The organism is Mesorhizobium sp. M1295 (assembly GCF_040318135.1).
Taxonomy (GTDB): Bacteria; Pseudomonadota; Alphaproteobacteria; order Rhizobiales; family Rhizobiaceae; genus Mesorhizobium.
The window spans coordinates 25,001-80,909 of sequence record NZ_JAMYLU010000015.1 but is presented as its reverse complement, the minus strand read 5'-3'; the positions used below and the strand labels follow the sequence as shown (position 1 = coordinate 80,909).

The 55,909-nt window shown below is 63.1% G+C and carries 53 protein-coding genes, 1 tRNA gene and 2 rRNA genes (2 of these 56 cut by a window edge); 32 read left to right on the top strand and 24 right to left on the bottom strand.

The features are described 5' to 3' along the window. The 6 genes from gnd to NKH29_RS20650 form a co-directional block, all read right to left on the bottom strand. On the bottom strand, positions 1-1,410 hold the 5' portion of the coding sequence (gene gnd / locus NKH29_RS20675) for an NADP-dependent phosphogluconate dehydrogenase (protein ID WP_352789304.1). 15 nt of this gene lie to the left of the window's left edge; the window shows 1,410 of its 1,425 coding nt (coding positions 1-1,410); the start codon lies at positions 1,408-1,410; its stop codon lies beyond the left edge, outside the window. A 139-nt stretch (positions 1,411-1,549) separates the two neighbouring features. Then, the gene (locus NKH29_RS20670) at positions 1,550-3,187 is read right to left on the bottom strand and encodes a copper resistance CopC/CopD family protein (protein ID WP_502900413.1); all 1,638 of its coding nucleotides are present in this window, start codon (positions 3,185-3,187) and stop codon (positions 1,550-1,552) included. A gap of 52 nt (positions 3,188-3,239) precedes the next feature. Next, positions 3,240-3,758, bottom strand: coding sequence for a YcnI family copper-binding membrane protein (locus NKH29_RS20665; protein ID WP_352483616.1), 519 nt, complete (start codon positions 3,756-3,758; stop codon positions 3,240-3,242). 25 nt (positions 3,759-3,783) lie between these two features. Continuing rightward, positions 3,784-4,320 (bottom strand): copper chaperone PCu(A)C, encoded by a 537-nt coding sequence (locus tag NKH29_RS20660; RefSeq protein WP_352483617.1) that lies wholly within the window; start codon positions 4,318-4,320, stop codon positions 3,784-3,786. Positions 4,321-4,419: 99 nt separating this feature from the next. Beyond that, on the bottom strand, positions 4,420-4,776 hold the full coding sequence (locus NKH29_RS20655; protein WP_352483618.1) for a DUF2946 family protein: 357 nt from the start codon (positions 4,774-4,776) through the stop codon (positions 4,420-4,422). Between the two features lie 119 nt (positions 4,777-4,895). Then, positions 4,896-5,798, bottom strand: a complete 903-nt coding sequence (locus tag NKH29_RS20650; RefSeq protein WP_352483619.1) for a GntR family transcriptional regulator — start codon at positions 5,796-5,798, stop codon at positions 4,896-4,898. A gap of 256 nt (positions 5,799-6,054) precedes the next feature. Here NKH29_RS20650 and NKH29_RS20645 point away from each other — a divergent pair, with 256 nt between their 5' ends. The 5 genes from NKH29_RS20645 (at position 6,055) to NKH29_RS20625 (ending at position 12,594) form a co-directional block, all read left to right on the top strand. Next, positions 6,055-7,560: a UxaA family hydrolase gene (locus NKH29_RS20645; protein WP_353000478.1), complete on the top strand. Its 1,506-nt coding sequence runs from the start codon at positions 6,055-6,057 to the stop codon at positions 7,558-7,560. 332 nt (positions 7,561-7,892) lie between these two features. Further along, entirely contained in the window at positions 7,893-8,888 is a 996-nt protein-coding gene (locus NKH29_RS20640; RefSeq protein WP_353000477.1) for an ABC transporter substrate-binding protein, read from the top strand. A 103-nt stretch (positions 8,889-8,991) separates the two neighbouring features. After that, on the top strand, positions 8,992-10,545 hold the full coding sequence (locus NKH29_RS20635; protein ID WP_023721964.1) for a sugar ABC transporter ATP-binding protein: 1,554 nt from the start codon (positions 8,992-8,994) through the stop codon (positions 10,543-10,545). Then, entirely contained in the window at positions 10,542-11,507 is a 966-nt protein-coding gene (locus NKH29_RS20630) for an ABC transporter permease (RefSeq protein ID WP_352483622.1), read from the top strand. Before NKH29_RS20635 ends, NKH29_RS20630 begins: the two co-directional genes overlap by 4 nt. A 70-nt stretch (positions 11,508-11,577) precedes the next feature. Then, positions 11,578-12,594: a zinc-binding alcohol dehydrogenase family protein gene (locus NKH29_RS20625; protein ID WP_352495512.1), complete on the top strand. Its 1,017-nt coding sequence runs from the start codon at positions 11,578-11,580 to the stop codon at positions 12,592-12,594. An 18-nt stretch (positions 12,595-12,612) separates the two neighbouring features. Here the strand turns inward: NKH29_RS20625 and phnF are convergent, their stop codons facing one another. Next, positions 12,613-13,356, bottom strand: a complete 744-nt coding sequence (phnF, locus tag NKH29_RS20620) for a phosphonate metabolism transcriptional regulator PhnF (RefSeq protein WP_352483624.1) — start codon at positions 13,354-13,356, stop codon at positions 12,613-12,615. A gap of 134 nt (positions 13,357-13,490) precedes the next feature. Between phnF and phnG the strand changes: the two genes are divergently transcribed. From phnG to phnE (NKH29_RS20565), 11 genes are all read left to right on the top strand, one after another. Next, a complete protein-coding gene (phnG, locus tag NKH29_RS20615; protein WP_352964100.1) occupies positions 13,491-13,952 on the top strand; it encodes a phosphonate C-P lyase system protein PhnG in 462 nt (153 codons plus the stop codon). Beyond that, entirely contained in the window at positions 13,952-14,563 is a 612-nt protein-coding gene (gene phnH, locus NKH29_RS20610) for a phosphonate C-P lyase system protein PhnH (RefSeq protein WP_352495514.1), read from the top strand. The genes phnG and phnH overlap by 1 nt, the downstream gene beginning before the upstream one ends. Position 14,564: 1 nt before the next feature. Then, a complete protein-coding gene (locus NKH29_RS20605; RefSeq protein ID WP_352861001.1) occupies positions 14,565-15,677 on the top strand; it encodes a carbon-phosphorus lyase complex subunit in 1,113 nt (370 codons plus the stop codon). Next, a complete protein-coding gene (locus NKH29_RS20600; RefSeq protein WP_352964093.1) occupies positions 15,674-16,585 on the top strand; it encodes an alpha-D-ribose 1-methylphosphonate 5-phosphate C-P-lyase PhnJ in 912 nt (303 codons plus the stop codon). Before NKH29_RS20605 ends, NKH29_RS20600 begins: the two co-directional genes overlap by 4 nt. Then, entirely contained in the window at positions 16,582-17,358 is a 777-nt protein-coding gene (phnK, locus tag NKH29_RS20595) for a phosphonate C-P lyase system protein PhnK (protein WP_352964090.1), read from the top strand. Before NKH29_RS20600 ends, phnK begins: the two co-directional genes overlap by 4 nt. A gap of 226 nt (positions 17,359-17,584) precedes the next feature. Beyond that, complete coding sequence (phnL, locus tag NKH29_RS20590) at positions 17,585-18,292, top strand: phosphonate C-P lyase system protein PhnL (RefSeq protein WP_352964087.1); 708 nt, start codon at positions 17,585-17,587, stop codon at positions 18,290-18,292. Further along, positions 18,289-18,906 (top strand): DapH/DapD/GlmU-related protein, encoded by a 618-nt coding sequence (locus tag NKH29_RS20585; RefSeq protein WP_352483629.1) that lies wholly within the window; start codon positions 18,289-18,291, stop codon positions 18,904-18,906. The genes phnL and NKH29_RS20585 overlap by 4 nt, the downstream gene beginning before the upstream one ends. Before the next feature lie 221 nt (positions 18,907-19,127). Next, positions 19,128-19,973: a phosphonate ABC transporter ATP-binding protein gene (gene phnC / locus NKH29_RS20580; RefSeq protein ID WP_352592796.1), complete on the top strand. Its 846-nt coding sequence runs from the start codon at positions 19,128-19,130 to the stop codon at positions 19,971-19,973. Positions 19,974-20,064: 91 nt separating this feature from the next. Next, complete coding sequence (gene phnD, locus NKH29_RS20575) at positions 20,065-20,973, top strand: phosphonate ABC transporter substrate-binding protein (protein WP_023721976.1); 909 nt, start codon at positions 20,065-20,067, stop codon at positions 20,971-20,973. Between the two features lie 52 nt (positions 20,974-21,025). Continuing rightward, on the top strand, positions 21,026-21,982 hold the full coding sequence (gene phnE, locus NKH29_RS20570) for a phosphonate ABC transporter, permease protein PhnE (RefSeq protein ID WP_352861009.1): 957 nt from the start codon (positions 21,026-21,028) through the stop codon (positions 21,980-21,982). A gap of 2 nt (positions 21,983-21,984) precedes the next feature. Beyond that, positions 21,985-23,352, top strand: coding sequence for a phosphonate ABC transporter, permease protein PhnE (gene phnE, locus NKH29_RS20565; protein WP_352861010.1), 1,368 nt, complete (start codon positions 21,985-21,987; stop codon positions 23,350-23,352). A 23-nt stretch (positions 23,353-23,375) separates the two neighbouring features. Here the strand turns inward: phnE (NKH29_RS20565) and NKH29_RS20560 are convergent, their stop codons facing one another. The 3 genes from NKH29_RS20560 to NKH29_RS20550 form a co-directional block, all read right to left on the bottom strand. Further along, positions 23,376-24,227: a sugar phosphate isomerase/epimerase family protein gene (locus NKH29_RS20560; RefSeq protein ID WP_352816906.1), complete on the bottom strand. Its 852-nt coding sequence runs from the start codon at positions 24,225-24,227 to the stop codon at positions 23,376-23,378. 177 nt (positions 24,228-24,404) lie between these two features. Continuing rightward, entirely contained in the window at positions 24,405-25,592 is a 1,188-nt protein-coding gene (locus NKH29_RS20555; protein WP_023721980.1) for a Gfo/Idh/MocA family protein, read from the bottom strand. 154 nt (positions 25,593-25,746) lie between these two features. Beyond that, positions 25,747-26,802 (bottom strand): sugar phosphate isomerase/epimerase family protein, encoded by a 1,056-nt coding sequence (locus tag NKH29_RS20550; RefSeq protein WP_353000472.1) that lies wholly within the window; start codon positions 26,800-26,802, stop codon positions 25,747-25,749. 394 nt (positions 26,803-27,196) lie between these two features. Between NKH29_RS20550 and NKH29_RS20545 the strand changes: the two genes are divergently transcribed. From NKH29_RS20545 to NKH29_RS20525, 5 genes are read left to right on the top strand one after another with little or no spacing between them, the layout of a single operon-like run. Continuing rightward, entirely contained in the window at positions 27,197-28,084 is an 888-nt protein-coding gene (locus NKH29_RS20545; RefSeq protein WP_023721982.1) for a sugar phosphate isomerase/epimerase family protein, read from the top strand. Between the two features lie 55 nt (positions 28,085-28,139). Continuing rightward, positions 28,140-29,309, top strand: a complete 1,170-nt coding sequence (locus tag NKH29_RS20540) for a mandelate racemase/muconate lactonizing enzyme family protein (protein ID WP_352495521.1) — start codon at positions 28,140-28,142, stop codon at positions 29,307-29,309. Between the two features lies 1 nt (position 29,310). After that, positions 29,311-30,027, top strand: a complete 717-nt coding sequence (locus tag NKH29_RS20535; RefSeq protein ID WP_352483633.1) for a FadR/GntR family transcriptional regulator — start codon at positions 29,311-29,313, stop codon at positions 30,025-30,027. Position 30,028: 1 nt separating this feature from the next. Next, positions 30,029-31,009, top strand: coding sequence for a hydroxyacid dehydrogenase (locus NKH29_RS20530; protein ID WP_352483634.1), 981 nt, complete (start codon positions 30,029-30,031; stop codon positions 31,007-31,009). A 49-nt stretch (positions 31,010-31,058) separates the two neighbouring features. After that, complete coding sequence (locus NKH29_RS20525) at positions 31,059-31,442, top strand: hypothetical protein (RefSeq protein WP_353000470.1); 384 nt, start codon at positions 31,059-31,061, stop codon at positions 31,440-31,442. 14 nt (positions 31,443-31,456) lie between these two features. Here NKH29_RS20525 and NKH29_RS20520 read toward each other — a convergent pair whose 3' ends face one another. Then, positions 31,457-32,752, bottom strand: a complete 1,296-nt coding sequence (locus tag NKH29_RS20520) for an amidase (protein ID WP_352483635.1) — start codon at positions 32,750-32,752, stop codon at positions 31,457-31,459. A 119-nt stretch (positions 32,753-32,871) separates the two neighbouring features. On the opposite strand from NKH29_RS20520, the gene NKH29_RS20515 reads away from it, so the two are divergent. Continuing rightward, positions 32,872-33,219 carry a GFA family protein gene (locus NKH29_RS20515; RefSeq protein ID WP_352495522.1) on the top strand — a complete coding sequence of 116 codons (348 nt, stop codon included), beginning with the start codon at positions 32,872-32,874 and terminating at the stop codon, positions 33,217-33,219. Positions 33,220-33,319: 100 nt separating this feature from the next. Here NKH29_RS20515 and NKH29_RS20510 read toward each other — a convergent pair whose 3' ends face one another. After that, the gene (locus NKH29_RS20510) at positions 33,320-34,543 is read right to left on the bottom strand and encodes an MFS transporter (protein ID WP_352895356.1); all 1,224 of its coding nucleotides are present in this window, start codon (positions 34,541-34,543) and stop codon (positions 33,320-33,322) included. A gap of 91 nt (positions 34,544-34,634) precedes the next feature. On the opposite strand from NKH29_RS20510, the gene NKH29_RS20505 reads away from it, so the two are divergent. Further along, positions 34,635-35,615 carry an AraC family transcriptional regulator gene (locus NKH29_RS20505; RefSeq protein ID WP_023721991.1) on the top strand — a complete coding sequence of 327 codons (981 nt, stop codon included), beginning with the start codon at positions 34,635-34,637 and terminating at the stop codon, positions 35,613-35,615. 12 nt (positions 35,616-35,627) lie between these two features. Here NKH29_RS20505 and NKH29_RS20500 read toward each other — a convergent pair whose 3' ends face one another. The 8 genes from NKH29_RS20500 to NKH29_RS20465 form a co-directional block, all read right to left on the bottom strand. Beyond that, positions 35,628-35,909 (bottom strand): hypothetical protein, encoded by a 282-nt coding sequence (locus tag NKH29_RS20500; RefSeq protein WP_352483638.1) that lies wholly within the window; start codon positions 35,907-35,909, stop codon positions 35,628-35,630. 246 nt (positions 35,910-36,155) lie between these two features. After that, positions 36,156-37,259 (bottom strand): ABC transporter ATP-binding protein, encoded by a 1,104-nt coding sequence (locus tag NKH29_RS20495; protein WP_023722319.1) that lies wholly within the window; start codon positions 37,257-37,259, stop codon positions 36,156-36,158. Further along, on the bottom strand, positions 37,259-38,362 hold the full coding sequence (locus NKH29_RS20490; protein ID WP_352495526.1) for an ABC transporter ATP-binding protein: 1,104 nt from the start codon (positions 38,360-38,362) through the stop codon (positions 37,259-37,261). The genes NKH29_RS20495 and NKH29_RS20490 overlap by 1 nt, the downstream gene beginning before the upstream one ends. Continuing rightward, complete coding sequence (locus NKH29_RS20485; protein ID WP_353000468.1) at positions 38,359-38,580, bottom strand: hypothetical protein; 222 nt, start codon at positions 38,578-38,580, stop codon at positions 38,359-38,361. The genes NKH29_RS20490 and NKH29_RS20485 overlap by 4 nt, the downstream gene beginning before the upstream one ends. After that, on the bottom strand, positions 38,577-39,536 hold the full coding sequence (locus NKH29_RS20480) for a carbohydrate ABC transporter permease (protein ID WP_352484970.1): 960 nt from the start codon (positions 39,534-39,536) through the stop codon (positions 38,577-38,579). Before NKH29_RS20480 ends, NKH29_RS20485 begins: the two co-directional genes overlap by 4 nt. Position 39,537: 1 nt before the next feature. Further along, on the bottom strand, positions 39,538-40,443 hold the full coding sequence (locus NKH29_RS20475) for a carbohydrate ABC transporter permease (RefSeq protein WP_023722315.1): 906 nt from the start codon (positions 40,441-40,443) through the stop codon (positions 39,538-39,540). 74 nt (positions 40,444-40,517) lie between these two features. After that, positions 40,518-41,834, bottom strand: coding sequence for an ABC transporter substrate-binding protein (locus NKH29_RS20470; RefSeq protein WP_023722314.1), 1,317 nt, complete (start codon positions 41,832-41,834; stop codon positions 40,518-40,520). A 359-nt stretch (positions 41,835-42,193) separates the two neighbouring features. Continuing rightward, the gene (locus NKH29_RS20465; protein ID WP_023722313.1) at positions 42,194-42,889 is read right to left on the bottom strand and encodes a TetR/AcrR family transcriptional regulator; all 696 of its coding nucleotides are present in this window, start codon (positions 42,887-42,889) and stop codon (positions 42,194-42,196) included. 107 nt (positions 42,890-42,996) lie between these two features. Between NKH29_RS20465 and NKH29_RS20460 the strand changes: the two genes are divergently transcribed. Genes NKH29_RS20460 through NKH29_RS20450 form a run of 3 tightly spaced genes read left to right on the top strand, consistent with a single transcriptional unit; the run spans position 42,997 to position 45,480 of the window. Beyond that, complete coding sequence (locus NKH29_RS20460; RefSeq protein WP_023722312.1) at positions 42,997-44,193, top strand: Tm-1-like ATP-binding domain-containing protein; 1,197 nt, start codon at positions 42,997-42,999, stop codon at positions 44,191-44,193. An 11-nt stretch (positions 44,194-44,204) separates the two neighbouring features. Further along, positions 44,205-45,044, top strand: coding sequence for a phosphoenolpyruvate hydrolase family protein (locus NKH29_RS20455; protein WP_352495528.1), 840 nt, complete (start codon positions 44,205-44,207; stop codon positions 45,042-45,044). A gap of 16 nt (positions 45,045-45,060) precedes the next feature. Beyond that, a complete protein-coding gene (locus NKH29_RS20450) occupies positions 45,061-45,480 on the top strand; it encodes a cupin domain-containing protein (protein ID WP_023722310.1) in 420 nt (139 codons plus the stop codon). A 12-nt stretch (positions 45,481-45,492) separates the two neighbouring features. Here the strand turns inward: NKH29_RS20450 and NKH29_RS20445 are convergent, their stop codons facing one another. Further along, the gene (locus tag NKH29_RS20445) at positions 45,493-46,680 is read right to left on the bottom strand and encodes a M24 family metallopeptidase (protein WP_352484965.1); all 1,188 of its coding nucleotides are present in this window, start codon (positions 46,678-46,680) and stop codon (positions 45,493-45,495) included. Between the two features lie 364 nt (positions 46,681-47,044). On the opposite strand from NKH29_RS20445, the gene NKH29_RS20440 reads away from it, so the two are divergent. The 6 genes from NKH29_RS20440 (at position 47,045) to NKH29_RS20415 (ending at position 52,926) form a co-directional block, all read left to right on the top strand. Next, positions 47,045-48,655, top strand: a complete 1,611-nt coding sequence (locus NKH29_RS20440; RefSeq protein ID WP_352484964.1) for an ABC transporter substrate-binding protein — start codon at positions 47,045-47,047, stop codon at positions 48,653-48,655. Positions 48,656-48,937: 282 nt separating this feature from the next. Beyond that, positions 48,938-49,924 carry an ABC transporter permease gene (locus NKH29_RS20435; protein ID WP_023722307.1) on the top strand — a complete coding sequence of 329 codons (987 nt, stop codon included), beginning with the start codon at positions 48,938-48,940 and terminating at the stop codon, positions 49,922-49,924. Further along, a complete protein-coding gene (locus NKH29_RS20430; protein ID WP_353000466.1) occupies positions 49,921-50,751 on the top strand; it encodes an ABC transporter permease in 831 nt (276 codons plus the stop codon). Before NKH29_RS20435 ends, NKH29_RS20430 begins: the two co-directional genes overlap by 4 nt. After that, positions 50,748-51,635: an ABC transporter ATP-binding protein gene (locus NKH29_RS20425; protein WP_352918462.1), complete on the top strand. Its 888-nt coding sequence runs from the start codon at positions 50,748-50,750 to the stop codon at positions 51,633-51,635. Before NKH29_RS20430 ends, NKH29_RS20425 begins: the two co-directional genes overlap by 4 nt. Beyond that, positions 51,632-52,423 (top strand): ATP-binding cassette domain-containing protein, encoded by a 792-nt coding sequence (locus tag NKH29_RS20420; RefSeq protein WP_352964066.1) that lies wholly within the window; start codon positions 51,632-51,634, stop codon positions 52,421-52,423. The genes NKH29_RS20425 and NKH29_RS20420 overlap by 4 nt, the downstream gene beginning before the upstream one ends. Next, entirely contained in the window at positions 52,420-52,926 is a 507-nt protein-coding gene (locus NKH29_RS20415; protein WP_352849367.1) for an L-2-amino-thiazoline-4-carboxylic acid hydrolase, read from the top strand. The genes NKH29_RS20420 and NKH29_RS20415 overlap by 4 nt, the downstream gene beginning before the upstream one ends. A 715-nt stretch (positions 52,927-53,641) precedes the next feature. Here the strand turns inward: NKH29_RS20415 and NKH29_RS20410 are convergent. The 3 genes from NKH29_RS20410 to NKH29_RS20400 all read right to left on the bottom strand — a co-directional run. Next, a tRNA-Met gene (locus tag NKH29_RS20410) sits at positions 53,642-53,718 on the bottom strand. 234 nt (positions 53,719-53,952) lie between these two features. Beyond that, a 5S ribosomal RNA gene (gene rrf / locus NKH29_RS20405) occupies positions 53,953-54,067 on the bottom strand. 96 nt (positions 54,068-54,163) lie between these two features. Continuing rightward, positions 54,164-55,909 (bottom strand): 23S ribosomal RNA (locus NKH29_RS20400); it runs 1,061 nt beyond the window's last position.

The window sequence follows — 55,909 nt, the reverse complement described above, 5'->3', positions numbered from 1 at the left end:
GCTCCCCCACGGGCCATGGAAAGCGCCCTGCCCGTCGATACGCTCGAAGCCGTGCGCGCCGAAGAAATCGCGCTGCGCCTGGATCAGGTTCGAGGTGCCGCGGCCCTGCCGGTAACTGTCGAAATAGGCAAGCGCCGATGACAGGGCCGGCACCGGCGAGCCCGCTTCGGCTGCACTTGCCACGACACGGCGAAGCGACGGATGGGCCTCCTGCATCAATGAAACGAAAGCCGGCGCCATCAACAGGTTGGTGGCTGCGCCGCCGGCGCCGAAGGCCTCCGCCATCGTATCCAGCAATTGCGAGCGGATGATGCAGCCGGCCCGCCAGATCTTGGCGATGACCGGCATCGGCAGGTTCCAGTTGAATTCCTTCGACGCGCCGCTCATCACCGCGAACCCTTGCGCATAGGCGGCGATCTTGCCGGCAAACAGCGCCAGCTCGAGATCGCCGAGCAGCGCGTCCCTGTCTCCGGAAATCTTGCTCACGCCGCCGCCATAGGCCTTTTCGGCGGCCAGCCGCTCGTCCTTGATCGACGACAGCACGCGGGCCGCCACAGCCGCCTCGATCGCTGTGGCCGGGATACCGAGCTGCTGCGCCTCGATCACCGACCATTTGCCGGTGCCTTTCTGGCCGGCGCGGTCGAGAATGATGTCGACCACCGGTTTGCCGGTCTTGGGGTCGTCGGCGGCCAGTACCTTGGCGGTGATCTCGATCAGGTACGAGTTGAGCCGGCCCGTGTTCCACTGGGAAAACACCTCAGCGATTTCTTTCGGCCCCATGCCGAGCCCGTCACGCAAGATGCCGTAGATCTCGGCGATCATCTGCATGTCGGCATATTCGATGCCGTTGTGGATGGTCTTGACGAAATGGCCGGCGCCGTCGGTGCCAAGCCACGCCGCGCAAGGCTCGCCCTTGAACTTGGCCGAGATCGCGGTCAGCACCTTTTCGACGCGCTTCCAGGACTCTTCGGTGCCGCCGACCATGATCGAGGGACCGTGGCGTGCGCCCTCCTCGCCGCCGGACACGCCCATGCCGATGAAGGTCAGGCCCGAATCGGTAAGCTCCGAGAAGCGCCGCATCGTATCGCGGAAATTGGCGTTGCCGGCGTCGATGACGATGTCGTTGGCCGACAGCACGCCGCGCAATGCCGCGATCTGCTCGTCGACCGGCTTGCCGGCCAGCACCATGATGATGATCGGCCGCGGCGGCCGGATCGCGGCGGCCAGTTCCTCGAGGCTGTAGCAGGGCACCACCCTATCCCTGAGCGCGCCGGCATTTTCGACAAAGGCATCGGTGCGCGCCGCCGTGCGGTTGAAGACGGCGATGCGGTGCCCCTTCTCGGCGATGTTGAGCGCCAGGTTGGAGCCCATCGTGCCAAGGCCGATCAGGCCGATTTCGGCTTTTTCCATTGTTTCTTCCCTGCTTTCGGATCTTGTTGCTTTGAGCCGCGATTGGGTTGGATGCCCATTCTTGATGACGATGATTGACGGGCCTTCAAGGCCGCGTCAACCGTCTCGCCGAATTGTGTTGCGCGGACCAGCGCTCTCGTCACGGCCTGATGTCGATCGGCGCCTCTATCTTCACCATCTCGAAATCGGAGACCAGGATATCGAGCCGCGCCGTCCACCGGCCGGCGATCGGAATGACGAGATCGTCGACGCGCCAGGTGCCGTCGCCGGGCTTCGTCGCAGGGCGTTTTATCGGCTCGATGCCGGAATCGGGCTTTGACAGCACCAGCGTCACCTGCTTGGCGTCGAGCGGGCCGAAATCGCCGGTCATGATGAAGATCGAAGCAGCAACAGGTCCGGTGTGGCCGGGCGCAATGCTGAGATCGGCCATCGCTTGCTGCGTGTGGATATGCACCGATGCCGGCTGTGCCGCGGCGATTGCCAGCGCCCGCGGCGGCGGCGTGAAGCGCCAGCCGGCGCCAACTCCGAAGATCGCCACCACGATCAGCACCTCGATGGCGATCGAGCGGGCCAGCCGCCGCTGGACTTCCGTATTTCCTGCCTCGGCCGAGGCCGTGAGCTTGAAGCGGTTGACGGCGGCGAGCGTGAACAGAAAGACGAGCAGCACGAGCTTGAGCAGCAGCAGCCGGCCATAAGCGGTGTGGACCAGCGCCGACGGCGTTTGCACCTGGATGACGGCGAGCACGATGCCGGCTGCCGCAAGCACGGCCACGACGAACAGGATCGCTCGCGAAAACCGTCGCAGCAATGGCCCGGCTTTGGCCGGCTGCCGTTTCAAGGCAAGACCAAGCGGCGCCAGCGCCCCGGCCCAGACGGCGATACCAGTTCCGTGCAGAAACACCATCGGCCTGGTCAGCCATTGCGGCTCGGCGGCACTGGCATGCCCGCTGGCGGCAAGTGCTGCGCCGACGCCAGCCAGTCCGGCCAAGGCGAGCGGCTTTGCGTCGGCGGGCGGCACGACCAGCGATAATAGGCTGAGGCCGAGCGCCATCAGCGCGATCAGCACCGTCCAGCCGAAGCTGGTGCCCAGCCCGGTCTGCCAGATGACCGGCTGCGCCAGCCGGGCAAGCGGCGCGCCAAGCGCATCCAGCCCCTGCATGCCGAGCGACAGGGGTGCGGCGGCCAGCCCGCACAGGATTGCCGCGACGATCAGGCGCTGGCCGGATCGACCGCCTTGCGCCAGCCAGGCCAGCGCAAAGGCACCGCCGACGCCGAAAAACAGGCCGATATATAGAAAAACCTTGCCGATCCAGATCGCCGTTCGAAGCCCCCGGTCGACGGCTTCGGAGGCGGCCGGCGCAGCACTCGGTGCGCCGACCGAGAACAGCACCGAGCCGCCGACCGGATGCCCGTCGGCGGAGATCACTCGCCAGCTCAGCACATGCGTGCCGGATGTCAGCGCCTGCGGATTGTCGATCTCGACGGTCTGGCCGCTGAGCTGGAAAGAGCTCAGCGGGACCGCCGTGCCGTCGGGCCGCACCAGCGTCAGCACCAGCGGCGAAACCGGCTCGCTGAAGGTCAGCGACATCGGCGACGGGCTCTGCGCCAGCACCGCACCGTCAGCCGGCTCGGCCTTGATCAGCGCCGCATGGGCGAAGGCCGGATCAGGCATGGCAATTACGGCGAGCAGCACGATGGCGGCGAGCAGGCCAGCCACAAGCCGGCCAGAATGGTTGCCGGCCATGCAAGCTCGCCGCAGGAAGGATGCCGCGCTCATCTCACCGCCAAGAGCAGCGGCGCGCTCATCCGCCAAAGCGCGCCGCTGGAGCTCACTTCTTCGGCAGCAGCTTGAGGCCGGGCGCCGGAAATTCCAGCGCGTCCTCAGCCTGCCCGACCGCCGGAATTTCGATCCAGCGATCGGCGACGCCGTCACATTCCTGCACCACCGGGAAATGCAGCGTCTGGCCTGCCGGCAGGTCGGACGCCAGTGTCGTGCGAAAGACGAATTCGTCGTAGAATTCGTCCGGCAGGCTGCCGGCGCTCCAGTCGACCTCCTTGACGCCGCTGGTCACTGCCTGACCGTAGAGCTGGTAGGACTTCTCGTATTTGCCGTTCTTGACCTGCAGCGTCCAGCCCGGCTTCGGCATCGGTTTGACCGAGAGCACCCCTTCCGGGATCTGCACGCGCAAGGCGGTCATTGCCTTGCCCTCGCAGCCATGCGGCACCCGAAGAACCGCCTTGTAGGTCGAGCCGACCGCCGCCTCCGGCGTTTCGAGCGTGATGTGGGCGAAGGCCGCGCTGGTCCCGAGAACAAGAAGCACGCAGCCGGGCAAAAGAGATTTCTTCATGATGGTACCTCTCGAAGCGGCCAAGTCAGTCGTCGTCCTGGGGTGCCGCACTGCCGATGCCTTGCACGGCGAATTCAATCTGCACGGGCCCGGCTTTCTCGAAGGTCAGCGTGGCGGAGAACATTTCGCCCTCCTTGGGCCGCCGCTTCAAATCCATGAACATCAGATGATAGCCCTTAGGCGCCAGCGCGACCTTGCCGCCGGCCGGGATTTCGAGGCCGCCGGTGACCGGCCGCATGGTCATGACGCCATTGCTGACGCCCATCTCGTGCAGTTCGGCCTTAACCGAAATGTCGGAGGTGATCGACAGCAGGCGATCCGGCGCACTGCCGGTGTTGGTGATGGTGAAGTAGCCGCCGGCTACCTTGGCGCCGGCTGGCGTGGCGCGCGACCAGGGGTGCCCGATCTCGAGACCGCCAAGCTTGAACTCATGTGCCAACACCGTCTGGGCGTTGGCGAACAGGAGGGCAAGAACGCAAAGGGCGACGCCGAGACGCTGCTCGAAACTACCCAGTGAGAAGCGCCTGCGGCTGGATGCGGCAGCGCGAAAAGAGTGAGACATGATTGCTCCGTGGATTTTAAGAGATCGCGCCGATGCCGGTCGCGAACGATGTCGATAAACGCGCCGGCCAAGGGTGTGCGCGGCGCAAACCAGAACGGATCAGGCCGTCGCCGGTGGTGCGCGCGGATTGGACGGAGTGCGGGCGCGGGCGAAATCGCGATGCCGGAAGGCCGGCAGGAAAAAGGCGATGGTTTCGACGGAAGGGCTGCGAGACAGGCTCCCGGTGGCATCGGGCGGCGCGTAGACCGCCGAAACGAGGTTGCAGCCAAGCATGCAGCAAGCCGGCATGTGCTGCTGATGCGGATCCCCTGCCGGGAGTTGCGCCGCACCGTCATGGGTGCAGATCGTGTTGCCGAAAGCATCGAATTGCGAGGCGTTCGGCTCGATGCCGGAAGCAAACGCGCCGAACATCGACTGGAGCACGAAAAGCCAGGCCGCGGCGAACGCGACCGGCATGCTCCATCGTCTCCGGCGTATGGTCAAGAACCAGCCTCTTCACGCAGCAACGTCAGCTCTCTAGCACGGAGCCGGCGGCCGGAAAATCGCCAAAACGTTGCTGCGGCAACGCAACACAATCACGCGCGCAGCGGCTGCCTGCCCTCCGGGATCGACGTCAGCAGCGTGTGGCGGGCCGATTTCAGGTGCTTGCGGCAGGCGGCGTCGACCTTGGCGAGATCGCGCGATTTGAGCGCGGCGATATAGGCGAGATGCTCCTGGACCGCGACTTCGTTGCGCTCGCGCTCCTGCGCCTTGTTCCACTGGTAGTGGTAGTGGAAGATCATGGCGATGACGTCGTAGAAATCGACGATGAAGCGGTTGTGCGAGGCGCGGTGGATCAGCCGGTGAAAGCGCTCGTCGAGCTCGGAGAACGCGTTGAAGCGCACGGCGATCTCGCGCGCCAGCAGGCGATGCTCGTCTTCCAGGCTGTCGAGGTCGGCCCAGACCGGGCTGTCCTCGGGCAGAGCGGCAAAGGCGGCGGCCGAGCGCAGTTCGAACATCTCGCGGATTTCGGTCAGCTCCAGCGCGAAGGCGCGGGTAAAGCCTTTCAGCACCCAATGACTGTTGCGGCGCTTCTCGATCAGGCCGAAGCGCGAGAAGCGGATCAGGAATTCGCGCACGCTGGTGGTGCCGACGCCGATCTCGCGCGCCAGTTCGAGTTCGTTGATCTGCATGCCGGCCTCGGCGCCACCGGCAAGCAGCCGCCGCATGAAGGAGCGTTCGATGATCTCGGCCAGCGTGTCGGTCTCTTCCTCGGGAAAAAAATCGTCCGGCCGCGGCTCGCGCAGAACCGTCTTGCTGCGCTTGTTCCAATCGATCAGCCCGGTCTCTTCCATGCGGGCAAGGATGGTGCGGACGGTCGTGCGGCTGACGCCGAGCAGCGTGCCCAGCTCCGGCTCCGAAGGCAGGCTCCTGGTTTCGTCGAGCAGCCTAAGACCGCGATTATAGGCGTCCTTGTATACGTTGTTGCTCTTCGACATCCCCTGCCCCGTGGCGCGCCGGCGTTTGCGGCCGGCGTGAAGCTTTTCTCGCGCATGAAATCGGAATCGCTTCGGAAAACATCATGCGCAACGCTAGTTTTGGTTGTAGAGCCTACGTCGCGCATCCAAAAGACGCGTCGCGCTCTGGCGAAAAAACAATTGACGCAAAAATGTTTTTTCACGATAAAAGACATTATATGTTAAGAGCCGCGTGTCAATCCGCTCGCGCACCCAGGAACATACCCAGGAAGCTCCCGTGAACGCCGCAAACAGCATTCTTCTGTCTCCCGCCGACAATGTCGCGGTCGCCAATGGCCGCATCGAGATCGGCACCGTACTGCCGGGCGGCGCCGCCGCCGCCGCGCTGATCGAGCCGGGCCACAAGGTGGCGATCAAGCCGATTGCCGCCGGCGAAGCCGTGGTCAAATACGCCCAGGCAATCGGCCGTGCCACGCAGGATATCGCGCCCGGCGAGCATGTCCATTCGCACAATCTGGTCTTCGAAAGCGGGCGTTTGCCGGTGGTGCCGCCGAGCGAGGCCGTGCACGCGACCGAGGCCGACCGCGCCCGCGCCTTCATGGGCTACCGCCGTGCCGACGGCCGTGCCGGCACGCGCAACTTCATCGGCATTCTCGCCAGCGTCAATTGCTCGGCCACCGTCTGCCATGCCATCGCCGACGCGGCGAACCGCACGCTTCTGCCGCAATATCCCGGCATCGACGGCTTCGTCCCGATCGTCCACGGCCAGGGCTGCGGCATGAGCGCCACCGGCGATGGCATGATGGTGCTGCACCGTACGCTGGCCGGCTATGCACGTCATCCGAATTTCGGCGGCGTGCTGATGGTCGGGCTCGGCTGCGAGGTCAACCAGCTCACCCTCTATGGCCAGAAGGGCGTCGCCGCGGGAAAACGCCATTTCAACATCCAGGAAGCCGGCGGCTCGCGCAAATCGGTCGAGAAGGCGCTGGTCGTGCTGGCCGAGATCGCCGAAAAGGTCGGCAAGCTTCAGCGTGAGCCGATCCCGGTCAGCGAGATCGTCGTCGGCCTGCAATGCGGCGGCTCCGACGGCATGTCCGGCATCACTGCCAACCCGGCGCTGGGTGCGGCCGTCGACATTTTGGCCGGCGTCGGCGGCGTCGGCATCCTCTCCGAAACGACGGAGATCTACGGCGCCGAGCACCTGCTTGCCTATCGCGCCGCAACTCCCGAGATCGCCGCCAAGCTCGACGGCTACGTGAAATGGTGGGAAGACCATGTCGCCAAGCATGGCGCATCCATCGACAACAATCCCTCGCCGGGCAACAAGCGCGGCGGCCTGACCACCATCCTGGAAAAGTCGCTCGGCGCGGTCGCCAAGGGCGGCCAGACGCCGCTCAACGGCGTCTTCGGCTATGCCGAAAAGGTCACCGGGCACGGGCTGGTGTTCATGGACACGCCCGGCTACGACCCGGTCTCGGCCACCGGCCAGGTGGCGGGTGGCGCGAACGTCATCGTCTTCACCACCGGCCGCGGCTCCTGCTTCGGCTGCCGGCCGACGCCGTCGATCAAGGTCGCCAGCAACTCGACCATGTACCACACCATGGAAGAGGACATGGACGTGAATTGCGGCGTCATCGCCTCGGGCGAAAAGACCATTGCCGGCATGGGCCGCGAGATCTTCGAACTGATCGTCGAGACAGCTTCGGGCCGCAAGACCAAGAGCGAGGAATTCGGCTACGGCGACAACGAGTTCGTGCCTTGGCACCTCGGCGCGACGCTCTAAGCCGGACCGCTCGCGACAGTCGCGAACACCTGACGTGATCGCCAGGTGTCGCAGTTCGTACACTCCCAAAAAAAGAATGAACATTCCATATTGACTGAGTGATGGAATTAATATTCCATGCGGGATATTGGAGGAGATTGGCAGCGGAGTTCCGACAGAAAGAACTCTTCCGCCCAGCCATCCGAGGCAGGCATCAAACAGCGCTTGCGCCGACTGAGTTGATGCACTATCAAAATGCGGTAAATGTTTTTTATTGATAAAGTTCCGTTTGGGCCGCGCCATCCGAATGGAGCTTCCATAACATTCACCGGGCGACTTAGGGAGGACTCCTAATGAAATTCGTGACCAGCATTCTCAATCGCCGCGCCTTCGTGGCACTCACAGCCGCCTCGATGCTTGCCGGCGTGATGCATTCGGCCCCGGCATCCGCGGCCGACGTGACCATTCCGATCATCGTCAAGGACACCACGTCCTTCTATTGGCAGATCGTCCTGGCCGGCGCCCGCAAGGCCGGCAAGGACCTGGGCGTCAACGTGCCGGAGCTCGGCGCCCAGGCCGAGACCGACGTCAACGGCCAGATCTCGATCCTCGAAAATGCCGTCGCCGGCAACCCGGCCGCCGTCGTCATCGCACCGACCGAAGCCAAGGCGCTCGGCAAGCCGATCGACGAGGCCGCCACCAAGATCAAGATCATCGGTATCGACTCCGGCGCCGACTCCAAGGCCTTCACCTCGTTCCTGACCACCGACAACATTCAGGGCGGCCGCGTCGCCGCTGACGGCCTTGCCGCAGCCATCGGCGAAGCCAATGGCGGCAAGGTCGAGGGCGACGTCGCCCTGATCACCGCGCTTCCGGGCGCCGGCTCGCTCGAACAGCGCGCCCAGGGTTTTAAGGAACAGCTCGCCGCCAAATATCCCGGCCTCAAGCTGGTCGCCGACAAATACGCCGACGGCCAGGCCACCACCGGCCTCAACATCGCCACCGACCTGATCACCGCCAACCCCAACCTCAAGGGCATCTTCGCCTCCAACCTGATCATGGCGCAGGGCGTCGGTCAGGCGATCGCCGAGAACAGCCTCGCAGGCAAGGTCGGGCTGGTCGGCTTCGACAGCGACGAGAAGCTGATCAAGTTCCTCAATGACGGCGTCATTTCGGCGCTCGTCGTCCAGGATCCGTACCGGATGGGCTATGACGGCATCAAGACGGCGCTTGCCGCCTCGAAGGGCGAGAAGGTCGAAGCCAATGTCGACACCGGCGCCAACCTGGTTACCAAGGCCAACATGAAGGATCCGAAGATCGACGCGCTGCTCAACCCGAAGCTCGACTGAGCATCGCCGCTGTGAACTGTTTCCGGGGCCTTTTCGCCCCGGAAACATCCCACTCGTGCCAATCGCGAGGCCAATCTTTGGGGGCCAATCTGGGAGGATTGTCATGATGTCGACGGCGCAGGAACTCCATCCGGCTCCAACGCTTGAACCGGGCAGGACCATCCTCGAACTCCGCGGGCTGGAAAAGCGCTATCCCGGCACTCACGCGCTGAAGCCGGTCGACCTCGCCTTCAAGGCCGGCGAAATCCACGCCATCGTCGGCGAGAACGGCGCCGGCAAATCCACCCTGATCAAGCTTCTGACCGGCGTCATGCCGCGCACCTCCGGCGACGTCATCTGGGAGGGCAAGCCTGCCGCATTGGCGACGCCGCATGAGGCGATGGCGCTCGGCATCAATGCCGTGCATCAGGAAGTCGTCCTGTGCCGCCATCTCACCGTCGCCGCCAACATGTTCCTCGGCGAGGAGGATTCCCGTTTCGGTATCCTGCAGCAGCGGGCGATGGTCAGGCAGGCGCAGAAGATCATCGACGATCTCGGCTTCGACCTGCCGGCGCATGTCAAGCTGGGTGACCTGACCATCGGTCAGCAGCAGTTGATCGCCGCCGCCCGCGCCACCGTGCGCGGCACCAAATTCCTGATCTTCGACGAACCGACCGCCTACCTCACCCGCAAGGAGGCCGACCAGCTGTTCACGCTGATCCGCCGGCTGAAGGGCGAAGGCGTCACCATCATCTACATCAGCCATCGCATGGAAGAAGTGTTCGAGCTCGCCGACCGCGTCTCGGTGCTGCGCGACGGCACGCTGGTCGGCACCAGGAATATCGCCGAGACCAATGACGCCGAGCTGGTCAAGATGATGATCAACCGCTCGATCGAGCAGGTCTACCACAAGGAGCATTTCACCCCGGGCGCGATGCTTGTAGAAACCAGGAACCTGTCCGGCAAGGGTTTCGAAAATGTCTCGATGTCCGTCCGCGCCGGCGAGATCGTCGGCCTCTACGGGCTGATCGGCGCCGGCCGCAGCGAGTTCGTCACCACGCTCTATGGCCGCCACCGCAAGGCGGCCGGCCAGATCCTCTGGGAGGGCAAGGAGGTCAAGGTCAATTCAGAACATGACGCGATCAGGCTCGGCATGGCGCTGGCCCCGGAAAGCCGCCGCGACCAGGGCCTCTGCCTCAACCTGCCGGTCGGGCTCAACCTCAATCTGCCGATCTACAAGCGCATCTCAAGCAATCTGCTGATCTCCCGCGCGCAGGAAAAAGCCCAGGCCGATCGCCAGATCGCCGACCTGCGCATCAAGACGCCGACGCGAAGTGCGCTGGCCTCCAGCCTGTCCGGCGGCAATCAGCAGAAGATCGTCATCGGCAAATGGCTCGCGCACGGCGCCAAGCTGTTCATCTTCGACGAGCCGACCGTCGGCGTCGATGTCGGCACCAAGGCCGAGATCTACCGCCTGTTTGGCGCGCTGTTATCCAAGGGCGCCGGCATCATTCTGATCTCGTCCTACCTGCCCGAGGTCTATGAGCTCGCCGACACGCTGCACGTGTTCCGGCGCGGCAAGCTGGTGGCCACGCATGGGTTTCATACCGCTGATCACGAGGAGATCCTCACCCAGGCGCTGGCCGAGAAACAAGAAAGACCGGGAGGACGGATATGAGCACCGAGGCGATCGCTGCCGAAAGGCCGAAACGCAACTACAACGCCCTGTTCGGGCTGACACTGCTGGCACTGCTGGTTCTTTTGTGGATCATCTTGTCGGTGGCGACGCCGAGCTTCGCCTCGGCCAACAACATCTCGAACCTGTTGCGGCAAGGGTCGATGATCGCCATCCTGGCGGTCGGCCAGACCTTCGTCATCATCACCGGCGGCATCGACCTTTCCGTCGGCGCCGTTGTCGGCTTCGCCACCGTCATCGTCGCGATGCTGATCAACGCCGGCACACCGGTTTTCCTAGCCATCCTGATTACCTTGCTGGTCGGCGTCGCCATTGGCATGTTCCATGGCTTCGGCATCGTCAAGATGGGCTTGCCACCCTTCATCATCACCCTGGCGACGCTGACCTCGCTGCGCGGCATCGGCCTGTTGATGACCAACGGCAACTCGATCTCGATCAACAACGACGCCTTTCAGACGTTCTCGCGCAGTTCCTTCGTCGGCGTCCCCAATCTGTTCTGGATGGTGATCCTGGTCGGCATTCCGGCCTACATCTTCCTGCACCACAGCCGCTGGGGCCGTTACCTGTTCTCGGTCGGCTCCAACGCCGAGGCATCGCGTCTGTCGGGCGTCAACGTCCAGCGCACAATCTACATGGCCTATACGTTGTCGGGGCTGTGTGCGGCCTTCGTCGGCGTGCTGCTCGCGTCGCGCATCGGCATCGGCAATCCGACGCAGGCCGAGGGCTGGGAATTGCAGGCGATCGCTTCTTCGGTGATCGGCGGCACGTCGCTGTTCGGCGCTGTCGGCTCCGTGCACGGGCCGCTGCTCGGCGCCTTCATCCTTGCCACCATCAACAACGGCGCCAATCTGCTCAACGTCAACGCCTTCTGGCAGCGCATCATCACCGGGGTGCTGATCATCGTCATCGTCTATTTCGACGGGCTGCGCCGCCGCGGCAAATAGATCGCCCCCTAACAGCCGCCGGCCTCGCAACAGCAGAGCCGGCGGTGCCATGAACCGACTGGATTGAAGCATGAAAGCCGTCGTCTGCCGCTCGCCCGGCGAACTTGTCCTGGAAGATCGCCCGGCGCCTGGCGCGCCGCCCTCGGGCTGGGCGCTGGTCGCGGTCAACCATGTCGGCATCTGCGGCACCGATTATCACATTTTCGACGGCAAGCACCCGTTCCTCGCCTATCCCCGCATCATGGGCCACGAGGTTTCGGGCACCGTGATCGAGGTTGGCGAGGGCGTCGATCTCACCGTCGGCGAGCCGGTGATCGTCAATCCCTATCTCGCCTGCGGCAAATGCATCGCCTGCCGGCAAGGCAAGCCGAATTGCTGCGTCAGGATCGAGGTGCTCGGTGTCCATCGCGACGGCGCCATGTGCGAGCAGATCCTGGTGCCGGCGCAAAATCTTTATCCGGCAAACGGCCTGTCGCTGGGCGATGCGGCAGCCGTCGAATTCCTAGCGATTGGCGCCCATGCCGTGCGGCGCTCGCTGGCTGATCCAGGTGCGCGCACGCTGGTCATCGGCGCCGGCCCGATCGGGCTCGGCACGGCGCTGTTCGCCCGCATCGCCGGGCTCGACGTGACGCTGCTCGACATGAGTGCCGAGAGGCTGGGTTTCGCCGAAAGCGAACTCGGCTTCGCGACCCTCAACGGCTCGCAGGGCGCCGCCGCTGATCTGGTGCGGCAGGCGACCGACGGCGATGGTTTTGACGCGGTCTTCGACGCCACCGGCAACACCCAGTCGGTGCAGTCGGCCTTCGCCCATGTCGCGCATGGCGGCACGCTGGTGCTGGTCAGCGTCGTCAAGGACGACATCGCCTTTTCCGATCCCGAATTCCACAAGCGCGAGATGATGCTGATCGGCAGCCGCAACGCTCTGCGCGCCGATTTCGACCATGTCGCCGCTTCAATCCGCAACGGTGCGGTGCCGCTGGCAAAGCTAGTCACCCACCGCACCACGCTTGGCGAGACGCCGCGCGACCTCGCCCGCTGGGCACATGAGAAATCCGGGCTGATCAAGGCGGTCATCCAGGTCGGATGACACAACGATAGCCGCGTCTCAAAGCGCCGACAGTTTGAGTTCGATGCGCTCGGCCGGGAAGCGCGACTCCGAAAACTGGATCGGCTGACCGTCGGGCGTGACGTTGACGGCGACCGTCACCAGCACGATGGCGCCGGGCTGCAGGTCGAGGTCGGCAAGGTCGGCGGCATCGGCATGGCGCGCCGACAGCACGGTCGATTGCCGGAGATAGTCGTCGATGCCGAAACGTGCCAGCGATGCCGTGATCGAACCGGTTTCTGCCATGGCAGCATCGATGCCGGCAAAGCGCCTGGCATCGAACCAGCCGGCAGCGCGGGACACCGGCATTCCATCGGCTTCGCCCCGCGTTTCCAGGCGTATCACGTCGGCCCCCTGCGCAAGGCCTAAGCCCTCTGCGACACGACGGTTGGCCGGCTCGACCGATGAGGCGAGCAAGGTGATATGCCGCTCGGACGCCTGTCCTTGCAATCCCTCGGAAAAGCGGGTGCGGGCGCCGATCGGATAGGACAGCCGCTTTCGCGACAGCACGAAGGTGCCACGCCCTTGCTCCGCCTTGAGCACACCCTCCTGCACCAGGGCTGCGATAGCGCTGCGCACCGTATGGCGGTTGACGCCATAGCGTTCGGCAAGTGCCACCTCCGGCGGCAGCGCGGCATTCTCGGGAAAATCGCCAACGGCGATCGAGTGCAGGATCTGGTCGGCGATCTGCCGCCATAGCGCGACACCGCTGCGCCGCTCGATGCTGTTTGCTTGCCCGATCATTTCCCGCCCCAATCTTTGCGCCGACCTTTTGGCCCGTGTCACGTACACGTCATAGACACGCGCTAGATAATAGATATAATTTGTATAGTTGTCTATATCAATCGACAAATGCACGCAGACGAGGAGTAGCGGCCATGCGAGGACGGGAAGCGCGAGAGCAGGCCGAGCGCAAGGCCGTAATGGCGACGCTGGCGCAATCGGCCGGGGACGACATTGTCCGCCTCTGGGACGAAGCCGGGCTGCCTTGTGAAGCGGAACTTCTGCGTGGCCCCGAAACCGGCCTGGTTACCGTGCGCGGCCGCATCGGCGGCGGCGGCGCGCCGTTCAATGTCGGCGAGGCGACGGTCACCCGTGCCACGGTGCGGCTTGCGTCCAGCCATGTCGGCCACTGCTATGCGCTCGGCCGCGACAAGCAGAAGGCAAGGCTGGCAGCAATCGCCGATGCGCTGTGGCAGGACCCGGCCCACCGCAACGGGGTCGAGACCAGGCTCGTCGCGCCCTTGCAGGCGGCACTGGCCAAGGCCCGTGACCAGCGCCGCGCCGAGACGGCGGCGACCAAGGTCGATTTCTTCACAATGGTGCGCGGAGAAGACTGATGGACCTCGCCACTCAATCGATCGAAGGCGGCTTCGCCGATCCGGTATTCAACGCGCAGACCGTATTCCGCGCTGTGATGGACGCGATGGCGCGGCCGGGCAGCGTGCAGCCCTTGCCGGCCCTCGCCCACCCCCCCGTGCCGCTGTCGGCCACCGCCGGTGCCATTGCTCTGGCGCTGTGCGACAACGACACGCCGCTCTGGCTCGACCCGGCTTTGCAGGGGTCGGCGGCGGTGAAATCCTGGCTTGGCTTCCATACCGGCGCGCCGCTGGCCAACACCCCGGCCGACGCGCATTTCGCGCTGATTGCCACGCCGGCCGAGATGATGGCGCTCGACGGGTTTTCGCAAGGCACCCAGGATTATCCCGATCGTTCGACGACGCTGATCCTTGAGGTCGGCGATCTCGTCTCCGGCGCTCCGCTGCTGCTCGAAGGCCCGGGCATCGAGAAGACGGCGACGATCGCGCCGGCGCAAATGCCGCGTCATTTCGTCGAGCAATGGAAGCAGAACAATCAGCGCTTTCCGCGGGGTGTCGACATCATCCTCGCCACGTCCGACGCAATTGCCTGCCTGCCGCGCACGACGCGCATTAAGACGATGGAGGCGTAGGATGTATGTCGCGGTAAAAGGCGGTGAAGCGGCCATCCGCAACGCCCACAAATTGCTCGCCGACCGCCGGCGCGGCGATCGCTCGGTGCCCGCACTTCGGCTCGACCAGATCGTCGAGCAGCTGGCGCTCGGCGTCGACCGGGTGATGAGCGAAGGTTCGCTCTACGACAGGGAATTGGCGGCACTCGCCATCGTCCAGGCGCGCGGCGACATGATCGAGGCGATCTTCCTGGTTCGCGCCTATCGCACGACGCTGCCGCGCTTCGGCTATACCAGGGCGATCGAAACCGGCTCGATGCTGGTCGAACGGCGCGTGTCGGCGACCTACAAGGACCTGCCCGGCGGGCAGTTGCTCGGCCCGACTTTCGACTACACCCACCGGCTGCTCGATCCCGAGCTTGCCGCCGGCGGCGAAGTCGCCGAACCGGAGCAGCGTGCAGGCGAAGCGGAGGCGATGCCGCGCGTCTCGGCCATCCTCGCTCGCGAAGGCCTGATCGAGCCCGACGGCGACATGCCCGGGGATCATGTCCCCGGCGACATCACCCGCGAGCCGCTCGAATTCCCGATGGCGCGTGATATCCGCCTGCAGGCGCTGTCGCGCGGTGACGAGGGGTTTCTGCTGGCGCTCGGCTATTCCACCCAGCGCGGCTATGCGCGCAACCATCCTTTCGTCGGCGAGGTTCGTATCGGCGAGGTCGAACTGGAACTGGACGTGCCGGAACTGCCCTTTGCCGTGCCGCTCGGCAGCATCCGCGTCACCGAATGCCAGATGGTCAACCAGTTCAAGGGCTCGGCCAAGGCGCCGCCGCAATTCACCCGCGGGTACGGCCTCGTCTTCGGCCAGAGCGAGCGCAAGGCGATGGCCATGGCGCTATGCGACCGCGCTCTTCGTGCAACCGAATTCGGCGAAGATGTCGTCGCCGCCGCGCAAGACGAAGAGTTCGTCATCTCGCATTCCGACAATGTCCAGGCGACCGGCTTCGTCGAGCATTTGAAGCTGCCACACTATGTTGATTTTCAGGCCGAGCTCGACCTCGTGCGCCGCATGCGCGCCGCGCACGACGCCCGCGAAAACGCCGGCAAGGCCGAAGAGAAGAGGGAGGCCGCCGAATGACCGGACAACCGACCGACATCGCCACCTACAACTTCGCCTATCTCGACGAGCAGACCAAGCGGATGATCCGCCGCGCCATCCTCAAGGGCATTGCCATCCCCGGCTATCAGGTGCCGTTCGCGTCGCGCGAAATGCCGATGCCCTATGGCTGGGGCACCGGCGGCGTGCAGGTCACCGCTTCGATCATCGGCCCGGACGATGTACTCAAGGTCATCGACCAGGGCGCCGACGACACCACCAATGCCGTTTCGATCCGCGCCTTCTTCAAGAAGGTCGCCAATATCGCCGTCACCACCGAGACGGCCAAGGCGACCATCATCCAGACGCGCCACCGCATCCCTGAATATCCGCTGAGTGCCGGTCAGGTGCTGGTCTATCAGGTGCCGATCCCCGAGCCGCTGCGCTTCCTCGAGCCGCGCGAGACCGAGACGCGCAAAATGCATGCGCTGGAGGAATACGGCCTCATGCATGTGAAGCTCTACGAGGACATCGCCAAGCACGGCCGCATCGCCACCACCTACGCCTACCCGGTCAAGGTCGAGGGCCGCTATGTCATGGACCCCTCGCCGACGCCGAAATTCGATAATCCGAAGATGCATCGTTCGCCGGCTCTGCAGTTGTTCGGCGCCGGCCGCGAAAAACGCATCTATGCGCTGCCGCCCTTTACCGAGGTGGTCAGCCTCGACTTCGAGGATCATCCCTTCGAAGTGCAGACCTTCGACCAGCCCTGCGCGCTGTGCGCGGCCGAGAACGTCTATCTCGACGAGGTCATCCTCGACGACCATGGCGGCCACATGTTCGTCTGCTCCGACACCGATTATTGCGAGAAGCGGCGCGCCGAAGGCCACCGCGGCCATCTCGCGCCCGAGACCCATCTTGCCCCAGGAAAAATGGAGCCGGCTGAATGACCGACGAACCGCTGCTGCGCGTTTCGGCGCTGTCCAAATTCTACGGCTCGCGCGTCGGCTGCGAGAACGTCACCTTTGATCTGTGGCCGGGCGAAGTGCTGGCGGTGGTCGGCGAATCCGGTTCCGGCAAGACGACTTTGCTCAACTGCCTGTCGACTCGGCTGCTGCCCTCTTCCGGCACCGCCAGCTACCGCATGCGCGACGGCCAGTTCCGTGAGCTTTACCGCATGAGCGAGGCCGAGCGCCGCTTCCTGATGCGCACCGACTGGGGCTTTGTCCATCAGAACCCCGCCGACGGGCTGCGCATGACGGTGTCGGCCGGCGCCAATGTCGGCGAACGGCTGATGGCGGTCGGCGACCGCCACTATGGCAGGATCCGCGCGGCGGCGGTCGACTGGCTGTCGCGCGTCGAGATCGACGAGGACCGCATCGACGACGAGCCGCGCGCCTTCTCCGGCGGCATGCGCCAGCGCCTGCAGATCGCCCGCAACCTGGTCACAGGGCCGCGGCTGGTGTTCATGGACGAGCCGACCGGTGGCCTCGACGTTTCGGTACAGGCACGCCTGCTCGATCTGCTGCGGGGGCTGGTCACCGATCTCGGCCTGGCGGCCATCGTCGTCACCCACGATCTCGCCGTGGCGCGGCTGTTGTCGCAGCGCATGATGGTGATGAAGGACGGCCGTGTTGTCGAAAGCGGCCTCACCGACCGCGTCCTCGACGATCCGCGCGCGCCCTACACCCAGTTGCTTGTCTCCTCGATTCTGCAGGTGTGACGATGATTGCTCCGGCGTACCCCCCTCTGGCCTGCCCTCTTTGGCATCGCTTGGCATCTCCCCCTCAAGGGGAGAGATTGGCTATCACTCCCGGTTTCGCCATCCTACAACGTTGCAGAACGAGCGAGATAGTCAGGCTGCCCATCTCCCCCCTTGAGGGGGAGATGGCCGGCAGGCCAGAGGGGGGTGTTGGCCCGCAAACGAATGGCGATTGGAGGACCTTCTGATGGCAACCCCGCTCGTCGTCTCCGATGTCGCCAAGAGCTTCACCATGCATCTGCGCGACGGCATCAAACTGCCTGTCGTCGCCGGCGTCTCGTTCGCGATCAGGGCCGGCGAATGCTCCGTGCTCGGCGGCCCGTCCGGCGCCGGCAAGAGCTCGATCCTGAAAATGCTCTACGGCAATCATGCCGTCGACGCAGGCCAGATCATCGTCCAGCACGAGGACGGGCTCATCGATCTCGCCACGGCCAGCCCGCGCACCGTGCTAGCCGTGCGCCGGCTCACGATCGGCTATGTCAGCCAGTTCCTGCGCACCGTGCCGCGCGTCTCGGCGCTCGATGTCGTCGCCGAACCGCTGGTCGAGCGCGGCGAGGAGCGCGAAGCCGCGCGCGGCAAGGCACGCGACTTGCTGGCCCAATTGAACCTGCCGGAAAAACTCTGGGCGCTGCCGCCGGCGACGTTCTCCGGCGGCGAACAGCAGCGCGTCAACATCGCGCGCGGCTTCATCACCGAGCATCCGATCCTGCTGCTCGACGAGCCGACCGCTTCGCTTGATGCGAAGAACCGGGACGTCGTGATTTCCCTGATCGCCGCCAAGAAGGCGGCGGGCGTCGCTTTGCTCGGCATCTTCCACGATTACGACGTGCGCGAAGCCGTCGCCGATCGCATCATAGACGTGACCGCCTTCGCCGCTGGGAAAATCGCCGCATGACCAGGAAATTGTCGGAGGCCCCGCTGGTCCACGAGACGGCGGAGATCGAGAACTCGACGCTCGGCCGCTGGACCGAGATCGCCGACCGAAGCCGGGTTTCGGAAAGCATGATCGGCGACTATTCCTACATGATGCAGGACTGCAGCGTCTGGTGCGCGACAATCGGCAAATTCGCCAACATCGCCGCCAGCGTCCGCATCAATGCCACCAATCATCCGACCTGGCGGCCGACGCTGCACCATTTCACCTATCGCGCCTCCGACTATTGGGACGACGCCGAGCACGAGAGCGAATTCTTCGCTCAGCGCCGCGCCAAACGCGTCACCATCGGCCACGACACCTGGCTCGGCCATGGCTCGACCGTCCTGCCCGGCGTCACCGTTGGCGACGGTGCGGCGGTCGGTGCCGGCGCAGTGGTATCGAAGGACGTCGCTCCCTACACCATCGTCGGCGGCGTACCGGCCAAGCCGATCCGCGAGCGCTTCGACCGCCGCACCGCGGAGCGCTATCAGGCGCTCGCCTGGTGGGATTGGGATCATGCAAGGCTGCGCGCCGCGCTCGACGATTTCCGGGAGCTGTCGGCGGAGGCTTTTCTGGAGAAGTATGGTGGCTAAGGATCGTGAATGGTAATGGCGGGCAGCGATTAAATTTCGAGGCTCAGGAAAGCCTTTCTTATCACCATTCACCATTCGAGCTTCTCGCGCCGAGTTGATCCCGCCCCGCTCCAGGCTGTGGGCGGTAACAAAACTGACATCAATCAGACACCGCAGGTTCACGTAGCTGCGCTAGCGAGGGTTAACAGACCTTCAATTGCGATTGGACTGGAGCCTGCACCATGTCAGCTACGCTCGAAATCCGCGGCGTCACCCGCCGGTTCGGCAAGAACACCGCCGTCAGCAATGTTCACATCTCGATCCCGCAAGGACAGATGGTCGGCGTCATCGGCCGCTCCGGCGCCGGCAAATCGACCCTTCTGCGCATGATCAACCGCCTCATCGATCCCAGCCAGGGATCCATCCTGTTCGACGGCGTCGAGGTTTCCGGGTTGCGCGGCTCGCCGCTCCGGCGTTGGCAACGCGACTGTGCCATGATCTTCCAGCAGTTCAATCTGGTGCCGCGCCTCGATGTGCTGACCAATGTACTGCTCGGCCGGCTCAACCACCGCTCGACCCTGTCCAACCTGTTCGGCATGTTCTCCCGCAACGAATGCGCCGAGGCGGTTGCAGCCCTCGAGCACCTGGACATCGCCCGCACCGCGCTGCAGCCCGCCGGCACGCTTTCCGGCGGCCAGCAGCAGCGCGTTGCGATCGCGCGTGCCATGATGCAGCAGCCGAAGGTGTTGCTCGCCGACGAGCCGATTGCCTCGCTCGATCCGCTCAACGCCAAAGTGGTGATGGATTCGCTGCAGGATATCAATTTGCGCGAGGGTATCATCGTCATCACCAATCTGCATACGCTGGATACGGCGCGCAACTATTGCAACCGCATCATCGGCATGGCCGCCGGCAAGGTCGTCTTCGACGGCCCGCCCGAAGACCTCAATCGCGAGGCGGTGCGCATGGTCTATGGCGCCGACAGCAATGGCGGCGAAATCTCCGAGGCCATCACCTCGACCAGTGTCGCCATCAAACAGAAAATCGCTGCATCCGCCGGACCGCTCGAGCCAGCGTTTCCTGGTTAGTTGAGAACGGCCTGATCGCCGCCCGCGTCAAAGGCACTCGTCAAAATTCGATCGCAACCGGCGCGAGGCCGGATCAAAGGAGAGAGACCCAATGTTCAGGAAGATGGTTTTTGGCGCGGTTTCATTGCTCGCCATCGCGGCCAGTGCCGCTCACGCCCAGGATATCAAGGAATTCCGCATCGGTATCCTTGGCGGTGAAAATGAAGCGGACCGGCTGCGCAATTTTCAGTGCCTCGCCGATCACCTGACGTCCGAATTCGGCTTCGAGAAGGTCTCGCTGTTCCCGGCCGCCGACTACGACGGCGTCATCCAGGGCCTGCTCGGCGGCACGCTCGATTTCGCCGAGCTTGGTGCGTCGGGCTATGCCAGCGTCTACCTCAAGGATCCGAACGCGGTGACCCCGATCCTCACCACCCAGCAGACCGACGGTGCGACCGGTTATTATTCGATAGGCCTGGCGCTGAAGTCGTCCGGCATCACCGACATCAAATCGGCCAAGGGCAAGAAGCTCGGTTATGCCGACCCGGATTCGACGTCGGGCTATCTGATCCCGCTGACCCAGATCCCGAAGGACACCGGCGCTTCGAACGAAACCTTCTTCGCCTCGACCCAGTTCAATGGCGGCCACGAGAACAACCTTCTCGCCGTCCGCGACGGCAAGGTCGACGTGGCGGTTGACGACTCCTCGGGCATCGGCGACTTCAAGAACGGTTACACGTCCGGCACCTTCCACAAGGAAGTCGCCAAGGGCGCCGTCGACCCCAACGACTTCGTCGAAGTCTGGCGCTCCGGCCTGATCCCGAATGGCCCGCTGGTCGTGCGCACCGCGCTCGGCGGCGATATGAGCGCCAAGCTCGCCAACTTCTTCACCAGCTTGCCGGCCAAGGACAAGCCTTGCTTCGAAGCCATCGAAGGCGGCGATTTCACCGGCTACGTTCCAGTGAAGCCGGACTTCTACAGCGTCATCGTCGAAGCCCGCAAAGCGGCGATCGGCGGGTGAATGCAATTGAAAAGGGCGGCCTTACCAGCGCCGCCCTTTTTGCATGCCGATCATGACCATCTCAGCCACGATCCGTTCAGACGCGACCCGGCGGACGGCCGACACCTGGCGACGCCAGACGTCCTTGCGCCGGTTCTACACCGCGCTCGGCATCGGCTTGCTGCTTGTCGCCATGTGCACAGCCATGTGGTTCGCCGACGAGGCCAATGCCGGACATTTCTTCGATCGGCTGCCGCACATACTGGATTTCCTTAGCTGGCTTGTTCCCAAGGACTGGAATGACGTCTGGCGCGCGCTGTTCGACATCGCATCGCCGCACGACAAAGGCAGCCAGGAGTTCAACTTCCCGCTTGGCCGCATCTGTCTCTGGGGCGGCTTTTATCTACCCGAATATTTCGAGCTGATGCTCACCACGCTCAACGTGGCGCTGGTTTCCACTTTCATCGGCTTCGTCTTTGCGGTGCCCTTTTCCTTCATCGCCGCGCGCAACTTGACGCCCAGTCCGGTGCTCAGGCTCGTCGTCAAGCGCTTCATGGAACTGCTTCGCGCCTTCCCGGAGATCGTCATTGCCGGCCTTTTCGCAGCCATCCTCTCGACCGGCCCGGTCGCGGCCATCATCGCCATCGGCCTGCATTCCATCGGCGCCCTCGGCAAGCTCTTCTACGAGATCAACGAAAACATCGACATGCGCGCCGAAGAAGGCCTGCGCGCGGTCGGCGCCAACTGGTTCGAGCGCGTGCGCTTTGCCGGCCTGCCGCAAGTGCTGCCCAATTTCACGTCCTACACGCTGCTCAGGATCGAGATCAATGTCCGCATCTCGACCATCATCGGCGCGGTCGGGGGTGGTGGCATCGGCGAGGAACTGAAGCTCTCCATCTCGCGCGGCTTCGGCGCCAAAACGCTGGCACTGGTGCTGCTGCTGTTCACGACGATCTTCCTCGTCGACCAGTTCTCTGCCTGGCTAAGGCGCAAGCTCGTCGGTGAGCAGGCATTCATGATGGGCGCCTGAGCATGGCCGCAATGACCGCCGATGAGATGCAGTCGATCGAAGAGCGCTTTCCCCAAGTGTTCCGGCGGCCCCTGTACAAACGCTTCGGCCCGCTGGTCCTGTTCACCGGCATCCTGCTCTACCTCCTCTACGCCTTGTGGTTCTTCAACCTGCCGCAAGTGCTGAGGGAATCGCACTGGGAACGCCTGCCGCTCTTTCTGACGCAATGGATCAGCTACGATCTGCAGCCGGAATTCCGTCTCGATCAGCCTCAGATCACGCCCAAATACCCGCGTTTTTCCGCGCTCGGCGAAGATCCTCATCCCGACTGGGTCATCACCAGTGCGAACGGCTCCTACACCATTCTGATCGACGGCCGGGCCAAATCGGTTACCTTCGACAAGACCGAGGCGATGCTGGTCGCCAATGGCCAGACGGTGCCGGTGTCCTTGGCCAGCGGCAAGCCGGTGATATCCGGCCTGGTGCCGGACTGGATCACCGCACACGACGACGAAATCGTCGCCAGGATGGGCTTTGCCGGCGAGGTCCGCATAACCGTCGATCGCGTCAAGGTCCGCAAGCGCTTCCTCGGCTGGGCGAATTTCGTCTTCGACACACGCTCGCCCTTCTTCGGCAAGTCGCCCGGCGAGGTGGTCTCGTTGCTGATGTCCGGACCCCAGCTCAAGCCCGGCACATCCAATCTGGCACTGGCCGGCGACAACATCTGGAACAACGCCCAATGGCAGCATGGCGATGTCTGGACGAAGCTGTTCCAGACCATCGTCATGGCATTTCTCGGCACCTTGCTCGGCGGCATCGTCGCCTTCCCGCTCGCCTTCTTTGCCGCCCGCAACATCACCCCGAGCGGCGTGATCAGTCAGGTGCTCAAGCGCTTCTTCGATTTCATGCGTTCGGTCGACATGCTGATCTGGGCGCTGTTCTTCACCCGCGCCTTCGGCCCCGGCCCGCTGGCCGGCAGCGCCGCGATCTTCTTCACCGAGATCGGCACGCTCGGCAAAGTCTATTCGGAAGGCCTTGAGAACATCGACGACAAGCCGCGCGAGGGCATCCAGTCGACCGGCGCCAACGGCTTGCTGGTGCAGCGCTATGGCGTGCTGCCGGAAGTGATTCCGGTCTTCATCAGCCAGACGCTCTACCAGTGGGAATCCAACACCAGGGGCGCAACGATCATCGGCGCTGTCGGTGCCGGCGGTATCGGCCTGAAGCTTTGGGAAGCGATGCGCACCAACTCCAACTGGGCCAATGTCTTCTACATGGTGCTCTTGGTCCTGCTCGTCGTTTTCATCTTCGACAACATTTCCAATTTCCTGCGCCGCCGCTTGAGCAGGACGATCCACGACTACAACAGGATCCAGGCCGACCAGGGGTGACGGCCGCGTTGCGCCGGCGGCAGTTAGGCCGCCTTACTCCACCCGCTCCTGATATGCCTGTAGCCGTCGCGGTAGACAGCTTCCGGGCCTTCGGAAAAGTCGCGCCACACCTTGGTGGCCGCGGCCAAATCCTTCAGCGAACGCCCGAACGCCTCGATCGTCAGCCAATCGTCGTAGCCGCTCTTGCGGATGGCGGAGAACGTCTCCTTCCAGGGAATATGGCCACGGCCCGGCACGCCGCGATCGTTCTCCGAAATATGGATATGGACGACGTTCTTGCGGTTGCGCGAATAGGCGCCGATCGGGTCGGCCTCTTCGATGTTGGCATGGAAGGTGTCGTACATCGCCTTGATGTGCGGCCGGTCGATCGCGTCGATATGCTCCGACAAATCGTCCATCGTGTTGAGCAGATAGCATTCGAAGCGGTTGAGCGCCTCCAGCCCGATGGTGACGCTCTTGTTGCCGGCATGGTCGCCAATGGCGCGTTGCGAAGCGATCGAACGTTTTTTCTCGGCCGCCGTCGGCCCGCTGCCCGAGAAGGCCCCGAGCGTCGAATGGAGCGGGCCGCTCAACGTGTTCGCGCCAAGCGCCTGAGCGCAGTCGATCGCCGATTTCATGTAGTCGATACCGGCCTTGCGCGTCGAGGCATCCGGCGAGATCAAATTCATCGCCGGATCGCCCATCGCCGAGACGGCGGTGCGTTGCAGCCCGATACGGTCGAGCAGCTCGCCGAGTTTCCTGTAGTCGTCCGGCGTGCCGGAGAAGACCGGTATCTCGACGCCGTCGAAGCCGGTCGCCTTGATGTCTCTCAACAGCGGCTCGTGTTTTTTCGACACGGCCGTCGTCCACAACAGCATGCACATGCCGATCTTCATCGACGCCCCTCCCTTCATTCGCTCGATCGCCCCCGAGGAGTGGTAGATTCAGGTCAGGCCGAGCCGAAAATGGTAGGTTCCGAGAACCGGAGCGGAGCGTACTTTTGGTACGTGAGCACCGGAAGCGCAGGAAAACTGCCATTTGCAGGCCGGCCTCACCTGAATATCACCACCCCTTCAAAGCTTCGTCCACGCCCCATTCTTCTTAGACGACTTCACGCAGGCTTCGATGAAGGCCATGCCTTCGACGCCGTCTTGCACGGTTGGGAAGACGACATCCTTAGCCGGCTTGCCGCCCGTCCGGCGCGCCGCACGAATAGCCCGCGCGGCTTCCTGGTAGATGTTGGCGAAACCTTCGAGATAGCCTTCCGGATGCCCTGGCGGGACGCGGCTGACGCGCCCCGCGACGGGGAGCGCGCCGGCGCCATTTCGGGTAATCAACTGCTTCGGCTCGCCGAACGGCGTGTACCAGAGATAGTTCGGGTCGGCCTGCACCCATTCGAGCCCGCCCTTCGAGCCGTAGATACGCAATTTCAGCCCGTTCTCGTGGCCGGGCGCCACCTGGCTGGCCCAGACCATGCCCTTGGCCGGGTGCGACCCGCCGACCGGCTTGAAGCGCAGCAGCACATTGATGTTGTCGTCGAGCAGCCTCCCCGGCACGAAGGCATCGAGATCGGCCGACAACGAATCGAGCTCCAGCCCGGAGACGAAACGGGCAAGGTTGTAGGCATGGGTGCCGATATCACCCAGCGCACCGCCCGCACCCGCCTGCTTGGGGTCTGAGCGCCACGCAGCCTGCTTCTGGCCGGTGGCGGCCAGGTCCTCGGTCAGCCAGTCCTGCGGATATTCCGACTGCACGATGCGGATATCGCCGAGCTGCCCCTTGGCCACCATCTCGCGTGCCTGCCGCACCATCGGATAGGCGGTGTAGTTATGCGTCAGCACGAACACTTTGCCGGTCTTTTCGACCAGCGCCGCCAGCTTCTTTGCCTCGGCCAGCGTCGTCGCCAGCGGCTTGTCGCAGATGACGTGGATGCCGGCCTCGAGAAAAGCCTTGGCAGCCGGCACGTGCACATTGTTCGGCGTGACGATGGCGACCACCTCGATGCCGTCCGGCCGCTTGGCCTCCGCCTTGGCCATCTCGGCATAGGAGCCGTAGCTGCGTGCCGGATCGAGCCCAAGCTCGGCCGCCGAGGCCTTGGCGCGCTCCGGATTCGATGACAGCGCGCCGGCGACCAGCACGAACTCGTTGTCCATGCGCGCCGCGATGCGGTGCACCGCGCCGATAAAGGCGCCTTGTCCGCCGCCAACCATGCCGTAGCGGATCGGACCGCCCCCGGTTTCCGCCTTCGATGCGCCGACCATGATTTTCTCCCTCGTTGTCTGAGATACCCCTCCCCCTTGAGGGAGGGTGGCCCGAAGGGCCGGGAGGGTCGGTCAATGCCGAGCTCAACCCAGCGACCCCACCCCGATCCGCTGCGCGGATCGACCCTCCCCTCAAGGGGGAGGGAAAGCTGTGTTAGATCCCCATCATCCCGCGCAGCACCTTTTTGTCGGTCGTGCCGCCGGCGAAATCGTCGAATGTCTTTTCCGTAACCCTGATGATATGATGCTGGATGAAGGGAGCGCCCTCGGCAGCACCATCCTCCGGGTGCTTCAGGCAGCATTCCCATTCCAGCACCGCCCATGAATCATAGTTGTATTGGGTAAGCTTGGAGAAGATGCCGCCGAAATCCACCTGTCCGTCGCCGAGCGAGCGGAACCGCCCGGCACGGTTGGTCCAGCTCTGGTAGCCCGAATAGACGCCTTGCCGCCCGGTCGGATTGAACTCGGCATCCTTGACGTGGAACGCCTTGATCCGCTCGTGGTAGATGTCGATGAATTCGAGATAATCGAGCTGCTGCAGCAGGAAGTGCGACGGGTCGTAGTTGATGTTGCAGCGCTTGTGGCCGCCGACCGCATCGAGGAACATCTCGAATGTCGCGCCGTCGAACACGTCCTCGCCCGGATGGATTTCGTAGCCGACATCGGCGCCGTTCTCGTCATAGACGTCGAGGATCGGCTTCCAGCGCTTGCCGAGTTCGGCAAATGCTTCCTCGATCAATCCCGCCGGCCGCTGCGGCCACGGGTAGAGGTAAGGGAAGGCCAACGCCCCGCAAAACGACACCGACGCCTTGAGCCCGAGATTCTTCGACGCCTTGGCGCCGAACTTCATCTGCTCGACCGCCCATTGCTGCCTGGCTTTTGGATCGTTGTGCACCGCAGGTGGAGCGAAGCCGTCGAATTGTGCGTCGTAGGCCGGATGCACCGCCACCAGCTGACCCTGCAGATGCGTCGACAGTTCAGTGATCTCGACGCCGGCATCGGCGCAGATGCCCTTCACCTCGTCGCAATAGGCCTTCGACGACGCTGCCTTCTCGAGATCGAACAGCCGGGCGTCCCATGTCGGGATCTGCACGCCCTTGTAGCCCAGACCGGCCGCCCATTTGGTGATCGAGGCCAGCGAGTTGAACGGAGCGGCGTCGCCCGCAAACTGCGCCAGGAACAGACCAGGCCCCTTCATCGTCGTCGGCATCGGCATCTCCCTATGTTTCGCGACCAAGCATAGCGCCGATTGAAAACAGGGCCAGCCTCTTTGGTCTCTTTGCACAGCGCGCTCGGCGCCGCTATTCTGGTATTACCAAATGCCGAAATCTGGTCAAGCCATTTGACGCGCGGCCGCAGTCCTGCAACCATGCCGAGCTGCCCAACATAATTCAACGTAATCAATGCTGTAAGCAAGAGACGGCGCTTGATGGTAGCACTTCTTGCCGTCCAGATGAAATTACTGTAGACCTCCCATCAAGCCCAATTGGTCGAACCAGTTTGCCAAAAAAATGCTGGGAGGCCTTGGGGAGGAATCATGCAGCGCACTTCGGCAGAGTGCGTCGCAGGCGAACTGGTACAGGCGATTCTGGGAAGGATAGACCATGCATCTTTCGACGCACAATTGGATGCGGGCGGAGCCGCTGGAAACGACGCTCAAGCGCATCAAGAAATTCGGCTATGAGTCGATCGAGATTTCCGGCGAACCCGAACAGTACAAGACCAAGGAAACACGCGCGCTGCTGAACGAGTACGGCATCCGTTGCTGGGGAGCGGTGACGCTGATGCTGGGCGAGCGCAATCTCGCCGCCAAGGACCAGGGCCAGCGCGAGCGCTCGGTGCAATATGTCAAGGACGTGCTGACCATGGTCAGCGAGCTCGACGGCGAGATCATCACGCTGGTTCCCGCCACCGTCGGCAAGGTCGTGCCGGACGGCACCGAGGAAGAGGAATGGAAATGGGTGGTCGACGCCACCCGGGAATGCTTCACCCACGCCAAGAAGGTCGGCGTCAAGATCGCGGTCGAGCCGCTCAACCGCTTCGAAACCTACCTGTTCAACCGCGGCGCCCAGGCACTGGCCCTTGCCGATGCGGTCAGCCCCGAATGCGGCGTCTGCCTCGACGCCTACCACATCCACATGGAAGAATTTAACGTCTATGACGCCATCCGGCAGGTCGGCAAGCGCCTGTACGACTTCCATGTCGCCGACAACAACCGCTTCGCTGCCGGCCTCGGGCAGATCGACTGGCCGAAGATTGTCGGCACGCTGAAGGAGATCGGCTATGACGGCGCGCTGACCAATGAATTCGTCGCCCCAGTCGACCGCACGCCGGCAGCCCCCTATCCCGACATGGTCGAACGCAATCCGGTCGACATCTCGCCAGAGCAGCTGAAATTCATTCAGGACCACGGCTCCAGCGTGCTCACGGAAAAATTCTACACTGACCAGATGCGCATCAATGCGGAAACGCTGCTGCCGCTGATCAAGTAGCCAAGCCGTTTGGAAAAAGCCCTTCCGCCTCACAGCGGCCGGGCCGAGGATGAACATGCGCATCAAGACGGTCCAAGCCTGGTGGGTTCGCATACCGATCGAAGCCGCGAAGCAGCACCGCAGCGACTTCGGTCAGGTGGCGACGTTCGACGCCGCCATCCTGCGCATCGAAACCGACGACGGGCTTGTCGGCTGGGGCGAAGGCAAGAACGCCGCCGGCAGCGCCGGCAGCTACGGCGCCCTTGTCCATTTGCTGAACCATGAGGTCGGGCCGCAGCTGGTCGGCCTCGACCCGGCCGACATCGGCGTCATCTGGGAGATGCTGTACAATGGCGCGCGTCACGACAGCGCCGCCCGCGCCGGCCACGCCATGCCGCAATTGGCGCGACGCGGCATGAGCATCGCCGCTATCAGCGCCGTCGACATCGCATTGTGGGACATTCTCGGCAAATCACTCGGCGTTCCGGTCTGGCGACTGCTCGGCGGCCGCAAGCTGGACCGCATGCCGGCCTATGCTTCCGGCGGCTGGGCCACTGCGGAAGCCATCGGCGATCAGCTGCAATCCTACGTCGCCAAGGGCGGCTTCAAGGCGCTGAAGATGCGCGTCGGCGCCATGGACGGCGCCCCGCACGTCTCCGCCGCCCGCGTCCGCGCTGCAAGACAGGCGCTCGGTCCCGACATCGACCTGATGGTCGACGCGCACGGCACCTACACGGTGGCCGAAGCCAAGCGCTTCATCCATCTCGCCGGCGACCTCGATCTCGCCTGGTTCGAGGAGCCGGTGATCGCCGACGACAAGCGCGGCATGGCTGAGGTGCGCGCCTGCGGCTCGATCCCGATTGCCACCGGCGAGAGTGAGGCGACGCGCTACGCCTTCCGCGATCTCGCCGTACTCAAATCCGCCGATATCTTCCAGCCGGATCCGGCCTTTTGCGGCGGCATCAGCGAGGCGATGAAGATCGGAACCATCGCCAGCGCCTTCAATCTGCGCTTTGCGCCGCACCTTTGGGCGGGCGCGCCCTGCTTTTTTGCCGGGCTGCATGTTTGCGCCGCTTCGCCGGCGAGCTTCACCGTCGAATATTCACTCGGGGCCAACCCGATGATCCACGATCTGATCGAAGAGACTGTCGAAGCAAAGGACGGTATGGTAGCGATCCCTGATAGACCCGGGCTGGGATTCACTATTTCGGAGCGGTTCCTGGAGGCGCACGCGCAACACGGCTGACATGAAAGAAAAGAACCTTCTCGCGGAACTCGCCGCCTACCTGTTCTCCCATTCGGACAAGGAGACGGGCCGCACGCCGTCGGAGCGCGAACTGGCAGAGCATTTCAGCGTCAGCCGCGGTCAGATCCGCGAGGCGCTGGCCATTCTCGAGGCCATGCGCATCGTCGAACGACGGGCGAAGTCCGGCATCTACATCGATACAAAGCAGGCGAGCGTCGAGGCTATGGCGCTGTTCGCCCGCGCCGGCCTGCCGCTCGATCCTGTCCAGATCTACGAGACGGTCGAGTTGCGGAAGATCCACGAGATCAAGGCCGCCGAACTTGCCTGTTCCCGCGCCACCGAGGAGAATTTCGAGCGGCTGCGCGAGATCCTGAAGGCCTCAGAGGATCGCATAGCGGCCGGCGAAGGCCTTGCCAGGGAAGACCGCGAGTTCCACCTCGAGATCGTGCGGGCGACCAAGAACAGTGTGTTCCACAATGTCTGCAGCGTCTACTACATGATGGGCGAGATGCGCCTGCCGATCTATTTCAACGATCCCGAACGCAGCGTGCGCTCGCATGCCGAGCACATCCAGATCTACGAGGCGCTGCTGCGCCGCGACGGCAACCTCGCCCAGGCGCTGATGAGCGCTCATCTGCAAGGCGCCGAAAGCTATTGGAAGGGGCTGATCGAGGGGCGTGAGGCGGAACCGCAAAGCCCAGCGCTCGAAAAGGCCTGAAATGCCCAAGATCCTGTCGACACACAGACTGCACCCCCGTGCCTCTTCCATGCTGACAGGGGCCGGCGAACTCGTCGTTGCCTCCGCTCTCGACGCGGCCACGCTGGCCGCCGAGGCAAGGGACGCCGATGTCATCATCGTTCGCGCTCCTTTGCCTGCGGCGCTTTTCGAAGGCGCGACCAAGCTCAGGGCCGCGATCCGCCACGGCGCCGGGCTCGACATGGTACCGATGGAAGCGGCCAACGCGGCGGGCGTGCTGGTGGCGAACGTTCCGGGAGTGAACGCGCGCTCGGTCGCCGAATATGTGATGTTCGCGGCACTGGCGCTGCTTCGGCGCTTTCGTGTGTTGGACCGCGACTTGCGGGCGAAGGGCTGGCTGGCCGGCCGCGAACACACCGTCGTGGCTAATGAGCTTGCCGGCAAGACGATCGGCATTGTCGGCCTCGGCGCAATCGGCCAGGCGGTCGGCCACATCGCCGCCCATGGTTTCGATCTGAATGTGGTGGCAACGACGCGCAGCATGCAGCCGGCGCCGGACAGCGTCGGCTTCTTGTCGATCGATGCGCTCATCGAGCAGAGCGACATCATCGTTCTGTGCTGCCCGCTGACGCCCGAAACGCGGGGGCTGATTAGCCGGGAACGTATTGACCGGATGAAGCCGGATGCGCTGCTAATCAATGTTTCGCGCGGGCCGGTGATCGACGACGACGCGCTGATCGAGGCCTTGCAGAAGGGCCGCATCGGCGGCGCCGCGCTCGACGTTTTTGCGACACAACCGCTGCCGCCCAACCATCCCTACTTCGGCTTCGACAACGTCATCGTCACCCCGCACATGGCCGGGATCACCGAACAGTCGATGATGCGCATGGGCGTCGGCGCGGCTGGCGAAGCCTTGCTGGTGCTGGCCAACAGATTGCCGGTCAATCTGCGCAATCCCGAAGTGGTCGAGCACTACCGGCGGCGGTTCCCTGCCGATTTCTAAGCAAAGGCTACGCCTCAATTTTCCCGAATTCGCCAGCGACGTTGCCGGTATGGGAAACACCACAAAATTCCTGCTGACCGCCAGTGTCTGCATGGCGGCGGCGCATGCCTTGGCCAACGGACAGGGCAGCTACGTGTTCTGCGACAACGACTTGCGCTGCGTGATGGCACCCTGTCCATCGAACAGCGCGCTCGACCTCGACACCGGCAAGTTCGTCAAAGGCGTTTCGATCGACATCGATCGCCTGCCGCAGCAAGACAAGGGCCTCGATCTTTCGGACAAGCTCTATGCCGGCAAGGTCGTTGTTGTCGGCTCGATCGAGAACCGCACCCGGACCTTCAACGGCAAGCGATACACCCTGCCTTGGCTGGTTGCCACCAGCATCGAGCGCACCGCCAAGGACAACGAGCGCGGCCACTGCTCGTCGCGCTGACACGCGCTATCGGATCAATTTGCAAGCAGTGCCTCGACCGCAGCGGCGATCCGCAGCAGGTGGTGGTCATGGCCATTGCGCGCCACCAGCATCAGCCCGGCCGGACGCATCATCCCGGGCATCGGCAGCGAGATGGCTGAAAGATCGAACTGGTTGGCGACCTGCGTGTTGCGCAGCAGAAGGCCTTCCGTCCTGTCGCACAGGGCCTCGTCGCCGGTCATCGAGACGATCGTCGGCGCGGTCATCGGCGTGGTCGGCAGGGCCAGCACGTCGACCGACGCCAGCCGGTCATCCATCGCGGCGGCAAGTGCTGCGCGACGGCGCATTGCTCTGATATAGACCGTGGCCGGAATGGCGGCGGCGCGCGACAATGGCCCGCTTACCCGCGGGTCGACCGGCATCGTCGCTCCCGTCGCCAGCCAGTCGGCATGGATCTCCGCCCCTTCCATTGCCGCGATCGAGGCGCGTTTGGTTGCCGCGCGCAGATCGACAAGCAGGTCGTCGATCGACAACTCCACAAGCCGTGCGCCGCTAAGCTCCATCTTGCGAAGACACCGGTCGAACGTCGTCGCGACCTCTTCCTCCGTATCATCGAACAGCACGCCGCGCGGAATACCGATGCGCAGGCCGTCCAGCGGAAGCGGCAACAGTGCCGCCAGGTTTTCGCCCGCCATCACTGCGTCGGCCGCCGCACATTCGGCGACGGTGCGGGCCAGCGGACCGATCGAGTCCAGCGTGGCCGACAGCGGAAACGCACCCGCGAGCGGCACGCGCCGCGCCGTCGGCTTGAAACCGACGACGCCATTCAACGATGCCGGAATGCGCACCGATCCGCCGGTATCGGAACCGATGGAGATTTCGCTGGTGCCTTCGCCGACCGAAACCGCGGCGCCTGAGGACGAGCCGCCCGGAATACGGCGGGCATCACTTGCATTGCCGGGCGTGCCGTAGTGCGGATTGACGCCGATCGCGGTGAAGGCGAACTCGGTCATGTTGGTCTTGCCGAGGATGACTGCACCGGCCTGGCGCAACCGTTCCACGACAATGGCATCCCGCAACGCCGGCGCTGCCGTGGCGAGCAGCAGCGAGCCCGCCGTCGTCGGCTCGCCGGCGACATCGAACAGATCCTTGATCGAGGTGATCGCCCCATCGAGCGGCCCGAGCGTGACGCCGGCTTTTCGCCGCGCATCGGCGGCGTCGGCCGCCGCCCGTGCTGCTTCAGGATAGAGCTTTGCGAAAACGCTCTCATCGCCCACGCGAGCAGCAAGACGCGAAACAATTGCTTCCAGGCGATCACGGGCTGATTGCATTTTCGGTGTCGGACTCCGCACGCTTGCAACGTCTTAATGTAGCAGCCACAAACTGGCCGCAGGAGACATAGCCCGGCACGGTCAGGTTTGCACCTGTCGAACCGCACGAGGAAGGCCCGATGCTCTACGAAGGCAGCTGCCACTGCGGCAAGGTCGCGTTCGAGGTCGAAGGCGAGCTGACCGGAGCCGTACGGTGTAATTGCTCGATCTGCACGCGCAAGGGTGCACTGCTATGGGCAGTGCCGCATGAGAGCATGCGGGTGCTTGCCTGGGGCGATGATCTCGGCCGCTACAGCTTCGGCAACCATGTCATCGCCCACCGCTTCTGCCGCAGCTGCGGCATTCACCCCTTCGCCGAGGATGTCGGCGAAGGGAGCGGGCGAAGTGCCTATATCAACATTCATTGCATCGAGGCGTTGGACGTCGCCGCCGTGCCGGTCTTCGACTTCGACGGCCGTTCCGTCTAATGCATGTCGCGCAAAAGTGTGCAGCGGTTTTGTGATAACGACATGCATAAAAAAAAGAATCTAAAGCGCGTCGCATAAGGCCGATCGAGTGCGACGCGCTTTAGTCCTTGGGACCGTCGATCGGCTTGGGGCCAAGGAAGAACGCCGCCAATGCCGCAAGCAACGTCGCCGCCGCGCAATACGCGAAGGCGCTGGCAACGCCGGTATTGTCGACCAGCAGGCCGCCGAAGACGGCGCCCAACGCGATGGCGACCTGGAACGTCATGACCATCAGCCCGCCGGCGCTTTCCGCCTGATCGGGGGCGGCTCGCACCAGCCAGGTCTGCAGCCCGACTGGGACGGCGCCGAAGGCAAAGCCCCAGCTGGCCACCGCTATTGCAGCCACGACGGGTGAGCCTCCGACCACCAGCAGCAGGAGCGCCGAAAACGCGATCAGCAGAGGCGCCAGGCTGACGGCTGCCTTGAGGCTGCGTTCCGCCATGAAGCCGCCGGCAAAATTGCCGAAGAAGCCACCAATGCCGTAGGCGAGCAGCACAAGCGAGATCGTCTCGATGTCCAGCGCGGGCACCTTCTCGAGAAACGGGCGGACATAGGTGAAGCCGGCAAAGTGTCCCGAGGCGACCAGCAGCACCACCAGCAGTGCCACCCTGATCATCGGCCGCTTCATCACCTCCAGCAGCGTGCGAAAACCTGCCGTACCTGCCGGCGGCAGCTTCGGAATGGTAGCCACCTGCACGAGCAGCGCTAGCGCGCCGACCACGGCGGCGATCATGAAGGCCGTCCGCCATCCCCAGATGTCGCCGACATAGGCGCCGACCGGAGCCGCACAGACCGTCGCCACCGAAACGCCGGTGAGGATGATCGACATGGCGCGCGGCATCAGCCGCATCGGAACGAGCCGCATCGCCATGGCTGCTGACATCGACCAGAAGCCACCGAGACTAATGCCAAGCATGATACGGGCGATCAGAAGAACGGGAAGCGACGACGCAAACGCGGCTACCAGATTTGACAGCACAAGCAGCACCGTCAGCGCCCACATGACCAGCCTGCGGTCCAGCCGCTTGGTGACAATGGCCATTGTCGGCGCCGCAATCGCGCCAATGACGGCGGTGGCCGTTACCGCCTGCCCTGCGGCGCCTTCGGTGATGCCGAGATCCTGCGCAAGCGGCGTCAGCAGGCTGGCAGGCAGAAATTCCGCGGTCACCAGGCCGAAGACTCCGAGCGCCAAGGAGACCACCGCCCCCCATGCGGGCTCGGATCGTTCGCCGGTTTCCGTCAGGTCGAGAACGGCGTCCATGACGCCTGTCGCGGGTTCGGTCATGAGGGATCTCCGATCTGGTTGCAGCGCAGCATCTGGCTGCAGTGCAACATAGGGAGTGACTGTCCGGAGTTTCCATGCTAGAAACACCATTATGCTTGACCGTTCGTCCAAAATCCCTGTCACCGGTGATCCGCTGACAGACATATTGCGCGGATTGCGCCTCGAAGGCGTCGATTACGGCCGTTGCGAGATGAAGGAACCCTGGGGCATCCATTTTCCGGCTCAGGCGGCGGCACGGTTTCATTTCATCGGTCGCAAAGGCTGCTGGTTGCTGCAGCCGTCCGGCGAATGGGTCGAGCTCAAGGCGGGCGACGCGGTGTTGTTGCCGCGCGGTTCAGCCCACACGCTGGCGAGCGAGCCGGGTATCGAGGCGGCGCCGATCCACGGCTATGAGGTCGAGGAGATCTGCAAGGGTGTCTATTGCATGTCGAACGACGGCGTGCCCGGCTGCCGTCCGGGCACCTTGCTGTTTTTCGGCAGCATGTATTTCAATCTCGATGGCTTGCACCCCTTGCTCGGCATGATGCCGGACGTGATGCGCGCGCATGAGTTGGAAGCCTATGAGCCAGGTATCCCGCATTTGCTGGAGGCGATGGCCCGCGAGGTGACGATGGAGCGCGTCGGCTCCGGCGGCATCCTGGCGCGGCTGGCCGATGTGCTCGCCGCGACCGTCATCCGCTCATGGGTCGAGCGCGGCTGCGGCGACTCTTCCGGATGGATCGCGGCGGTGAGGGACCGCGAGATCGGCCGGGTGCTGGCCGCGATCCATCTGGAACCGAGCCGCGACTGGACGGTGGACGCTCTGGCGAAGATGATGGGCGCCTCGCGATCAGGTTTCGCCGAGCGCTTCGCAACCATTGTCGGCGAAACACCGGCAAAGTACGTCACGCAGGTACGGATGCACCAGGCGCGGCAATGGCTGGTCCGCGACCGGCTCAAGATTTCCGTCGTCGCGGCGCGCCTCGGCTACGAATCCGACGCCTCCTTCAGCCGCGCCTTCAAGCGGGTAATCGGATCGCCGCCCAGCCATTTCCGGGCCGAGGAACAGGCGGAGATCCGCCAGGCCGGCTAAACGTTGGCCGGGTTATTGCTCGGTGATGCAGGCCGAGCCGGCGCTGCTCTTGCAATATTTGCCGGAAGCCCCGCACCTGCCATCCGAGACTTCGACAACGGTGCCGCTCAACAACAGCTTGCAGTCACTGGTGGACAGATTGACCGTGCCGTTGAGATCCTTGATCTTCTTGGCGTCGACCTTCGCACCGGCGACAACTTTCTTGGCTGCCTGCGCCTCGCTCAGATGCACCGCCGACAATCCCATACCCGCGACAAGCAGGATCGTCGCAAAGCTGCGTAACAGATTTCCCATAGCCAACCCTCCGTTTTGGGTCTCCAAATTGGGCGTGCAAAGCCCGTTTGGGACCAAAGGATCAGCCTATTCGACAAATCGGAGCATCCGCATCCCCCGTACGGGGGATGACGGGAAGACTCGAGCATTTCGCAGCCAAGTGGAATCACACGGCGTCGCACAAATGCGACTAAAATAGATAGCTAGAGCGGGATGCACGGTCAATTTGAACGCATCCCGCTCTAGCTGCAGTAAAGAGGCTTGTACTTAGCCGGCGTGACGCAGGCTTATTCCGCTGCCCTTATCGAACAGCACCACCTTGTCCGGGTTCCAGGCAAAGCGCACCGGCTGCTCTATCTGCACGTCGGTCCTGGCCGGCACAGTGGCGCGCAGCATGGCGTCGCCGACCCGCAGCGTCAGGATCTTCTCGACGCCATGGTTCTCGACGTCATGGACCCGCGCCTCGACCGGCGCGCCGGTCTCGAGATAGACGTCCTCGGGACGAATACCGAAGACGAGCGGGCGACCGTCGGTCGCCGCGCCCGTCTTGGCACCCCCCGAAGTCTTGGCACCCCCCGCAAACGGCAATTCGAAATTCAGCGGTGCCATCACCGCACGCCCGTTAACAAGCTTGCCGTCGATGAGATTCATCGGCGGCGAGCCGACGAAGCTCGCCACGTAGGTGTCGCGCGGATTATTGTAGATCTCGTACGGCGTGCCGGTCTGGACGATGCGGCCATGGTTGAGCACGCCGACCTTGTCACCCATCGACATCGCCTCGATCTGATCGTGCGTCACGAACAGGAAGGTGGCGCCGAGCTGCATCTGCAGGTTCTTCAATTCGGTGCGCAGCGCCTCGCGCAATTTGGCGTCGAGCGCCGACAACGGCTCGTCCATCAGGAATACCCGCGGCTTGCGCACGATGGCGCGGCCGATCGAGACGCGCTGCATCTCGCCGCCTGAAAGCCGGTCGGTCTTGCGGTCGAGCAGATGCTCGATCCGCAGTGTCCTGGCAGCGCGGTCGACACGATCCTTGATCTCGGCATCGGGCAACCGGCGGATCTTCGGCTTCAGCGGAAATTCGAGGTTTTCGCGCACCGTATAACGCGGATAGAGCGAATATTGCTGCAGCACCAGCGCCACGTCGCGCTCGGCCGCGCCCCAATCGGCGACATCGACGCCGTCGATAAAGACCTGGCCTTCGCTCGGTTTTTCCAGGCCGGCAATCATGCGCAGCGTCGTCGTCTTGCCGGCGCCGGTCTCGCCGAGCAGGACGAAGAACTCGCCGTCGGCGATGTCGAGGTCGAGCCCGGTCAAAGCGGTGTGGTTGCCGAATTTCTTCGAAATGTTCTTGAGCTGGATGTGGGCCATCAGAGTCTCACTCCCAGCGATTTGCCGCTCGCCGTGTCGAAGAAATGCGCCTGGCTGGGATCGATTCTGACGAAGACCCTTTCGCCGGGGCCGCCGATGAAGCCGCTCTTGGTGCGTGCACGCAGCATCTTGGAGCCGACCTTGAGGTCGACGATATCGAAGGAGCCGAGCGGCTCAACGATCTGCGTCTCCACCGGCAAGAACCCCTCGGCGGCTTCGCGGCGAACGAGAACGCCTTCCGGCCGGATGCCGAGCGCGAGCTGGCCGCCGACATGGCCGTTGAGCTTCGACAGCAAGGTGCGCGGGAATTCGAAGCCGGCGGCCGCATCGCCGACCGTGACCGAGGCCGACGAGGCTTTCTCGGTCACCGAAGCGTCGGCGACGTTCATCACCGGGCTGCCGACAAACTGCGCGACGAAAAGATTCGCCGGATGCGAATAGACCTCGTCCGGCGAGCCGACCTGCTGCAGTACGCCCTCATGCATGATGACGATGCGGTCGGCGAGGCTCATCGCCTCGATCTGGTCGTGAGTGACGTAGATGCTGGTCGAGCCCTGCTTGATGTGCAGCCGCTTGATCTCGGCCCGCATCTCCTCGCGCAGCTTGGCATCGAGCGCGCCGATCGGCTCGTCCATCAGCATCGCCTTCGGCCGCCGCACCAAGGCTCGGCCGATCGCGACGCGCTGCATGTCGCCGCCGGACAGGGCCGACGGTTTCTTGGCGAGGAGATCGCTGATCTGCAGCGTCTTGGCGACCGAGCGCACCTCGCTGTCGATCTCGGCCTTGCTCTTGCGCGTCGCCCTCAGTGGAAAGGCGATGTTCTCGTAGACGCTCATATGCGGATAGAGCGAGAACGATTGGAAGACCATGGCGATGTCGCGGTCGGCGGCCTTGAGGTGCTGGACCGGCTTGCCGTCGATGAGGATGTCGCCGCCGTCGATCGTCTCCAGTCCGGCAACGGCCCTGAGCGTCGTCGTCTTGCCGCAGCCCGACTGGCCGAGCAGCACGATGAACTCGTTATCGTCGATCTTCAGGTTGAGGTCCTTGATGACCTGGACGGCGCCGAAATATTTCTGGACGCCGCGAAGCTCGATCTGGGTCAATGCTGTGCCCCCGGGTTTGCCCCTTGCCCGGTGCCGGCCTTCTCCTCCGGCGCGATCTTGGAGGTGATGTTGAAGCCGATCAGGCCGATCAGGATGATGGTCACGCCGTAGCTGTGCAGCAGCACGTGCCATGGCTGGCAGAGCGCGATGATGCCGAGCACCATCAGCACCTGGCTGCCCGGTTCAAGATATTTCTGATTGATGTCGCGAAAACTCATTTGCGGATCGCTCCGAAGGACATGCCGCGCAAGAGGTGGTTGCGGAGCAGGAAGGTGAAGATCGCAACCGGCAGCAGGAACAGGAAGGTTCCGGCGGCAATCACCGTCCAGTCCGGCAGGCCGGCGCCGACCTGGCTGGGAATGAAAGGCGGCGCCGTCTGGGCACGGCGGCTGGTCATGATCAGTGCGAAGGCATATTCGTTCCACGCCGTGATAAAGCAGAACACGGCGGTGGCGGCGATGCCGGTGGCGGCCTCGGGCAGCACGATCTTGAAGAAGGCCTCCATGCGCGTATAGCCGTCGACGAGGGCCGCCTCCTCATACTCCTTGGGGATCTCGTCCATGAAGCCTTTCATCAGCCACACCGAGAAGGACAGGTTGAAGGCGGTGTAAAGGATGATCAGGCCGATATGGGAATCGTTGAGGCCGACCGCCCGGTACATCAGGAACATCGGAATGGCGACGACCACCGGCGGCAGCATGCGCGTCGACAGGATGAAGAACAGCAGGTCCGCCTCGCCTTTCACCTTGAAGCGCGAGAACCCATAGGCGGTGAAGGTGCCCATGCCGACGGCCAGGACGGTCGAGGTTATGGCAACGATCAGCGAGTTCATGAAACGGCTCGGATAGCCCGACCACTGCACCTGGCCCTTGCCGTCGCGCACGATCTTTTCGCCGCCATTGAAGACGACGCGCTCCCACCACGGCGCAGCCGCGTACTCCTCCGGTGATGGCGGGCTGCGCAGCTGCGAACGCTTGGTGAACAACTTGACGAAGGGCGATATCTCCGGCTGGAAAACCACCGTCGGCGGAATGGTGGTGGCGAGGTTGCGCGGCTTGAACGCCGTCGAGGCTATCCAGTAGATCGGCGCCAGGAAGATGATCGTCACCAGCAGGACGGCGACGATGGCGACCCGGTTGAAGGTGATTTCGGAAGAAGTGCGGACTGCGGCCATCTCAGCGCTCCTTCACCTTGTTGAGGTATTTGACATAGATGTTGGTGATCGCTAGCACCATGATCAGCACGATGTAGGCGAGCGCGCAGGAGCGCCCGGTCTGCCATTCCTGGAACGCCATCTTGTAGAGCCGGATCGAGATCAGCTCGGCCGTCGGCTGGCTGGTCAGGATATAGGCGAGGTCGAAGGTCTTGAACGCTTCCATGGTGCGGAAGATGACCGCGATCATCAGGATCGGCGCGACCAGCGGCAGCGTGATGCGGAAGAAGGTGTAGAACGGCCCGGCCCTGTCGATCGCGGCGGCCTCGTAGAGATGCTTGGGCACGGCCGACAGGCCGGCCAGCGACAACAGCATGACGAAGGGCGACCACATCCAGATATCGGTCAGCGCGACCGCATAGAGCGCCATTTTCGGATCCGACAGCCATTCGAAGGTGCCGAGGCCCAGCGCATAATTGATGATGCCGAAGGACGGATCGTAGAGCAGTTTCCAGAACAGGCCGACGACGGCCATAGACAGCATCATCGGCAACAACAGGAGCGTCGTCAGCAGGCCCTTGAGCGGAATGTCGCGGTTGAGCAGCATGGCCACGCCGAAGCCGACGAGCAGCTGGCCGGCGACCGAGATGATGACGTATTTTGCGGTGATGGCGAAGTTGGACCAGACATAGGGATCGCTGAGCAGGTCGCGATAGTTTTGCAGCCCGACGAAATTCGCCGCCGCGCTGGTCGAGGCGCGGAAATCGGTGAACGAATAGCCCAGCGAATAGATCAGCGGGAAGATGTTGAAGACGATCAGAAACAGGATCGTCGGGATGATGAAGAGATTGCGGATCGAAATGTCGCTTAGACCGCGAGCAGCGGCCCGCGAGGACCTGTCCAGCGTGGTGATCATCGTGGTCGCCAAGACCCTGCTCCCGGTTCAAGAATCAGAAAAATAAACGGAGGAGGCACGAACGCCCCCTCCGTGAAGGTTCATACTTATTGGCCGCGGCCGTATTTCTTGAAGGTCGCGTTCCAGTCGGCTGCCAGTGCGTCCAGCGTCTCCTTGGCGGTGCCTTCGCCGCCGATCATGTAGGGGTAGATGCGCTGGTTGAGCTGCTGCAGCAGTTCGGCATATTCCGGAACCGCCCAGAAGTCCTTGACCTTGAACATGGTCTCGTAGAACGCCTTGTTGTAGGGCGTGGCGTTCTGGAATTCCGGCGACTTGAGCACGGCGGCACTGCAGGTGTAGCCGCCAAGCGCTGCCCATTTCTTCTGGGTCTCGTCCTTGATGAACCATTCCAGGAACTTGGTCGCCTCTTCCTGCTTCTGCGAGTAGGAAACGATGGAGATGCCCTGACCGCCGAGTGCGGCGAACTGGTCCCCGTTCGGGCCGGGAGGATTGGCGAAGAAGCCGGTGTTCTTGGCGTTCGGGTTCGACGCCTCGTTGATCAGCGAGGGGAAGAACGCGAAGTAGTTCATGCTCATCGCGGCCAGGTTTTCAGTGATCGCCTGGTTGTCCTCGACGAAGAACGACTTGGCCCAGCCCGGAGGCGTGAACTTGTAGAGTTCCTTGTAGGCGTCGAGCGCCGCGATCGCCTTGTCGGAGTTGATGAAGCCGTCGACCTTGTAGGTCTTATAATCACCCAGCTCGCCGCCAAAGGAAAACAGCGCGTTTTCGAAGCCCATCGCCATCGCGTCATACGAATTGTCGGTGTAGATGGCGATGCCGTATTTTTTCTGGTCCGGCCGGTAGAAGAACTCGGCGATGTCGCGCAGCGCCTTGAAATCCTTCGGCACGTCGAGATCGTAGCCATACTTGGCCTTGAAGGCTTCCTTTTCCTTCGGATCCTCGAACCAGTCCTTGCGGTAGGACCAGCCGACGGCGTCGCCTTCAAGCGGAATGGCCCAGTACTTGCTGCTGCCGCCCGGATATTCGGCGTAGTACTTCACCGTCGCCGGTGCCATCACGTCGCCGACCTTGTGCTTGTTGAAGAAGTCGGTCAGGTCGACATAGTGGCCACCGGTCGAGCCGGCACCGAGCCATTGCGAGTCGCCGACGACCATATCATAGGCGTCGCCATGGGCGTTGAACTCGGTGAAGGCTTTGGTCTGGAAGTCGGGCCACGGTGTGGTTTCCACCGTGATTTTGACGCCGGTTTCCTTCTCGTACTCGTTGCCGAGTTCCTGCAGGTAATTGGCCGGATCCCATTCCGCCCAGAAGATTGTAAGTTCCTTTTCCTGCGCGTAGACGGACGTTCCGCAGGCTAGCACTAAGCCGATACCAGCAAGCAAGCTGGTCATTGTCTTGCGCATAATGATTTCCTCCCTTGTGCGCATTCTACCGCGTCATGCGAGCCGGCGGCGAGGCCGGCCCTGGTAGTCCTCCCGTGACGGCACCGTTCCGGTTTTTGAGCCTCCTCGTTCGACCGAAACGGATATTAGCCTTCACCCTTTGATCCGCTTTATTTGTCCTGATCTGGTATTACCAATTTCAGACGAACGTCAAGCCCTTTCTTGGACGGCGGCGGACACGCAGACAAGTTGGTTTCTGCGATATCTGCCTGTTTTCCCTGAATTTTCCTACTCCTTGATACAGAGGGGCCTTGCCTCGGCCGCTGCATCGCCAATAGTATGAGTAGGCAGGGTGCAAATCTGGTCGAACCAGATTGGCGTCATCTAGCGGCTGTCATCGGTGCGATCCCATCTCCTTCAATCATCGATTCCGTCACAGCTGCGCGTACCAGCGCGCTGGCGGCCCATTGCGCGACCGACATCATACTGCGGCTGTCCAATCCCCATATATCCTTCAGTACGATCAGCATCTCAACACCGAAGATCAATGACAGCGCCTGCGCGAGCCGCTTGAATTCGCGCGGCGGCAACCGGCCTTTGAGTGGCGCAATCGCATCTTTCAAAAGATCGACGCGATGGCCGCGCGTGAACGCCGGTTCGCCGTCAAACGTGCCTGCCTGTCGCTGCGCCCACTGGTCGAGCGACAGTTTCAGCGCCGCCTTGAACGTCGCTTCGAAGGCCTCGATGCGCGGCATGGCGGTCTCGAACAGCTCGGCCACCCGGCGCTCGGGATCGGCAGAGCTCGATTTCCAGGTAAGGATCGGTCCGAGCCCCTCATCGACCACCGCCTGCACCAGCGCCGCCTGGCTCGGAAAATACCGATAGGCGGTGGCGCGTGAGACTTCCGCCGCCTCCGCCACCTCGCTGACCGACGGCGTGGCGCCCGCCTGCATCAGCTTTGTCGCCGTCTCCAGCATCAGCCGCCTGGTGCGCGCGCGGGCCCCGCGCTCTACCCGCGGGTTCGGCCCCTGGCCGGCATCGTCGTCCGTTGCCGCTTGTTGACGTGAGACATTCATGTCAATACGATACGCGCGTCTCAAAAAATTGCAATGGCCCTTCGCGCCGTCGAATGGCCGGGCAAAGGGGCGGCAGCGTCGAACACGCCCAGGACCGGGGAAACGCGATGAAGCGCATCTATGTGGTGGGCACCGCCGACACCAAGGGCGAGGAACTCGCTTTTCTGGCCGATGCGGTCGCCGCAACCGGCGCTTCGATTGCCCGTGTCGACATCGGAACACGCGGCGCGACCGTGCCGGTCGATGTTTCGGCAGACGAGGTCGCCAGCCACCATTCAGAGGGTCGCAATGCCGTGCTCGGCGTCGACGACCACGGCACCGCAGTGGCGGCGATGGCTGCCGCCTTTGCCCGATTTGTTCAATCGCGTAGCGATATTGCCGGGATTATCGGCATCGGCGGTGGCGGCGGCACCTCGATCATCACCACAGGCATGCGCACGCTGCCGCTCGGCCTGCCCAAGATCATGGTTTCGACCTTGGCCTCCGGCGACACCGCGCCTTATGTCGACGTCTCCGACATCGTCATGATGCCGTCGGTGACCGACATGGCCGGCCTCAACCGGCTTTCCCGTGTCGTGCTCCACAATGCCGCCCAGGCGATATCAGGCATGGCGGCAAAGCCGGCGCCGCCGGCCGACGGCAGACCCTCGATAGGCCTCACCATGTTCGGCGTCACCACGCCGTGCGTGACCGCCATCGCCGACGAACTTCGTTCGACTTATGACTGTATGGTATTTCATGCCACTGGAACCGGCGGCCGCACCATGGAAAAATTGGCCGACAGCGGCTTGTTGTCCGGCGTCATCGACATCACCACGACCGAAGTCTGCGACTTGCTGTTTGGCGGCGTGCTGCCGGCGACGGACGATCGCTTTGGTGCCATCGCCCGCACCGGGCTGCCTTATGTCGGCTCGGTCGGCGCGCTCGACATGGTCAATTTCTGGGCGCCGCCAACAATTCCGGAACGCTATCGCGGCCGGCTATTCTATGAGCACAATCCAAACGTCACACTGATGCGCACCACCGCCGACGAAAGCAGAATGATCGGCGAATGGATCGGTACAAGGCTGAGCCTCTGCCAGGGTCCGGTTCGTTTCCTCATTCCGGAGAAAGGCGTGTCGGCGCTCGACATCGAAGGCGGCGCCTTCTTCGACCCTGAAGCCGATGCAGCTTTGTTCGAGGCGATCGAGCGCACCATCAAACCCGCCAAAACGCGGCGCGTTCTGCGCCTGCCGCTGCATATCAACGACCCCGAATTCGCCTGGGCCGCCACAACGGCCTTCCTCGACATCGCCAGACAGTGAGACACCAAGATATGGCCGCCATACCGCGCAAGAAAATCCTGGAGAAATTCCGCAAGATGATCGCGGACGGCGTTCCGATCGTCGGCGGCGGTGCCGGCACCGGCCTGTCGGCCAAGGCAGAGGAAGCTGGCGGCATCGACCTGATCATCATCTACAATTCCGGCCGCTACCGCATGGCCGGGCGCGGCTCGGCCGCCGGCCTGCTCGCCTATGGCAACGCCAACGAGATCGTCAAGGAGATGGCCTACGAAGTGCTGCCGGTAGTGAAGAAGACGCCGGTGCTGGCCGGCGTCAACGGCACCGATCCCTTCGTCATCATGCCGCTGCTTTTGGCCGAGTTGAAGACGATGGGCTTTTCCGGTGTGCAGAACTTTCCGACCATCGGCCTGTTCGACGGCCAGATGCGGCAGAGTTTTGAAGAAACCGGCATGGGCTTCGGGCTCGAGGTCGACATGATCGCCGAGGCTCACAAACTCGACCTGTTGACCACGCCCTACGTCTTCAATCCAGACGAGGCTCGCGCCATGACACATGCCGGCGCCGACATCGTCGTCGCCCATATGGGGGTGACCACCGGCGGTTCGATCGGTGCGACCTCGGCTAAATCGCTGGACGATTGTGTGAAGGAGATCGACGCCATTGCCGAAGCGGCACGCTCAGTGCGCGAGGATATCATCCTGCTTTGCCATGGCGGGCCGATCTCGATGCCGGACGACGCCAAATATATTCTCGAGCGCTGCAAGGGCCTGCACGGTTTCTACGGCGCGAGTTCGATGGAACGGCTGCCGGCGGAAGCTTCGATCGCCAGGCAAACGGCGGATTTCAAGGCCGTCACGTTCGGCGCTGCGTAGAAGAAGGGGTGAGACGATGACCGACAACAGCAAGGTGTTCGTATACCCAAAAGACGTCAGCGCCTTCGGCTTCGACTGGGGCAGGCTGTCGCTGACGGTCGCTCCCGAAGTGAACGGCGCGAAGCGCTTTTCCGGTGGTGTCGTCGACCTGCCGTCGGGCAAGGGCCATACGCGTCATAACCATCCGGGTGCCGAGGAGATCATTTTCGTCATCTCAGGCAATGGCGAGCAGATGGTCGAAGACGAGAAGGGCAATCCGGTCGTCGAGAAGGTCGGCCCCGGTTGCACCATCTATGTGCCGGAAAGCCGCTTCCATTCGACGCTCAATACCGGCGACGCGCCGATGCAGCTTTTCGTCGTCTATTCGCCGGCCGGGCCGGAATTGGCACTGCGCGACCTGCCGGATTTCAGGCTGCTGCCGTCAGGTGGGAATTGAGATAGACGGCGCCTAAGCCCCGCCCCTGTTCCAGCCCCTACCCCGATCGCCGAACATAATGTAACCGGCGCCGGTCACCGCCACCGTGTCCTCCAGCTTGATGAAGCCGCGCGTCGGGTGGAGCATGGTCGTCTCGACCGAAAGCACCATGTTCTTCTCCAGCGGCTTTGCGGCATAGGTGCCTTCATAGGTCACCGGATGGTTGGTCATCAGGAACGGCGCTTCGTGCGTGATCAGCCCCATGCCATGCGCGAAGAAATCGGTATAGGCCGCAACCTTGGATTTCTTCAGCACGCCTTCGGCATGAGAAATCATGTCACCGCCCAGCGTGCCCGCCTTTACCTTGGAGAAGGCCGCCTGCTGCACCGTCTCGATCTCGGCCAGCAGATCCTCGAGTTCGGCGTCAGGCTCACCCAGCACGCCCATGCGGCAAAGGTCGCCGATATAGCCGTGGTAGTTGCCGCCGGAATCGATCGACATCACCTCGCCCTTCTTCCACGTTTGCGGCGAGGCCGCGCGGTTGTGACTGGAGCCTAGCGTCAACAGGCAATATTCGAAATGCGCGCCGCGATTGGTCTCCTCGCGCCTGAGCTGTTCGATGATCTCGCTCTTGGTTGTGCCTTCGCGTGCCCAGCCGATGGTCGCCAGCATGGAATCGGTGATCAGCTCCGAAGCAATGCGCAGCTTCTCCAGCTCGGCTTCGGTTTTGATTGCTCGCATGCGCTCCAGCATGTGCGTGGCGTCGATCAGCTTGGCGTCCGGCAGCGCGTTGCGGATCAGCATATAGGCGTCGGACGGCAGGAAGGCGGGCTCGATGCCAATGCGGGCATTGCCCTTGCCGATCTTCCGCAAATGCTCGACCGCCAGGTTGGCGGCATCGAGCGTGCCCCAGCAGGCGGCATGCAGTGTCGGCGTCCAGAACGGATGGTTCTGGTGCTCGCCGCCCTCCATGCGGTTGCCGATATAGGCGGCATGCTCCGGCCCGCCTTTCTCGTAGACGACGACAGGCAGATAGCGGCTATGGCCGATCGCATCCATGGCGGCGAAGAAGATGAACTTGTAGCCGCCAAGCAGATATTGCGTGTTGTGCTTGGAGGTGGCGAGCAGCACGTCGATGCCGGCTTCCTCCATCAGCCCGTCCACCCTGGCCTGGTCGAACGGCACGCTGCCGACGACATTCTTGCCCGGAGCAACGTTCATTGTCTCTCTCCCTGAAGTGCCATGACCGACCGCACGTGGCGCCGGCCTTTCTGGTTTTAGAGCCTTGGCTCCCCTCAAATCTGCATCATTTTGCCCGGTCTGGTCCAGCCAGAATGGGTCGAGCGGGCGCCAAAAGCTCATTCCGCTACCGGCATGGTCTAATCTGGTCCGGCCAGATCAGCGCATTGGACCGCTTCCCTGTAACTGGTCCAGCGGACGGAAATTTCAAAGCCACGTGAGGATGCGCCAATTCCGTCTCTGGCGAAACCCCGGACAAGGGCCATAATCAGCTTTGCAGGATGCTCACGAGCGTCCGAGGGGTACGGCGCACCCGGCCGGGTCGCGGAGAGGACGGAGTTCGATCATGCCAGAGTTCACCATTTCCAGGCGTACGATGCTTGCGGGTTCGGCATTGCTGCTGGCCTCCACCGCCATGCCGACGATCGGCTGGGCGCAGACGCCGAAAAAGGGCGGACGACTGGTTGTCGCCGCTGATTCCGAGCCGCGCAATCTCAATCCGGCGATTGTCGCCTCGAACGGCGTCTTCTTCATCTCGAGCAAGATCGTGGAAACCTTGGCCGAGGCCTCCTTCGGCGGCAAGGACGGGCTCGAGCCACGGCTGGCGCTCAGCTGGGAAGGCGCCGCCGACGGCCTGTCGGTGACGTTCAAACTGCGCGAGGACGTCAAATGGCATGACGGGAAGCCCTTCACCTCAGCCGATGTCGCCTTCTCGGCGTTGCAGGTCTGGAAACCGCTGCAGAATCTCGGCCGCACCGTGTTCAAGGATCTGGAGGCGGTCGACACGCCGGACGAGGCGACCGCCGTGTTCAAATTCGCCAAGCCGACCCCGTTCCAGCTGATCCGCAACGCCTTGCCGGCGCTGAGCAGCGTGGTGCCCAAGCACATCTACGAGACCGGAAAGATCGAGGACAACCCGGCCAACAACGCCCCGGTCGGCACCGGACCGTTCAAATTTGCCGAATACAAGCCCGGCGAATATTACCGGCTGGAGAAGAACACCGACTATTGGGGCAAGGACGAGCCCTATCTCGATGAGATCATCTATCAGGTGCTGCCGGACCGCACGTCGGCGGCCAGCGCGCTCGAGGCCGAAGAGATCCAGCTCGCCGCCTTCTCCGCCGTGCCCCTGGCCGATCTCGACCGCATCTCCAAAGTGCCCGGCCTCAAGGTGATCACCAAAGGATACGAAGGGCTGACTTACCAACTGGTCGTCGAGATCAACCATCGCCGCAAGGAGCTGGCCGACCTGAAAGTGCGCCAGGCGATCGCTCACGCTATCGACAAGGATTTCGTCGTCAAGACGGTGTTTCTCGGCTATGCCGCCACCGCCACTGGCCCGGTGCCGAAAAACGACCCGCAATTCTACACCGCCGACGTGCCGACCTATGCTTTCGACGTCGCCAAGGCCAACGCCTTGCTCGACGAGGCCGGCTACAGCCGAGGCGATGATGGCAAGCGCTTTTCGCTGAAACTGCTGCCGGCGCCCTATTTCAACGAGACCAAGCAGTTCGGCGACTATCTTCGTCAGGCGCTCGCCGCCATCGGCATCGACGCCCAGCTGGTCAACAACGACTCTGCCGCGCATATCAAGGCGGTTTACACCGACCACGCCTTCGACCTTGCGGTCGGGCCGCCGGTGTTCCGCGGCGATCCGGCGATCTCGACCACCATCCTGGTGCAGAGCGGCATTCCCGACGGGGTGCCTTTCTCCAACCAGGGCGGCTACAAGAACGCCGATCTCGACGCTCTGATCGCCAAGGCATCGGAGACGCTTGACACCGCCGCCCGCACCGAACTCTACAAGGAGTTCCAGAGAAAAGTTGCCGCCGACCTGCCACTGATCAACGTCGCCGAATGGAGTTTCATCAGCGTCGCCCGCGATACGGTCAAGAACATCGCCAACACCCCGCGCTGGGCGGTGTCGAACTGGGCGGACACCTATTTAGAATCGTGACACATTCTGGCGGATGAAAATTCGCGCCGAAATCCGTGTGGAAACTTGGTCAAATACCGAGTTCCTTCACACCCCCCTCTGTCCTGCCGGACATCTCCCCCGCAAAGGGGGAGATTGGCTGGCCGCAACGTCGGCTTATTTGCCTGCTGCGTTGAAGATTGGCGAAATCGCTAATGACATCCGATCTCCCCCCTTGCGGGGGAGATGTCCGGCAGGACAGAGGGGGGTGGGAAGAAACACCGCATCTCCTAATTGCCACTGCGCCAAGCACCCGGCGCCGCCATGAGCCGCGCCCTCACCCTCCTTCGCCGTCGCCTCGTCGGCAGCATCTTCGTGTTGCTGATTGTCGTCATCGGCACCTTCCTGTTGCTCGAAGCCGCTCCCGGCGATGCGGTCGATGCCTACATCGTCTCGACCGGCGGCGACGCCGGCATGATCGAGCTGTTGCGTCACCGCTGGGGGCTCGACCAATCTGAGCTGACGCGGCTGGCCAATTACCTTTGGGCGCTGCTGCATCTCGACCTTGGCCAGTCCGTCACCTTTTCACGGCCGATCCGCGATGTCATCACCGAGCGCCTGCCCAACACGCTGCTGTTGATGGGCAGCGCCACCGCGCTCTCCTTCGGACTCGGCTCGGTGCTCGGCATCTATGCCGGCGCCAGACCCGGCAGCGTCCGTGATCGCTTCCTGTCTATCGGCTCGCTGGCGGTCTATGCCATACCGGGCTTCTGGCTCGGGCTGGTGCTGATCATCGTCTTTGCCGTCGACCTGCGCTGGTTTCCGATCGGCGGCATCGAGAGCATCGCCTCGGCCAGGACCGGCCTTGATCGCGCTGGCGACATCGCCCGCCATCTCGTCCTGCCGGTCTCCGCGCTCGGCTTCATTTATCTCGCGCTCTATCTGCGCATGATGCGCGCCGGCATGGCCGAGGTCTGGCGGCAGGATTTTGTCCTCGCCGCTCGCGCCAGGGGACTTTCCCGCCGTCGCGTCGTGCTCGCCCATGTCGCCCGCAACGCGCTGTTGCCGCTGGTCACCATGCTTGGCCTGCAGTCCGCGCAAATGCTGGGCGGCAGCGTCGTCATCGAAAGCGTCTTTTCGGTGCCAGGCCTTGGCCGATTGGCGCAGGAAGCGGTGGCGGCACGCGACACGCCGTTGCTGCTCGGCATCATTCTCGTCAGCGCCGTTCTGGTCGTCATCATCAACCTTCTCGTCGACATCGCCTACGCCGTCCTCGATCCGCGCGTCGGAGCCAATGAGGCCGGCGCGTGAACCCGCTTCGCCGTTTTCTCCGGACGCCGGAAGCGATCGCCGGCATTGTCATCCTGGCGGCGCTGTTTGCCGTGGCGCTTGCCGCACCTTTGTTCTTTCCCGGCGATCCGCAGGCCATTGCCGGGCCGGCATTGCTGCCACCGTTCCAGGACTGGTCGCTACCACTAGGCACCGACCGCCTCGGCCGTGACATGCTGGCCGAGCTTTTCCACGGCGCCCGCACCTCGCTGGCGGTCGGCCTGGCGGCCGCCGCCGCCGCCCTTGCCGTCGGCGCAGTGATCGGCACGCTGGCCGGCTTTGCCGGCGGCCTTATCGACGAAGTGCTGATGCGCATCACCGACGCTTTCCAGACCGTGCCAGCTTTTCTGCTGGCTTTGGCTTTCGTCAGCATCGTCGGGCCGTCGCTCGGCGTCGTCGTCGCGGCGATCGCACTGGGCGTCTGGACCGGACCGGCACGCGTGGCGCGAGCCGAAGTGCTGTCGATCCGCGAGCGCGATTTTGTAGCGGGCGCCCGCGTCATCGGCATGCATCCGCTGGAGATCGCCTTTCGCGAGGTGCTGCCCAACGCATTGCCGCCGGTACTGGCATTGTCGTCGGTGATCGTCGCCGCGGCGATTCTCACCGAAGCGGCATTGTCCTTTCTCGGCCTCGGCGACCCCAACCGCGTTACCTGGGGCGGCATGATCGCCGAAGGCCGTGCCGTGCTGCGCACCGCGCCGTTCCTGTCGATCGTTCCGGGAATAGCACTCGTGCTCACGGTGCTAGGTGTGTATCTCGCCGGCGAAGGCGTCGTCGAGACGACGGCGGTGAGGAGGGGCCTGTCGTGACGGCGCTGCTTTCGATCCGCAATCTGACGGTGACCTATCGCCGCGATGGCTCCGAGGTGACGGCACTAAAGAGTGTCAGCCTCGACATTCCCGCCGGCGAGCGCTTTGCCATCATCGGCGAGAGCGGTTCGGGCAAGAGCACGCTGGCGCTTGCCATTGCCGGGCTGCTGCCGGGTTCTGCCAGGATCGAAGGCCGCATCGATTGGCTCTTGCGCCCGCCGCCAATGTCTGGTGCCAAGACACCCCCCTCTGTCCTGCCGGACATGTCCGGCAGGACAGAGGGGGGTGCGACGGGACGTCAGCCTGCAAGTCTTCGCGACCATGCTTCAATCGGCGGCCGTGACATCGGCTTCATCTTCCAGGATCCATCGGCGAGCCTTGACCCGGTGATGCCAATTGGCAAGCAGATCGCCGAGGTCGCCTACACCCACCTCGGCCTCAATTGGCCGCAAGCCTACGCGAAGGCCCAAAACTTGCTTGAACGGGTCCGTCTGCCCGACTCCAATGCGGCTATGCATGCCTTTCCACACCAGCTTTCCGGCGGCCAGAAGCAGCGCGTCGCCATCGCCGCGGCAATCGCGTCCGGCCCGAAACTGCTGATCGCCGATGAGGCGACCAGCGCGCTGGACACCATCGTGCAGGCCGAGATCGTCGCGCTAATTCGGCAATTGGTGGCCGAGGACGGCATGACGCTGTTGTTCGTCAGCCACGACATCGCGCTGGCCGCTGAGCTGGCGGGGCGCATCGCCGTGTTCCGGAATGGCGAATTGATCGAACTCGGTGCGACGGCGCAGGTCGTCGGTGCGCCGCGGCACACTTACACTCGGGCGCTGCTTGACGCTCATCTCGGCCTCGACGCCGAGCCGCTGTTGCAGCGAACATGACCAGTCCTCTGTTCGCCGTTTCCGGCCTGACCAAACGATACCCTCGCGGCGGCAAGATCATTGCCGCGGCAGATAACGTTTCCTTCCACATCGAAGCTGGCGAGACGCTGGCGCTGGCCGGACCTTCAGGCAGCGGCAAGTCGACGATAGCCCGGCTGATGCTGCGGCTCATCGAACCCGACGCCGGCCATATCGAATTTGAAGGCAGCGACTTCCTGTCAATGAACGGCGCTGCCTTGCGCCACCGGCGCGCTCGTCTGCAGATGGTGTTTCAGGATCCGCTCGCCGCCTTGAACCCGCGCACCACGGTGGCGCGTGTGCTCGACGACCCCTTGCGCATCCATCACATTGCCTCTCGTGCCGAGCGCCCGCGCCGTATTGCCACTCTGCTGGAGCGCGTCGGCCTCAGCCCCGGTCTCGCCGGCCGCGCCATTCACGAAATCTCCGGCGGCCAACGCCAACGAGTCGCCATCGCCCGCGCCATCGCCACAAAACCGTCGCTGGTCGTGCTCGACGAGGCCGTGTCGGCGCTCGACGTTTCGGTGCGCGCGCAGATCCTGCGGCTGCTGCTTGACCTTCAGCGCGAAGAGCGCATCGCCTATCTATTCATTTCGCACGATCTCGGTGTCGTCCGTGCCATCGCTCACCGGGTCGCCATTTTGGACGCCGGGCGCATTGCCGAGAGCGGCGATGCCCGTACCGTCATCGACGCGCCGCAATCCGCGATCGGCAAGGCGCTGGTGGCGGCAGCGCCAAGACTGTCAAGGATCGAACAGGACGCATCATGACCGACGTCGAAGCCCGAGCCGAAAAACTGTCGCGCGAACTCGATTCCGCCTTCCGTAACCGCGCCGATCTCTATCGTCTGTTGCTCGACGAGCTAACCGCGGAAGTTGGCGCGGAAAAGGCTGAGGCTATCATGATCCGCACCATCGAACGGCGCGGCAAGGAGGTTGCGGCGTCGGCCTTCGCCGATTTCGGCCCGAACGACGCAACGGCGATCGGCGAGGCGTTCCTCGCCGTCAGCCCGGATGGCGGCCGCATGTATCCGACCGACGTCGAACGCGGCCAAGGCCGCATCGCCTTCAAGGTCAAGCGCTGTCCGCTGAAGGACGCTTGGGTCGAAGCTGGCGTTGGCGACAAGAAGCTCGCCACGCTCTGCCGCATCGCCGGCGCCTTCGACCGCGGCCTGTTCGAGGCCACCGGAGTGCGCTTCGACAACGTCACCTGGACGCCGGGCCACGGTTCCGGCTGCTGCCACATCGCCTTGACCAACCGGGATGCCGGCTAGAGCTGCAGTTCGAGCCATGTCGGCGAAGACGTAAAGCTCCGTCCCGTTGGGCAGCGCAGAGCCAAACAAAAACCCCCGGCGCCGCAAGGCAACCGGGGGTTTTGATGTTTGCATTGCGAGGAATTTGGTGCGGACAGGATCTGCCTCGGTGTCCCGCTGTGTCGGCTTCGTTGGTAAGTGTCCGGCCGGAGGCGTCTTTGTGGGTTCATGGCTGTGGCCTCAAACCGTAGGTTCGAGCCACGGCCCAATCAAATCACTCCGAGATTTGTCGGATTGCGGCATTCTTATTCGTCTTCAGTAGGGGAGTTCCTGGAGGTGAATTATGAGCGAATTGCCGGTGGTCAAAACGCGACTCAAAGGCAAAAACCTTACGCAGAGCATGCTGATCCCAACGGAGAACATGGTCGCAGACGAGCTCCGGGCTGCGCGACCTGGCCACTTGTCGGACCTTGCAGAGTTACGACGTAAGCTCGCGGCAAAATACGGAGCAGACGCCTGCTGCCCAGTGACTGTGCGGCGGCACTTGGTGCATATCAGTCAAGACGGCAGCGCGCCCTTTTGGCGCGTCGTAAATCCCGATCGGCCATTCGCCCGACGTATGAGAGGTGGATCGGAACACATACGCGAAAAATTGGCTCCGGAACGCTGAGTATCCTGTCGCTGCACTTCAGAGCAAACGAAAACGGCCCGCACAAGGCGGGCCGTTTTCGTACTTTGGTTGCGGGGACAGGATTTGAACCTGTGACCTTCAGGTTATGAGCCTGACGAGCTACCGGGCTGCTCCACCCCGCGTCAACTTCACGGCGACCGCCGGCCGGGCAGCCCGGGCTTTTTTGTTTGTCCGTCCTCAAGGCCTTCGGCCTTTGTGGGCGGATGGGGCGCTGCTCCACCCCGCGTCAACCCTAGAAGTAAGCCTTGGCTCACTGAATTCAAGCTTCCGCCAAATGAAAGGGCCGCTTGCGCGGCCCGGAGCCCCGTTGGCGGGCCTGTTCGTAAGGAGAAGATTAAACAACGTGCGCTTGGCAGACCTGGCAGCGACCTACTCTCCCGCGTCTTGAGACGAAGTACCATCAGCGCTGGAGCGTTTCACGGCCGAGTTCGGAATGGGATCGGGTGCAGCCGCTCCGCCATAACCACCAGGTCGGCAAAACGCACGTTGCTCGAGAAGCTGTTTTCTGTGCCATCCATCTCGGCGCAATCCAAGGATTGCCGCCAGAAATGGGCATTAGGAATGAGAACGATCAAGCCGATCGAACTATTAGTACCGGTAAGCTTCAAGCGTTGCCGCTCTTCCACACCCGGCCTATCAACGTGGTCGTCTTCCACGGTTCTCAGGGAATACTCGTTTTAAGGTGGGTTTCCCGCTTAGATGCCTTCAGCGGTTATCCCGTCCGGATATAGCTACCCTGCTATGCGGCTGGCGCCACAACAGGTCCACCAGAGATCCGTCCATCCCGGTCCTCTCGTACTAGGGACAGATCCTTTCAATATTCCTACACCCACGGCAGATAGGGACCGAACTGTCTCACGACGTTCTGAACCCAACTCACGTACCGCTTTAAATGGCGAACAGCCATACCCTTGGGACCTGCTCCAGCCCCAGGATGCGATGAGTCGACATCGAGGTGCCAAACAACCCCGTCGATATGGACTCTTGGGGGTCATCAGCCTGTTATCCCCGGCGTACCTTTTATCCGTTGAGCGATGGCCCTTCCACGCGGGACCACCGGATCACTATGACCGACTTTCGTCTCTGCTCGACTTGTCAGTCTCGCAGTCAGGCAGGCTTATGCCATTGCACTCAGCGAACGATTTCCGACCGTTCTGAGCCCACCATCGCGCGCCTCCGTTACTCTTTAGGAGGCGACCGCCCCAGTCAAACTACCCACCATACATTGTCCCGGACCCGGATAACGGGCCGCGGTTAGACATCCATAGTGATAAGGGTGGTATTTCAAGGGTGGCTCCACCTGAGCTGGCGCCCAGGTTTCAAAGCCTACCACCTATCCTACACATGCCACTACGAATGCCAATGTAAAGCTATAGTAAAGGTGCACGGGGTCTTTCCGTCTAACCGCAGGAACCCCGCATCTTCACGGGGAATTCAATTTCACTGAGTCTATGCTGGAGACAGCGGGGAAGTCGTTACGCCATTCGTGCAGGTCGGAACTTACCCGACAAGGAATTTCGCTACCTTAGGACCGTTATAGTTACGGCCGCCGTTTACTGGGGCTTCGATTCAGAGCTTGCACCCCTCCTCTTAACCTTCCAGCACCGGGCAGGCGTCAGACCCTATACGTCGTCTTGCGACTTCGCAGAGCCCTGTGTTTTTGATAAACAGTCGCTACCCCCTGGTCTGTGCCACCCTCCCATGCTTGCGCATGAAAGGGTCACGCTTCTTCCGAAGTTACGCGTGCAATTTGCCGAGTTCCTTCAGCATAGTTCTCTCAAGCGCCTTGGTATACTCTACCAGTCCACCAGTGTCGGTTTCGGGTACGGTCTATAAGGAGGAGCTATTTCCTGGAACCACGCAGCAGCCCTTTCAATCCGATAAGATTGGACTACCTCAATGATCCGTCACTTCCTCCAGGCCCACGAATATTAACGTGGTTCCCATCGTCTACGCATTTCTGCCTCGACTTAGGGGCCGGCTAACCCTGCTCAGATTAGCTTTAAGCAGGAACCCTTGGACTTTCGGCGGGGGAGTCTCTCACTCCCCTTACGTTACTCATGTCAGCATTCGCACTTCTGATACCTCCACCATCCCTCACGGGTATGGCTTCATCAGCTTACAGAACGCTCCGCTACCGCTTGCATTGCTGCAAACCCTAAGCTTCGGTGTATGGCTTTAGCCCCGTTACATTTTCGGCGCAAAGACCCTTATTTAGACCAGTGAGCTGTTACGCTTTCTTTAAATGATGGCTGCTTCTAAGCCAACATCCTGGTTGTTTTGGGATCCTCACATCCTTTCCCACTTAGCCAT

Bases quoted from the DNA above. Each gene is read 5' to 3' on its own strand.
- NKH29_RS20545 (WP_023721982.1), top strand. From the start codon at position 27,197: ATGCATCTTTCGACGCACAATTGGATGCGGGCGGAGCCGCTGGAAACG.
- NKH29_RS20585 (WP_352483629.1), top strand. From the start codon at position 18,289: ATGACCAGGAAATTGTCGGAGGCCCCGCTGGTCCACGAGACGGCGGAG.
- NKH29_RS20470 (WP_023722314.1), bottom strand. From the start codon at position 41,834: ATGCGCAAGACAATGACCAGCTTGCTTGCTGGTATCGGCTTAGTGCTA.
- NKH29_RS20555 (WP_023721980.1), bottom strand. From the start codon at position 25,592: ATGGTCGGCGCATCGAAGGCGGAAACCGGGGGCGGTCCGATCCGCTAC.
- NKH29_RS20650 (WP_352483619.1), bottom strand. From the start codon at position 5,798: ATGTCGAAGAGCAACAACGTATACAAGGACGCCTATAATCGCGGTCTT.
- phnL (WP_352964087.1), top strand. From the start codon at position 17,585: ATGGCAACCCCGCTCGTCGTCTCCGATGTCGCCAAGAGCTTCACCATG.
- NKH29_RS20630 (WP_352483622.1), top strand. From the start codon at position 10,542: ATGAGCACCGAGGCGATCGCTGCCGAAAGGCCGAAACGCAACTACAAC.
- phnG (WP_352964100.1), top strand. From the start codon at position 13,491: ATGCGAGGACGGGAAGCGCGAGAGCAGGCCGAGCGCAAGGCCGTAATG.
- NKH29_RS20530 (WP_352483634.1), top strand. From the start codon at position 30,029: ATGCCCAAGATCCTGTCGACACACAGACTGCACCCCCGTGCCTCTTCC.
- NKH29_RS20515 (WP_352495522.1), top strand. From the start codon at position 32,872: ATGCTCTACGAAGGCAGCTGCCACTGCGGCAAGGTCGCGTTCGAGGTC.
- NKH29_RS20465 (WP_023722313.1), bottom strand. From the start codon at position 42,889: ATGAATGTCTCACGTCAACAAGCGGCAACGGACGACGATGCCGGCCAG.
- NKH29_RS20420 (WP_352964066.1), top strand. From the start codon at position 51,632: ATGACCAGTCCTCTGTTCGCCGTTTCCGGCCTGACCAAACGATACCCT.
- phnE (WP_352861010.1), top strand. From the start codon at position 21,985: ATGGCCGCAATGACCGCCGATGAGATGCAGTCGATCGAAGAGCGCTTT.
- NKH29_RS20560 (WP_352816906.1), bottom strand. From the start codon at position 24,227: ATGAAGATCGGCATGTGCATGCTGTTGTGGACGACGGCCGTGTCGAAA.
- NKH29_RS20450 (WP_023722310.1), top strand. From the start codon at position 45,061: ATGACCGACAACAGCAAGGTGTTCGTATACCCAAAAGACGTCAGCGCC.
- NKH29_RS20480 (WP_352484970.1), bottom strand. From the start codon at position 39,536: ATGGCCGCAGTCCGCACTTCTTCCGAAATCACCTTCAACCGGGTCGCC.
- NKH29_RS20525 (WP_353000470.1), top strand. From the start codon at position 31,059: ATGGGAAACACCACAAAATTCCTGCTGACCGCCAGTGTCTGCATGGCG.
- phnC (WP_352592796.1), top strand. From the start codon at position 19,128: ATGTCAGCTACGCTCGAAATCCGCGGCGTCACCCGCCGGTTCGGCAAG.
- NKH29_RS20535 (WP_352483633.1), top strand. From the start codon at position 29,311: ATGAAAGAAAAGAACCTTCTCGCGGAACTCGCCGCCTACCTGTTCTCC.
- NKH29_RS20520 (WP_352483635.1), bottom strand. From the start codon at position 32,752: ATGCAATCAGCCCGTGATCGCCTGGAAGCAATTGTTTCGCGTCTTGCT.
- NKH29_RS20440 (WP_352484964.1), top strand. From the start codon at position 47,045: ATGCCAGAGTTCACCATTTCCAGGCGTACGATGCTTGCGGGTTCGGCA.
- NKH29_RS20495 (WP_023722319.1), bottom strand. From the start codon at position 37,259: ATGGCCCACATCCAGCTCAAGAACATTTCGAAGAAATTCGGCAACCAC.
- NKH29_RS20455 (WP_352495528.1), top strand. From the start codon at position 44,205: ATGGCCGCCATACCGCGCAAGAAAATCCTGGAGAAATTCCGCAAGATG.
- phnK (WP_352964090.1), top strand. From the start codon at position 16,582: ATGACCGACGAACCGCTGCTGCGCGTTTCGGCGCTGTCCAAATTCTAC.
- phnH (WP_352495514.1), top strand. From the start codon at position 13,952: ATGGACCTCGCCACTCAATCGATCGAAGGCGGCTTCGCCGATCCGGTA.
- NKH29_RS20625 (WP_352495512.1), top strand. From the start codon at position 11,578: ATGAAAGCCGTCGTCTGCCGCTCGCCCGGCGAACTTGTCCTGGAAGAT.
- NKH29_RS20665 (WP_352483616.1), bottom strand. From the start codon at position 3,758: ATGAAGAAATCTCTTTTGCCCGGCTGCGTGCTTCTTGTTCTCGGGACC.
- NKH29_RS20505 (WP_023721991.1), top strand. From the start codon at position 34,635: ATGCTTGACCGTTCGTCCAAAATCCCTGTCACCGGTGATCCGCTGACA.
- NKH29_RS20660 (WP_352483617.1), bottom strand. From the start codon at position 4,320: ATGTCTCACTCTTTTCGCGCTGCCGCATCCAGCCGCAGGCGCTTCTCA.
- NKH29_RS20500 (WP_352483638.1), bottom strand. From the start codon at position 35,909: ATGGGAAATCTGTTACGCAGCTTTGCGACGATCCTGCTTGTCGCGGGT.
- NKH29_RS20415 (WP_352849367.1), top strand. From the start codon at position 52,420: ATGACCGACGTCGAAGCCCGAGCCGAAAAACTGTCGCGCGAACTCGAT.
- NKH29_RS20460 (WP_023722312.1), top strand. From the start codon at position 42,997: ATGAAGCGCATCTATGTGGTGGGCACCGCCGACACCAAGGGCGAGGAA.
- NKH29_RS20435 (WP_023722307.1), top strand. From the start codon at position 48,938: ATGAGCCGCGCCCTCACCCTCCTTCGCCGTCGCCTCGTCGGCAGCATC.
- NKH29_RS20605 (WP_352861001.1), top strand. From the start codon at position 14,565: ATGTATGTCGCGGTAAAAGGCGGTGAAGCGGCCATCCGCAACGCCCAC.
- phnE (WP_352861009.1), top strand. From the start codon at position 21,026: ATGACCATCTCAGCCACGATCCGTTCAGACGCGACCCGGCGGACGGCC.
- NKH29_RS20640 (WP_353000477.1), top strand. From the start codon at position 7,893: ATGAAATTCGTGACCAGCATTCTCAATCGCCGCGCCTTCGTGGCACTC.
- NKH29_RS20600 (WP_352964093.1), top strand. From the start codon at position 15,674: ATGACCGGACAACCGACCGACATCGCCACCTACAACTTCGCCTATCTC.
- NKH29_RS20540 (WP_352495521.1), top strand. From the start codon at position 28,140: ATGCGCATCAAGACGGTCCAAGCCTGGTGGGTTCGCATACCGATCGAA.
- phnF (WP_352483624.1), bottom strand. From the start codon at position 13,356: ATGATCGGGCAAGCAAACAGCATCGAGCGGCGCAGCGGTGTCGCGCTA.
- NKH29_RS20445 (WP_352484965.1), bottom strand. From the start codon at position 46,680: ATGAACGTTGCTCCGGGCAAGAATGTCGTCGGCAGCGTGCCGTTCGAC.
- NKH29_RS20635 (WP_023721964.1), top strand. From the start codon at position 8,992: ATGATGTCGACGGCGCAGGAACTCCATCCGGCTCCAACGCTTGAACCG.
- NKH29_RS20655 (WP_352483618.1), bottom strand. From the start codon at position 4,776: ATGCCGGTCGCGTTCGCCGCGGCCTGGCTTTTCGTGCTCCAGTCGATG.
- NKH29_RS20485 (WP_353000468.1), bottom strand. From the start codon at position 38,580: ATGAGTTTTCGCGACATCAATCAGAAATATCTTGAACCGGGCAGCCAG.
- NKH29_RS20510 (WP_352895356.1), bottom strand. From the start codon at position 34,543: ATGACCGAACCCGCGACAGGCGTCATGGACGCCGTTCTCGACCTGACG.
- NKH29_RS20550 (WP_353000472.1), bottom strand. From the start codon at position 26,802: ATGCCGACGACGATGAAGGGGCCTGGTCTGTTCCTGGCGCAGTTTGCG.
- phnD (WP_023721976.1), top strand. From the start codon at position 20,065: ATGTTCAGGAAGATGGTTTTTGGCGCGGTTTCATTGCTCGCCATCGCG.
- NKH29_RS20670 (WP_502900413.1), bottom strand. From the start codon at position 3,187: ATGAGCGCGGCATCCTTCCTGCGGCGAGCTTGCATGGCCGGCAACCAT.